General features: G+C 66.8%; 55 protein-coding genes, 1 tRNA gene and 2 pseudogenes (2 of these 58 cut by a window edge). 23 read left to right on the top strand and 35 right to left on the bottom strand.

Annotated elements, in window-relative coordinates; all coding sequences use genetic code 11:
• The 4 genes in view from AC1U2B_RS00850 to AC1U2B_RS00835 are tightly spaced (at most 31 nt apart) and all read right to left on the bottom strand, a layout consistent with a single transcriptional unit that may run on beyond the window.
• Nucleotides 1-1143 carry the 5' portion of a DUF1254 domain-containing protein gene (locus AC1U2B_RS00850; protein ID WP_480215322.1) on the bottom strand. Its footprint begins 285 nt before the window's first position, so 1143 of the gene's 1428 nt are visible here — the first part of the coding sequence; it begins with the start codon at nt 1141-1143; the stop codon falls past the left edge of the window.
• Nucleotides 1140-2015 (bottom strand): SDR family oxidoreductase, encoded by an 876-nt coding sequence (locus AC1U2B_RS00845; protein ID WP_480215321.1) that lies wholly within the window; start codon nt 2013-2015, stop codon nt 1140-1142. The genes AC1U2B_RS00850 and AC1U2B_RS00845 overlap by 4 nt, the downstream gene beginning before the upstream one ends.
• Nucleotides 2016-2046: 31 nt before the next feature.
• On the bottom strand, nt 2047-3285 hold the full coding sequence (mshC, locus tag AC1U2B_RS00840) for a cysteine--1-D-myo-inosityl 2-amino-2-deoxy-alpha-D-glucopyranoside ligase (RefSeq protein ID WP_480215320.1): 1239 nt from the start codon (nt 3283-3285) through the stop codon (nt 2047-2049).
• Between the two features lie 21 nt (nt 3286-3306).
• Nucleotides 3307-3885, bottom strand: a complete 579-nt coding sequence (locus AC1U2B_RS00835) for a tRNA-specific adenosine deaminase (protein WP_480215319.1) — start codon at nt 3883-3885, stop codon at nt 3307-3309.
• 65 nt (nt 3886-3950) lie between these two features.
• Here AC1U2B_RS00835 and AC1U2B_RS00830 point away from each other — a divergent pair, with 65 nt between their 5' ends.
• Nucleotides 3951-4502, top strand: a complete 552-nt coding sequence (locus tag AC1U2B_RS00830; protein WP_480215318.1) for a nucleotidyltransferase family protein — start codon at nt 3951-3953, stop codon at nt 4500-4502.
• Here the strand turns inward: AC1U2B_RS00830 and AC1U2B_RS00825 are convergent.
• Genes AC1U2B_RS00825 through pucL form a run of 6 tightly spaced genes read right to left on the bottom strand, consistent with a single transcriptional unit; the run spans nt 4445 to nt 12502 of the window.
• A complete protein-coding gene (locus AC1U2B_RS00825) occupies nt 4445-5590 on the bottom strand; it encodes an XdhC family protein (protein ID WP_480215729.1) in 1146 nt (381 codons plus the stop codon). The genes AC1U2B_RS00830 and AC1U2B_RS00825 overlap by 58 nt on opposite strands.
• A gap of 2 nt (nt 5591-5592) precedes the next feature.
• Nucleotides 5593-6075, bottom strand: a complete 483-nt coding sequence (locus AC1U2B_RS00820) for a nucleoside deaminase (protein WP_053853880.1) — start codon at nt 6073-6075, stop codon at nt 5593-5595.
• Complete coding sequence (locus AC1U2B_RS00815) at nt 6072-8810, bottom strand: molybdopterin-dependent oxidoreductase (RefSeq protein WP_480215317.1); 2739 nt, start codon at nt 8808-8810, stop codon at nt 6072-6074. The genes AC1U2B_RS00820 and AC1U2B_RS00815 overlap by 4 nt, the downstream gene beginning before the upstream one ends.
• Before the next feature lie 34 nt (nt 8811-8844).
• Complete coding sequence (uraD, locus tag AC1U2B_RS00810) at nt 8845-10770, bottom strand: 2-oxo-4-hydroxy-4-carboxy-5-ureidoimidazoline decarboxylase (RefSeq protein ID WP_480215316.1); 1926 nt, start codon at nt 10768-10770, stop codon at nt 8845-8847.
• The gene (locus tag AC1U2B_RS00805) at nt 10760-11587 is read right to left on the bottom strand and encodes an FAD binding domain-containing protein (RefSeq protein ID WP_480215315.1); all 828 of its coding nucleotides are present in this window, start codon (nt 11585-11587) and stop codon (nt 10760-10762) included. Before AC1U2B_RS00805 ends, uraD (AC1U2B_RS00810) begins: the two co-directional genes overlap by 11 nt.
• Before the next feature lie 3 nt (nt 11588-11590).
• Nucleotides 11591-12502: a factor-independent urate hydroxylase gene (gene pucL, locus AC1U2B_RS00800; RefSeq protein WP_480215728.1), complete on the bottom strand. Its 912-nt coding sequence runs from the start codon at nt 12500-12502 to the stop codon at nt 11591-11593.
• 200 nt (nt 12503-12702) lie between these two features.
• Between pucL and uraD (AC1U2B_RS00795) the strand changes: the two genes are divergently transcribed.
• The 3 genes from uraD (AC1U2B_RS00795) to AC1U2B_RS00785 are packed head-to-tail and all read left to right on the top strand — an operon-like array spanning nt 12703 to nt 14380.
• Entirely contained in the window at nt 12703-13191 is a 489-nt protein-coding gene (gene uraD, locus AC1U2B_RS00795) for a 2-oxo-4-hydroxy-4-carboxy-5-ureidoimidazoline decarboxylase (RefSeq protein ID WP_480215314.1), read from the top strand.
• On the top strand, nt 13188-13517 hold the full coding sequence (gene uraH, locus AC1U2B_RS00790) for a hydroxyisourate hydrolase (protein WP_480215313.1): 330 nt from the start codon (nt 13188-13190) through the stop codon (nt 13515-13517). Before uraD (AC1U2B_RS00795) ends, uraH begins: the two co-directional genes overlap by 4 nt.
• Entirely contained in the window at nt 13517-14380 is an 864-nt protein-coding gene (locus AC1U2B_RS00785; RefSeq protein ID WP_480215312.1) for a MurR/RpiR family transcriptional regulator, read from the top strand. Before uraH ends, AC1U2B_RS00785 begins: the two co-directional genes overlap by 1 nt.
• Here the strand turns inward: AC1U2B_RS00785 and AC1U2B_RS00780 are convergent.
• The gene (locus tag AC1U2B_RS00780) at nt 14310-15101 is read right to left on the bottom strand and encodes a 3'(2'),5'-bisphosphate nucleotidase CysQ (RefSeq protein ID WP_480215311.1); all 792 of its coding nucleotides are present in this window, start codon (nt 15099-15101) and stop codon (nt 14310-14312) included. The genes AC1U2B_RS00785 and AC1U2B_RS00780 overlap by 71 nt on opposite strands.
• A gap of 135 nt (nt 15102-15236) precedes the next feature.
• Between AC1U2B_RS00780 and AC1U2B_RS00775 the strand changes: the two genes are divergently transcribed.
• Nucleotides 15237-15494: a hypothetical protein gene (locus AC1U2B_RS00775; protein WP_480215310.1), complete on the top strand. Its 258-nt coding sequence runs from the start codon at nt 15237-15239 to the stop codon at nt 15492-15494.
• An 85-nt stretch (nt 15495-15579) separates the two neighbouring features.
• On the opposite strand, the gene AC1U2B_RS00770 is transcribed toward AC1U2B_RS00775, so the two are convergent.
• From AC1U2B_RS00770 to AC1U2B_RS00745, 6 genes are all read right to left on the bottom strand, one after another.
• Nucleotides 15580-16245, bottom strand: coding sequence for a GNAT family N-acetyltransferase (locus AC1U2B_RS00770; RefSeq protein ID WP_480215309.1), 666 nt, complete (start codon nt 16243-16245; stop codon nt 15580-15582).
• A gap of 79 nt (nt 16246-16324) precedes the next feature.
• Nucleotides 16325-17143 carry an Rv2133c family protein gene (locus AC1U2B_RS00765; protein ID WP_480215308.1) on the bottom strand — a complete coding sequence of 273 codons (819 nt, stop codon included), beginning with the start codon at nt 17141-17143 and terminating at the stop codon, nt 16325-16327.
• The gene (locus AC1U2B_RS00760; protein WP_043396133.1) at nt 17127-17711 is read right to left on the bottom strand and encodes an Rv2134c family protein; all 585 of its coding nucleotides are present in this window, start codon (nt 17709-17711) and stop codon (nt 17127-17129) included. Before AC1U2B_RS00760 ends, AC1U2B_RS00765 begins: the two co-directional genes overlap by 17 nt.
• Nucleotides 17712-17740: 29 nt before the next feature.
• Entirely contained in the window at nt 17741-18445 is a 705-nt protein-coding gene (locus tag AC1U2B_RS00755; protein ID WP_043396136.1) for a histidine phosphatase family protein, read from the bottom strand.
• Between the two features lie 64 nt (nt 18446-18509).
• Nucleotides 18510-19358 carry an undecaprenyl-diphosphate phosphatase gene (locus AC1U2B_RS00750; protein WP_260972201.1) on the bottom strand — a complete coding sequence of 283 codons (849 nt, stop codon included), beginning with the start codon at nt 19356-19358 and terminating at the stop codon, nt 18510-18512.
• Nucleotides 19359-19393: 35 nt separating this feature from the next.
• A complete protein-coding gene (locus AC1U2B_RS00745) occupies nt 19394-19705 on the bottom strand; it encodes a hypothetical protein (protein ID WP_480215307.1) in 312 nt (103 codons plus the stop codon).
• 128 nt (nt 19706-19833) lie between these two features.
• Here AC1U2B_RS00745 and AC1U2B_RS00740 point away from each other — a divergent pair, with 128 nt between their 5' ends.
• The 3 genes from AC1U2B_RS00740 to AC1U2B_RS00730 are packed head-to-tail and all read left to right on the top strand — an operon-like array spanning nt 19834 to nt 22228.
• Complete coding sequence (locus tag AC1U2B_RS00740) at nt 19834-20886, top strand: YncE family protein (RefSeq protein WP_480215306.1); 1053 nt, start codon at nt 19834-19836, stop codon at nt 20884-20886.
• Nucleotides 20887-21159, top strand: coding sequence for a DUF5703 family protein (locus AC1U2B_RS00735; protein WP_043396145.1), 273 nt, complete (start codon nt 20887-20889; stop codon nt 21157-21159). It begins immediately after the preceding gene.
• A 10-nt stretch (nt 21160-21169) separates the two neighbouring features.
• Nucleotides 21170-22228: a quinone-dependent dihydroorotate dehydrogenase gene (locus AC1U2B_RS00730; protein ID WP_480215305.1), complete on the top strand. Its 1059-nt coding sequence runs from the start codon at nt 21170-21172 to the stop codon at nt 22226-22228.
• Here the strand turns inward: AC1U2B_RS00730 and AC1U2B_RS00725 are convergent.
• Nucleotides 22153-23229 (bottom strand): AraC family transcriptional regulator, encoded by a 1077-nt coding sequence (locus AC1U2B_RS00725; RefSeq protein ID WP_480215304.1) that lies wholly within the window; start codon nt 23227-23229, stop codon nt 22153-22155. The two genes, AC1U2B_RS00730 and AC1U2B_RS00725, sit on opposite strands and share 76 nt — an antisense overlap.
• 108 nt (nt 23230-23337) lie before the next feature.
• Between AC1U2B_RS00725 and AC1U2B_RS00720 the strand changes: the two genes are divergently transcribed.
• Together AC1U2B_RS00720 and AC1U2B_RS00715 are read left to right on the top strand one after the other, a co-directional pair.
• Nucleotides 23338-23889: a 2,4'-dihydroxyacetophenone dioxygenase family protein gene (locus AC1U2B_RS00720; protein ID WP_480215303.1), complete on the top strand. Its 552-nt coding sequence runs from the start codon at nt 23338-23340 to the stop codon at nt 23887-23889.
• A gap of 31 nt (nt 23890-23920) precedes the next feature.
• Nucleotides 23921-25390 carry a WS/DGAT/MGAT family O-acyltransferase gene (locus AC1U2B_RS00715; RefSeq protein WP_480215302.1) on the top strand — a complete coding sequence of 490 codons (1470 nt, stop codon included), beginning with the start codon at nt 23921-23923 and terminating at the stop codon, nt 25388-25390.
• Here the strand turns inward: AC1U2B_RS00715 and AC1U2B_RS00710 are convergent.
• The 3 genes from AC1U2B_RS00710 to AC1U2B_RS00700 all read right to left on the bottom strand — a co-directional run bounded on the left by AC1U2B_RS00710 (nt 25368) and on the right by AC1U2B_RS00700 (nt 28724).
• On the bottom strand, nt 25368-26723 hold the full coding sequence (locus tag AC1U2B_RS00710) for a hypothetical protein (protein ID WP_480215301.1): 1356 nt from the start codon (nt 26721-26723) through the stop codon (nt 25368-25370). The genes AC1U2B_RS00715 and AC1U2B_RS00710 overlap by 23 nt on opposite strands.
• A 121-nt stretch (nt 26724-26844) precedes the next feature.
• Nucleotides 26845-27369: a YbhB/YbcL family Raf kinase inhibitor-like protein gene (locus tag AC1U2B_RS00705; protein ID WP_133763104.1), complete on the bottom strand. Its 525-nt coding sequence runs from the start codon at nt 27367-27369 to the stop codon at nt 26845-26847.
• A gap of 29 nt (nt 27370-27398) precedes the next feature.
• Nucleotides 27399-28724, bottom strand: a complete 1326-nt coding sequence (locus AC1U2B_RS00700) for a M20/M25/M40 family metallo-hydrolase (RefSeq protein WP_480215300.1) — start codon at nt 28722-28724, stop codon at nt 27399-27401.
• A gap of 118 nt (nt 28725-28842) precedes the next feature.
• On the opposite strand from AC1U2B_RS00700, the gene AC1U2B_RS00695 reads away from it, so the two are divergent.
• Nucleotides 28843-28928 (top strand) — tRNA-Leu (locus AC1U2B_RS00695).
• On the opposite strand, the gene AC1U2B_RS00690 is transcribed toward AC1U2B_RS00695, so the two are convergent.
• The 4 genes from AC1U2B_RS00690 to AC1U2B_RS00675 all read right to left on the bottom strand — a co-directional run bounded on the left by AC1U2B_RS00690 (nt 28910) and on the right by AC1U2B_RS00675 (nt 34238).
• Entirely contained in the window at nt 28910-30556 is a 1647-nt protein-coding gene (locus AC1U2B_RS00690; protein WP_480215299.1) for a recombinase family protein, read from the bottom strand. The genes AC1U2B_RS00695 and AC1U2B_RS00690 overlap by 19 nt on opposite strands.
• Nucleotides 30557-30742: 186 nt before the next feature.
• Entirely contained in the window at nt 30743-32380 is a 1638-nt protein-coding gene (locus AC1U2B_RS00685; RefSeq protein WP_480215298.1) for a replication initiator, read from the bottom strand.
• A gap of 2 nt (nt 32381-32382) precedes the next feature.
• Nucleotides 32383-33813: an FtsK/SpoIIIE domain-containing protein gene (locus tag AC1U2B_RS00680; protein WP_480215297.1), complete on the bottom strand. Its 1431-nt coding sequence runs from the start codon at nt 33811-33813 to the stop codon at nt 32383-32385.
• Between the two features lie 98 nt (nt 33814-33911).
• On the bottom strand, nt 33912-34238 hold the full coding sequence (locus AC1U2B_RS00675) for an SCO3933 family regulatory protein (RefSeq protein WP_480215296.1): 327 nt from the start codon (nt 34236-34238) through the stop codon (nt 33912-33914).
• A gap of 108 nt (nt 34239-34346) precedes the next feature.
• On the opposite strand from AC1U2B_RS00675, the gene AC1U2B_RS00670 reads away from it, so the two are divergent.
• Both AC1U2B_RS00670 and AC1U2B_RS00665 read left to right on the top strand, forming a co-directional pair.
• Complete coding sequence (locus tag AC1U2B_RS00670; protein WP_480215295.1) at nt 34347-35624, top strand: NsdA family TPR-like regulatory protein; 1278 nt, start codon at nt 34347-34349, stop codon at nt 35622-35624.
• Nucleotides 35621-36346: a creatininase family protein gene (locus AC1U2B_RS00665; protein ID WP_480215294.1), complete on the top strand. Its 726-nt coding sequence runs from the start codon at nt 35621-35623 to the stop codon at nt 36344-36346. The genes AC1U2B_RS00670 and AC1U2B_RS00665 overlap by 4 nt, the downstream gene beginning before the upstream one ends.
• 355 nt (nt 36347-36701) lie before the next feature.
• Here AC1U2B_RS00665 and AC1U2B_RS00660 read toward each other — a convergent pair whose 3' ends face one another.
• The 7 genes and pseudogenes from AC1U2B_RS00660 to AC1U2B_RS00630 form a co-directional block, all read right to left on the bottom strand.
• Nucleotides 36702-37622 carry an NADP-dependent oxidoreductase gene (locus tag AC1U2B_RS00660; RefSeq protein ID WP_480215293.1) on the bottom strand — a complete coding sequence of 307 codons (921 nt, stop codon included), beginning with the start codon at nt 37620-37622 and terminating at the stop codon, nt 36702-36704.
• Nucleotides 37622-38458 (bottom strand): alpha/beta fold hydrolase, encoded by an 837-nt coding sequence (locus AC1U2B_RS00655; protein WP_480215292.1) that lies wholly within the window; start codon nt 38456-38458, stop codon nt 37622-37624. The genes AC1U2B_RS00660 and AC1U2B_RS00655 overlap by 1 nt, the downstream gene beginning before the upstream one ends.
• A 128-nt stretch (nt 38459-38586) precedes the next feature.
• On the bottom strand, nt 38587-39516 hold the full coding sequence (locus AC1U2B_RS00650; protein ID WP_480215291.1) for a 3-hydroxyacyl-CoA dehydrogenase NAD-binding domain-containing protein: 930 nt from the start codon (nt 39514-39516) through the stop codon (nt 38587-38589).
• Between the two features lie 66 nt (nt 39517-39582).
• The gene (locus AC1U2B_RS00645) at nt 39583-40788 is read right to left on the bottom strand and encodes a CaiB/BaiF CoA transferase family protein (RefSeq protein WP_480215290.1); all 1206 of its coding nucleotides are present in this window, start codon (nt 40786-40788) and stop codon (nt 39583-39585) included.
• Nucleotides 40789-40864: 76 nt separating this feature from the next.
• Nucleotides 40865-41784, bottom strand: a pseudogene (locus tag AC1U2B_RS00640) (hypothetical protein).
• A 7-nt stretch (nt 41785-41791) separates the two neighbouring features.
• Nucleotides 41792-42511, bottom strand: a complete 720-nt coding sequence (locus tag AC1U2B_RS00635) for a hypothetical protein (protein ID WP_480215289.1) — start codon at nt 42509-42511, stop codon at nt 41792-41794.
• A 9-nt stretch (nt 42512-42520) separates the two neighbouring features.
• Nucleotides 42521-43384, bottom strand: coding sequence for an alpha/beta fold hydrolase (locus tag AC1U2B_RS00630; RefSeq protein ID WP_480215288.1), 864 nt, complete (start codon nt 43382-43384; stop codon nt 42521-42523).
• Nucleotides 43385-43541: 157 nt separating this feature from the next.
• Between AC1U2B_RS00630 and AC1U2B_RS00625 the strand changes: the two genes are divergently transcribed.
• Nucleotides 43542-44363: an alpha/beta fold hydrolase gene (locus AC1U2B_RS00625; protein WP_480215287.1), complete on the top strand. Its 822-nt coding sequence runs from the start codon at nt 43542-43544 to the stop codon at nt 44361-44363.
• Here AC1U2B_RS00625 and AC1U2B_RS00620 read toward each other — a convergent pair.
• Nucleotides 44360-44812 carry a winged helix-turn-helix transcriptional regulator gene (locus AC1U2B_RS00620; RefSeq protein ID WP_480215286.1) on the bottom strand — a complete coding sequence of 151 codons (453 nt, stop codon included), beginning with the start codon at nt 44810-44812 and terminating at the stop codon, nt 44360-44362. The genes AC1U2B_RS00625 and AC1U2B_RS00620 overlap by 4 nt on opposite strands.
• A gap of 54 nt (nt 44813-44866) precedes the next feature.
• On the opposite strand from AC1U2B_RS00620, the gene AC1U2B_RS00615 reads away from it, so the two are divergent.
• The 5 genes from AC1U2B_RS00615 to AC1U2B_RS00595 all read left to right on the top strand — a co-directional run bounded on the left by AC1U2B_RS00615 (nt 44867) and on the right by AC1U2B_RS00595 (nt 50593).
• Complete coding sequence (locus tag AC1U2B_RS00615) at nt 44867-47566, top strand: ATP-binding protein (protein ID WP_480215727.1); 2700 nt, start codon at nt 44867-44869, stop codon at nt 47564-47566.
• Between the two features lie 65 nt (nt 47567-47631).
• Entirely contained in the window at nt 47632-48408 is a 777-nt protein-coding gene (locus AC1U2B_RS00610) for an alcohol dehydrogenase catalytic domain-containing protein (RefSeq protein ID WP_480215285.1), read from the top strand.
• Complete coding sequence (locus tag AC1U2B_RS00605; RefSeq protein ID WP_480215284.1) at nt 48378-48692, top strand: MDR/zinc-dependent alcohol dehydrogenase-like family protein; 315 nt, start codon at nt 48378-48380, stop codon at nt 48690-48692. Before AC1U2B_RS00610 ends, AC1U2B_RS00605 begins: the two co-directional genes overlap by 31 nt.
• Nucleotides 48689-49183: a DUF302 domain-containing protein gene (locus AC1U2B_RS00600; RefSeq protein ID WP_480215283.1), complete on the top strand. Its 495-nt coding sequence runs from the start codon at nt 48689-48691 to the stop codon at nt 49181-49183. Before AC1U2B_RS00605 ends, AC1U2B_RS00600 begins: the two co-directional genes overlap by 4 nt.
• Nucleotides 49184-49726: 543 nt before the next feature.
• On the top strand, nt 49727-50593 hold the full coding sequence (locus tag AC1U2B_RS00595; RefSeq protein ID WP_480215282.1) for an MBL fold metallo-hydrolase: 867 nt from the start codon (nt 49727-49729) through the stop codon (nt 50591-50593).
• Nucleotides 50594-50640: 47 nt separating this feature from the next.
• Here the strand turns inward: AC1U2B_RS00595 and AC1U2B_RS00590 are convergent, their stop codons facing one another.
• Nucleotides 50641-51177: a TIGR03086 family metal-binding protein gene (locus AC1U2B_RS00590; RefSeq protein WP_480215281.1), complete on the bottom strand. Its 537-nt coding sequence runs from the start codon at nt 51175-51177 to the stop codon at nt 50641-50643.
• A gap of 201 nt (nt 51178-51378) precedes the next feature.
• Here AC1U2B_RS00590 and AC1U2B_RS00585 point away from each other — a divergent pair, with 201 nt between their 5' ends.
• Nucleotides 51379-52407 (top strand): alcohol dehydrogenase catalytic domain-containing protein, encoded by a 1029-nt coding sequence (locus AC1U2B_RS00585; RefSeq protein ID WP_480215280.1) that lies wholly within the window; start codon nt 51379-51381, stop codon nt 52405-52407.
• Nucleotides 52408-52417: 10 nt separating this feature from the next.
• The gene (locus AC1U2B_RS00580) at nt 52418-53599 is read left to right on the top strand and encodes an MFS transporter (protein WP_480215279.1); all 1182 of its coding nucleotides are present in this window, start codon (nt 52418-52420) and stop codon (nt 53597-53599) included.
• On the opposite strand, the gene AC1U2B_RS00575 is transcribed toward AC1U2B_RS00580, so the two are convergent.
• Nucleotides 53592-54995 (bottom strand): FAD-dependent oxidoreductase, encoded by a 1404-nt coding sequence (locus AC1U2B_RS00575; RefSeq protein WP_480215278.1) that lies wholly within the window; start codon nt 54993-54995, stop codon nt 53592-53594. The genes AC1U2B_RS00580 and AC1U2B_RS00575 overlap by 8 nt on opposite strands.
• Here AC1U2B_RS00575 and AC1U2B_RS00570 point away from each other — a divergent pair.
• Nucleotides 54994-55335 (top strand): hypothetical protein, encoded by a 342-nt coding sequence (locus AC1U2B_RS00570; protein ID WP_480215277.1) that lies wholly within the window; start codon nt 54994-54996, stop codon nt 55333-55335. The genes AC1U2B_RS00575 and AC1U2B_RS00570 overlap by 2 nt on opposite strands.
• A pseudogene (locus AC1U2B_RS00565) lies at nt 55322-55556 on the top strand (transposase) (its annotated part continues 383 nt past the right edge of the window); the annotation flags it as partial. The gene AC1U2B_RS00570 and the pseudogene AC1U2B_RS00565, both read left to right, overlap by 14 nt.

The following is a 55556-nucleotide window of genomic DNA, read 5'->3' as shown; positions in this document are numbered from 1 at the left end:
CGGCGGCAGCTGCCCGGGGGCGAACCGCAGCGTGTAGTTGTTCGCACCGATCAGCGGCGCGCCGGTGCTGTCGTTCGCCGCCCCCGGATAGATCGCCTCGGCCGCGGTGTTGCCGTAGATGCCGAGCACCGCGCCGGCCATCCGGTACAGGTAGTTGCCCTTGAGATCGGTTGCGGTGCCGAACAATTGGGCCGACGTCACCTCGTCGGTGTCGAACTTGTCCTTCTTGAACGTGTCGAACGCCGCCCAGGCGTCGGCCATGCCGTCCTCGACGGCCTTGCGGTTCTCGGGTGTCAGCTGGTCTGCCCGGAAGGTGCCGTCGGGACCGATGCCGATGGTGGCGAAGCGCTGCCGCATGACCTCCTCGGCAGGTTGCGCCGGCGCGAACTTCATTGCGAAGTTGAGGATTTCGAAGAACTTCGGCGACGTGCGCTCATCTTGCGCGGACAGCGGGGCGACGAAGTCGATGGGCGGTGCGGGCGGTGGCGGCTGCTGCTTGAGGAACCCCGACAACGGGGTCACCTGGTAACCGGCCTGAATCTTCTTGACGTTCTCGATGTCGGTCGGCCCGAACAGCTGGGTGCGGTACAGCACGAACGCCAGCTCGGTCGAGCTGCGGATCACCCGCTCGATGCCCGGCGGCGTCGCACCGTGCCAATTCGGGCCGGCCAGCAGGTATTTGCCTGCGCCGTTACCGGTGGCGCGGCTGCCGACGTACGCGATGTTGTAGGTGTAGCCGTCGACGAACTGCAGCGAGTAGTAGCGCCCGGCCTCGACCGGCGGGACGCTCAGCACCAACGGCTCGGCACGCAGATCGGCACCGAGGAACGAGTACGGCGTGTCCGAGTTGGGCGTCTGGATCGCCTTGTCCTCCGGCGTGTAGACACGTGCGGTGTTGTGGATCTCGTTCCAGGCGCCCTTGTATTCGGGCCCGGCCTTGTCGGCGAAGTACGAGTACTGGACCCGGTAGTTGTCGACCATCGGAAATCCGTATGTGTAAGCGGATTTCGCGATGGCCCGCACCTGCTCCGGCGTCGGCGGCTGCGGCGCCGAGGGGCCCGACGACTCGCGGCCGGAGCAGCCGGTGGCCGCCAGCAACAGGGCGGCCAGGCAGAGGTAGACGATGCCGACCCGCACCGTCATCCCTTACTGAATTGCTCGGCCTGAGCGCTGGATGAGCGGCCCAGCGCGGCCACCTCGGCGTCCATCCGGGGCAGCAGATCGGGCACGAACTTGGCCACCGGCACCTCACCGATGCGCGTCGCCAGCAGCGGCCGCAGCCAGCGCAGCGCGCCGACCCAGCCGGGGCAGTTCACCCGGGTCTTGCGTCCCTCGATACCGGCGACGAAGGCCTCGCCGCACTTGTCGACCGACGTCGTCTTGCTGATGGGCCACGGCAGCTTCGTCAGCATCTCGGCGAACGTCGACAGGTCGGACTTGGTGTCGCGGACCATGGCGGTGTCGATCCAGGACATGTGTGCCGAGCCGACGTCGACGCCGCGGTACCCGACCTCGAGACGCAGCGCGTTGGCGAAGTGCTCGACGGCGGCCTTGGAAGCGTTGTAGGGCGCCAGGCCCGGTGCCGCGGTGTAGGCGGCCAGCGACGACACGATCAGGACGTAGCCGCGGCGGTCGAGGACCGACGGCAGCGTGGCGCGCACGGTGTGGAACACCCCGAGGACGTTGATGTCGAGCAGCCGCTTGAAGGCCTCGGGATCGACCTGCAGCACCGAGCCGTAGGTCGCGATACCGGCGTTCGCCATCACCACGTCGATACCGCCGAAGCGGTCGACGGCCGCGTCGGCGGCGGCCTGCATCGACGACAGGTCGCGGACGTCGGCGACCACGGTCAGGACATCGTCACCGAGCGTCGCGGCGGTGGCGTCCAGCGCCGCCGCGTCGACGTCGGTCAGCACCAGCTTGGCGCCCTTGCGGTGCAACCGGCGGGCCACCTCGGCCCCGACCCCCGCAGCACCACCGGTGATGAAGACGACTTTTCCGTACACAGAACCCATGGTGGCAAAAAGTACTCTCACGCCGAAGTGACTAGAGGGTCACCCCGAGCAGCGCGTCGACGGCGTCGGCCACCAACCGCGGCGAGGCCGGGTCGTGCCCGCCGTACTCGAGCGCGTCCGTCGACCAGCCATCAAGGGCGGCAAGGACTTTCGGGGTGTCGAGATCGTCGGCCAGGTACCGGCGGACCCGGGCGAGCAGATCGGTGGCATCGGGCCCGGCGGGCAGTGCGGTGGCCGCCCGCCAGCGCTGCAGCCGCATCTGGGCGGTGCTGAGGACCTCGGGGCTCCAGAACCGGTCGGCGCGGTAGTGCCCGGCCATCAGACCCAGCCGGATGGCGCCCGGGTCGACACCGTCGGCCCGCAGCCGTGACACCAGCACCAGGTTGCCGCGGCTCTTGCTCATCTTGTGGCCGTCCCAGCCGATCATCCCGCCGTGCACGTAGTGCCGGGCGAAACGCCGCTCCCCCGTTACCGATTCGGCGTGTGCGGCAGAGAACTCGTGGTGCGGGAAGGTCAGGTCGCTGCCGCCACCCTGGATGTCCAGGCCGGGGCCGACGCGGTTCAGCGCGATCGCCGCGCACTCGATGTGCCAGCCCGGCCGGCCGGCGCCGAAGGGCGACGGCCAACTCGGCTCGCCGGGTCGCTGCACCCGCCACAGCAGGGCGTCCAGCTGACTGGCCTTGCCGGCGCGGTCCGGGTCGCCGCCGCGTTCGCCGAACAGCGCCAGCATGGTGTCGCGGTCATAGCCGGACTCGTAGCCGAACTGCGTGGTGGCGTCGGCCCGGAAGTAGACGTCGGGGTACTCGGGGTCGTCGACGACGTACGCCGCGCCGGACGCCAGCAGCTTCTCGACGAGCTCGACGACCTCGGAGATCGACTCGATGGCGCCGACGTAGTCGTGCGGCGGCAGCACCCGCAGCGCCGTCATGTCCTGCCGGAACAGCTCGGTCTCGCGGTCCCCGAGGGCGCGCCAGTCGATGCCGTCGCGGGCGGCCCGCTCGAACAGCGGGTCGTCGACGTCGGTGACGTTCTGCACGTACTGCACGTCGTGACCGGCGTCGAGCCAGTACCGGTGCACCAGGTCGAAGGTCAGATAGGTGGCGGCGTGCCCGAGGTGCGTGGCGTCGTACGGGGTGATCCCACAGACGTACATGGTGGCCTTCGGACCAGCCGAGACCGGACGGACCTGCCGGTCGGCGGTGTCATAGAGCCGGAGTTCGGGGCCGCGGCCCGGCAGGTTCGGGACGCTGGGCGCCAGCCACGATCGCATGACGTCGACTTTAGCCGTCGGTCAACTCAGCGGAATGTCGCTGCCCGGCTTCGACTCCTGATACTGCTGCGACAGTTCTTGATACCGCCGAGAAATCCGCGCGATGCGATCGTGCAGGTCGCCGCGGAGCGGTTCCGGCTCGGCATCGGCGAGGTCGCTGATCCCGTGAGCGGTCCAGAAGGCGTTGGTTCGTCGATAGCCGCCCGGGTCCAGACCGAACAGCTCCTTCAGGATTCGCAGATCATGCGGAATCGCGAAGCGCTCGCGCGAGTCCTCGTGGCTGAACAGGTAGTAGTAGTTGTCGAAACCGGCCCAGGTGATCGCCGACATGCACAGCGTGCAGGGCTCATGGGTGCTCAGGAACAGCAGGTCACGCGTCGCCGGGCGGTCTGCGATCTCGTAGAACTGGTTGAGTGTGTTGATCTCGCCATGAAAAAGCGGATTGCGCGTTTCCGCGTTGGTCCCAGCCAGCACCAACGACAGGTCCGTCTTACGCAGCAGCGCAGCCCCGAAGACCTTGTTCCCCTCGGCAACGCCGTGCGCGGTCAGCGGAAGGATGTCGGACTCGATCACGTCGAGCAGTCGTGGGACGAGCTCCATGTGAATACTCCTCATCGGTGGTTTTCGGAGCGGATGGTTACGCCGGGGCCGGTATCGTCCGCACGGTGAGGCCGCCTGATCAACCCCGGGTCGCCGGGCTGTTGCTGGCCGCGGGCGCGGGCCGTCGGTTCGGCATGCCGAAAGCCTTGGTGCCCGGGGCAATTGAGCGCGCCGTCGACGTGCTGTTCTCGGGTGGCTGCGCTTCTGTTGCCGTCGTTCTCGGCGCCGAATACGAACGCGCCGCGGCGCTCGTGCCCGACACGGCGTCGGTCATCGAGGTGGCGGGGTGGGAAGAAGGCATCGCGGCATCGCTGCGGGCGGGACTCGCGGCGATCGACGGTGAGGCCGCGCTGATCCATCTCGTGGATCTGCCCGATGTCGGTCCGGCCGTCGTCGCGCGCTTGTGTGCTCTCGCGAATCGGGACCGGCTCGCCAGGGCGACCTACTCCGGCACGCCCGGGCACCCCGTCCTGATCGGCCGCAGTCACTGGGACCGGGTCAGTGCGCGTGCTCGCGGCGACCGCGGCGCACAGGAATACCTGAACAGCGTTGGCGTGCTTCATGTTCCCTGCGAGGACCTGGCAACGGGTGAAGACACAGACACACCGGTCCGCTGATGAACATCGCCGTCGCGGTCACGCAGCGGCAGACCTGTGCCGCCTGCACGCAGGCTGATGATCTCCGCCATGACCGCGATCGCGATCTCTTCGGGAGTTCGGCCGCCCAGATCCAGTCCGATCGGAGAAGACAGCCGGGCCAATTGACTGTCGTCGATTCCCCGCTCGCGCAGCCGTGCCACCCGTTCGTCATGGGTTCTGCGCGAGCCCATCGCGCCGACGAAACCGATCTCGGGCAACGCCAGGGCCACCTCGAGTAGCGGCACGTCGAAGCGGTCGTCGTGCGTCAGAACGCAGATCGCGGTGCGCGCATCGATCAGCCCGGCTTCAGCCTGTTGCCTGAGGTAGCGATCGGGCCAGTCCACGACAACTTCGTCGGCCATCGGAAACCGGTCTTTCGTGGCGAATACCGCTCGCGCGTCGCATACCGTCACGCGGTAGCCGACGAATGCCGCCGCGTGCGCGACAGCGGCGACGAAGTCGGTCGCACCGAAGACGATCATCCGCGGTCTGGGCGCCAGTACGCGCGCGAAGACGACGTCGCCGCCAGGGCCGCTCAGTGTCCGGCTGGTGGTCAACGAGTCCGCGGCGCGCACCACAGCGTCGTCCAGCGAGCCGACGCCGAGGCTGCCCTTCACCGACCGGTCGGCGATCACCAGGTGTCCACCGGGCCCACTACCCGACGGCGCCGGCCCGCCGGCGCTGACGAGCGTGGCCAGGACAGCGGTCCGACCCCGGTCGGCGACTTTTACCGCGAACTCGAGTTCCGCGACGTTCGACGGGCCGACTCGTTCGACGAAGACATCGATGGTTCCGCCGCACATCAGACCGACAGAGAACACCGACTCGTCGCCGGCGCCGTAGCTGACGAGCCTCGGCTCGCCCGAGGACAGCACCTCCAGCGCCAGCTCGTACACCTCGCTCTCTACGCAACCGCCGCTGATGGAGCCGACGACGCAGCCGTCGCCGGTCACGAGCATCGACGTACCCGGCCCGTGAGGCGTCGATCCACTGGCAGCGACCACCGTGCACAGCGCCACCGACTCGCCGAGTCGGGTTCGGGCCAACAAATCCTCGATGACGTCCATGGTCAGTACTGAACCCGGTTGCTGTTGCCGATCCACGTCTCGAACGGCAGGAAAGACCGGTCCAGGCGGTGCTGCTGGACGGGGACGTCCCAGTGCGCCCGAGGCTTGTCGAACAGTTCGTAGAACGCCCGGTCGTCGAATCCGCCGACGGCCGCGTCGTGGCGGTCTGCCGCGAACACGATCCGATCGACCCTCGCCCACAAAGCCGCGGACAGGCACAGCGGGCAGGGTTCGCACGACGAGTAGAGCGTGTGCCCCGCAAGACTGAAGTTCCCGACCCGCTCGCAGGCGGCCCGGATCGCCATGACCTCGGCGTGTGCGGTCGGATCAAGGTTCTGCGTAACCCGGTTCTGCCCGGTGGAGACCAACTCACCGGCACCGACGACCACTGCACCGAACGGCCCGCCGCCGGCTTCGACGTTGGCCGTCGCCAGGTCGATTGCGACGCCAAGCCACTTCGGGTCGGTACCTGTGGATGCGTTCATTGCGGTGTTCCTTCCTGCGCCAGCCGCCAGACTCGGTCCCGCGACATGGGGAGTTCGTATGGACGCACACCGAGGGCGCGACGAATCGCGTTGGCCAGAGCGGGCGCCACGGGGTTGTACGGGGATTCGCTCATCGATTTCGCGCCGTAGGGACCGAGGTCGTCGGCGGTCTCGGCGAACAGCACTGCCGTCGCCGGAATGTCGGCCATCTGGGGCACCCGGTACAGGCGGAATGTGGGCGTCGACACCCGGCCCGAGTCGTCGATCATGATCTCTTCGTAGAGCGCCGATCCGATGCCCTGGGCGACGCCGCCTTCAACCTGCCCCCGGCACTGGGCCGGATTGACGACGACGCCCGCGTCGGCGGCGTGCACCGACTGCAGAATCTTGACCGTCCCGGTCTCGATATTGACCGCGACCCGGAATCCCTGCACGTTGAACGCGATCGAACGCAGTTCACCCGTCTCGGTTCCGGTCGTCTCGATGCCGTCGCCCACCCGATACTGCGCCGGCACGGCCGCGATGATGTCGCCGAATCGCACCAACCCGCTAGCGGTCTGGACCCCGTGTTCACCCAGCGCGCCGACTTCGCCGGTCAGCCGGACGACCGTGTCCAGGATCAGCTCGCGCATGCTGGACGCCGCGGCGTACAACGCCTTGCCTGCGACCGTGGTCCCCGCGGAGGCGAAGGCTCCCGTGTCGTAGTCGGCGGCATCGGTATCGCCGTTGCGCAGCGTGATCCGGTCCGGCGTGGTGGCCAGTGCGGTGGCGGCGATCTGAGTGTGTACCGTCGTGGTTCCGTTGCCGAATTCCACGGTCCCGATGCCCACCTCATAGCCCCCGCTCGGGGTGAGCCGAACCTTGACCGAGGAGTAATGGCCGCGCGGAGCCAGCGTCGCGATTGCCGACAACGCGATGCCCTCCCCTGTGCGCCACTGGGCTCCCGGCGGTACAGGCTCGCCGCCGGCACCGGCCAGGGCCCGCTCGACCAGGTCGAGGCACTGATCGAGTCCGTAACTGCCGTAGACCAGGTCCGGTTCGGGTTCGGGATGGGCGATCAACAAGTCGTCGCCGTCGCGCACCATGTTCGTGCGACGAATGGTGTACGGGTCGATACCCAGCTGCAGCGCCAGCTCATCGAGCGCACTCTCGATCGCGAAGATCACCTGGCCGAGCCCATACCCGCGGAACGCGCCCGACGGCGGATTGTTGGTGTAGACGGCCTCGGCGTCGACCCGCTTGACGGGGCATCGATAGACGGACACCGACTCCGCGCAACCGTGGAACATGACGCCCGGCGAATGGTTTCCGTAGGCGCCGCCGTCGCTCAGCACGGCCAGCTTCATCGCCGTCAATGTGCCGTCGGAGCGGGCGCCGAGTGTCACCTCGACACGCATGGGATGGCGGTATGCCGTTGCGGTGAGCTCATCGGTCCGCGACATCTCGTACGCGACCGGCCGCCCGGTGCGCAATACGGCGACCGCGACGAGGTCTTCGGTGAACATCTCCTGCTTGCCGCCGAAACCGCCACCGACCCGCGCGGTGTACACGCGCAGCCGGTCCTCGGGCAGGCCGAGCAGGAGGCACAGTTCCTTGCGAACCAGAAACGGAACCTGCGAGCTGGTGCGCAGGGTGAGCCGGCCGTCCTCGTCCAACCAGCCGATGGTGCCGTGGGCTTCCAGCTGCGCGTGCGTGACCCGCGCGGTCCGCCAGGTACCGCCGACCGTGACATCGGCGTCCGCGAGGGCTTCGTCGATGTCGCCGCCGAAACCGTCATGCATCGCCGCGATCACGTTGCGCGACGCGTCGGCGACACCGTCTTCGAGCGTCCGGTCCGGATGCAGCAGCGGCGCGCCCGCCGACCTCGCAGTCTCCGGATCGAACACTGCAGGCAGCAACTCGTACTCGATCACGATGCGGCTTGCCGCGTCCTGCGCGGCCGCGGGCGTGTCGGCGACCACTTCCGCGACCCGTTGTCCGATGAAGCGGACGACCGGGTCGAGCACGAGGGTGTCGTCCGGGTCGTCGGTCCGGATCTCGTGGCGCGCAGTGGAAAAGCGCGGCGTCGCGACGTTGAGGTGCGTGAGGATCAGTTCGACCCCGGGCACCTGCTCGGCGGCCGCGGTATCGATCGCCAGAATCCGGGCGTGCGCATGGGGTGACCGCAGCACCGCGAGATGCAGCAGCCCGGGCACGTCGAAGTCGAATGTGAAGGGCTCGCGGCCGGTGACGATTCGGCGGCCGGCGGGTGGCCGCAATGACTGTCCGATGGCCGGACCCGCAACGGCCACGCCGTCGCCACTGCCCGTGACGGCCGCATGGATCGCCTCGCGAATCGGGCGGTAGCCGGTGCAACGACACAGGTTGCCCTTCATCCGACGGTCGAGATCACCGAGGTCGTCCGGCTCGAGGGTGGCGGCGGTGACGATCATTCCGGCGGTGCAGAAGCCGCATTGAAAGGCGAAGTTGTCGCAGAACGCACGCTGCATCGGATGGAGGTCATCGCCGTCGGCGAGCCCGGCAACCGTGGTGACAGCGCGGCCACCCACCCGGGCGGCAGGGTAGATGCAGGAGTGCACCGGCACGCCGTCGAGGATGACCGCACACGCTCCGCAGTCGCCGGCGTCGCATCCCCTCTTGACGTCGAGGTGCCCGGTTTCCCGGAGCAGGGTACGCAAGCACTGCCCCGGGCGAGCGTCGGCTTCGACGGCCGTGCCGTTGACATCAAATCTCATACGCACGCCATTGCGCGTTGCAACTGGCCGCTGGTCATCGCGCGATCCGCAGGCGTCGGGCGGAGGCAATGGGATTCGCGTCGGCAACCAGGTCGTCGAATCGCCACGCCGCGATTCGCGAGATCTCACTGAGCGCCGCCATGTGCTCGACCTGCGGAGAATTGTCCAGGCGCCGCCAGCCGAGAGTCAGAATGTGTTCGCGACTTTCCAGGTCCCGCAGGCAGATGATGAGGGGAAAGCCGAATTTGGCTTCGTAGGCAGCCGACAGCTCGCTGAATTCCTCGGCCTCCTCCTCGGTGAGGCCGTCCAGTCCCAGGTAGGCCATATCGACTTTCGAGACATTGTGTTCCTGAGTCTGGGCGAGGTTCGGATACGCCTGCATCAACTCCATCTGTTCGGCGGGAGTGGCCGCGAGCAGCGCAGTCTGGACGGCGCCACGCAGTGCGCGGGTGTCGGCGAACGGACGTTGCGCGAACGCGCGCTCCACCGGCCAAGCGAGGCCCTGATAGAGGACCGAGAACGTCTTGACGAACTCCTCCTTCGTCATCTTGTTGACGGCATCGAGTCCGACCTCGCCGGTCCGTGGCGTGCCGGCAACCATCGGGCCGCGGTTCGGCCCGATGTGGAAGAACACGATGTTCAGGACGATCGCGGCAAGGGCGCCCAGCGTGATCCCCGAGCCACAGATGATCTGGGCCCACGTGGGAAAGCTGAATTTCAACAGCGGTTGGGCGGTGACGAGCATGCCCAGGCCGAGTGCGGTGCCGACGATCACCGCGTTGCGGTGGTCATTGAAGTCGACCTTCGAAAGGGTCTGGATGCCCACCACAGCCACCGTGGCGAACAGCGCCAGCGACGCCCCGCCGAGCACCGAGTGTGGGATTGCGGCCACGACGGCCGCGGCCTTGGGGAGATAGCCCAGCACGATCATGATGGCACCGGCGGCAGCGACCACCCAGCGGCTCTTGACCTGCGTCAAGCGAACGAGCCCGACGTTCTCCGCGAAACACGTGTAGGGGAACGAGTTGAGGACGCCGCCGATCGTGGTCGCCAAACCGTCGGCGCGCAATGCTCTGGCGATGTCGCCGGCGCCGACACGCTTACCCACGATCTCGGCCGTCGCGAACACGTCACCTGTGGTTTCCACCGCGGTGATGATCATGACGACGATCATCGAGATGATCGCGGTGGCGCTGAACGTGGGCCAGCCGAAGTAGAACGGCGTGGTCACGCCGAGCCAGTGGGACGTACCGACCGCACTGAAATCGACATCCCCGAGCGACGCGGCGACCGCGGTGCCGATGACCAGACCGGCCAGCACGGCGATCGTGGCGAGGAACCCGCGGAAGAGGCGCTGCATCACGATGATGATCAGCAGGGTGCCCGCGGCGTACGCGAGGTCCTTGAGCGCCACATCTGTTTTCATCGCCTCGGTGGTCGTGCCACCGACGATGTCATTGGCCGCGACAGGCAGGAGCGCGATCCCGATGATCGTGATGACCGATCCGGTGACGACCGGCGGGAAGAATCGCAGCAGCTTCGAGAAGTACGGCGCCATGAAAAGGGTGAAGAGCCCGGCGACGATCACCGACCCGTACACCGACAGCAGACCGGGAACCCCCGACAAGCCGCCGGCTGTGCCGATCGCGATCATCGGGCTGACCGCCGCGAAGGTCACCCCTTGGATCAACGGGAGTTTGACGCCCACTTTCCAGAAGCCGACGGACTGGATGATGGTCGCGATGCCACAGGTGAACAAGTCGGCATTGATGAGGTGGATCGTCTGCTCGGGCGATAGTTTCAGGGCTCCGGCGACGATGATCGGCACCAGCACCGCGCCGGCATAGAACGCCAGCACGTGCTGCATCCCGTACACCGCGAGCTTGGGAATCGGCAGTACCTCGTCGACCGGATGCACGGCCTTGCGTGCGACGTCGGCTCGGTCCGTCTCAATCGACATGGCCCACCTCCAGGCGAGAACAAATTTCTGAGCGAATATCCACGGCCAGCACCGCACTGACGGCCCGGCGCCAATCAGCGGACCCGAGTGGGTCGGTGTAATAACCGGATGCGGCCAGCACGTCGGATCGGAGAGCTTCGGCGCCGGGCATCGCCGAATAGCGAAAGACCGTGGGCGCGAGCGTCGCGGCCGTGACGGTGAAGACTGCCGATCCGTCGTCGTCGCGGCGGCCGCTGACGACGGCACCGGACCGTCCGTACTCGGCCAGCGCGATGGTGCGCAGTGCCGCCGTGGCACGCAGCGCCCGTTCGGGCAGGTGCAGGGCCCGCAGCACCTCGCCGTGGGCCAGCGAGTTGGTTCCGTTGCCGGTGACCAGATCCGCGACCGGATCCCATCGAGTCTGGCCGTCAGGAGTCCAGATCTCGGCCACGCCGTCGAGCGCGACGGCAAGCGACACCATCGATGCGGCCGCGAACGACCGGCAGATGTTGCCTCCGACGGTCGCGACGTTCCAGATTTTGAACGAGGCGAGTAACGCGTTGGCACAGTCACCGAAGAGCTGCTGGGCCGGCCAGTCGGCTCGGCGCGGGTAGCGCACGAGTTCGGCGATGGTGCACGTGGCCGCGATGCGCAGCCCGTCGCCGGTGCGCTCGATGGGGCTCCAGTCCATGGTCGTGAGGTCGACGACACCGGTGAGCTCGACCTGCGGTTCAGAGAACGTCCACGTCCCCCCGGCGACAAAGGACTCGCCGTCGGCAAGGCGCAGGTCGCCGCGTGTTCGCGCGAATCGGTATCGGCTGACGGTGTGCAGGTCCATGGCTCAGCAGAAACCTGGAATCGTGGCCCACGCCTCCGGCGCCTGATCCGCGCCTTCGCGGGTGATGGTGGCTTGGATCAAGCCGTACGGCCGATCGGCGGCGTAGAAGACCTCGTTCGGGTTCTCCAGACCGAACGGGCTGAGGTCGACGACGAAGTGGTGCTTGTTGGGACATGACAACTTCACTTCGGCGACCACATCGAACTTCTCGAGGATCGCCTTGCCGATCTCGAACAGCGTCTGTTGCAACGCGAGCGAGTGGACGCCGGCGAACGTGGCGAGCACGACCTCGGCGATGGCCTCGTGCAGCGCGTTGAAGTCGAGGCCGGTGCCGTCGGCGTCAGTGCTCAGGTAGCGCCACCATGCGGTGATGGACGTGGCCATGATGCGGTCGTCGGTCTCGACCAGCGTGGTGTATTTGTCCCGGGGGAAGCCGTGGAACTCCGATCCGGTCGACTTGAGCACGACGCAGTCCTTGATGCCGGAGACCACCCAGGTCGTGTCGCCGGCCATCTGAACGACCGTCGTCCGGACGAATTTGCCGGCCCGCACAAACGAGTGGTCGTGCGCCTTGCCGTCGACGACGATCCGTTCCCACGCGTATTCCTCTGCCTCCCAACGGCCTCCGGTGACCCACTCGAAATCGCCGACGAAGTGCCGGCCCAACGCGATCAGGAAATCCTCGGGCGACTTGACGCCCACTTCTTTCGCGTAGGCGTACACGGTGTTCTTCTGGGTGTCGGTCGCGACGACGTGCGAGTTGTCGCCCTCGTAGTGGCAAGCGCTGAAATCGCCCCGCAACTGCGAGGTGACGTTCAAATCGATGATGCGATGTACCGGGGTATCCCGGACGATGCGCACGACGCGGTTCTCCGCCTTGCCGTACTGATTCGACCCGAGGACGATGTCACCCACTGCCACGATTTCCCCTGACACACGTTGAACGGCTTACCGCTGCAACGTACGTTTCAGTTTTTGTTGTGGCGTCACCATTTCGTTTCAACCGTGTGACGGTGCATCAGACCCGGAGCCCCCAGAACGTCTCGGACCTGGACGTAAACGGATCGTAACAATCTCGTCAGGGCGAATCTTTGCTGCAACGCTAGATTCAGTCCATGGATCTTCAGACCTTCAACTCTGCGTTGCCTGAGGAAGCCGAAGAGGTGCTGCGTCCCTGCGCCGATATTGCGTCCTGGCTCAGCGCGGTTGTCGCCGCGCGGCCTTTTGCCACTGTCGGCGAACTCGAGTCGACGGCCGCGCGTGCCGCCGACGACTGGAGCGTCGACGATCTGGACCAAGCACTGGCACAGCACCCCCGCATCGGCGAACGAGCCGATGGACCATCTATCGAGTCCGGGCTCTCCCGGGGCGAACAACCGGCCATGCCCGACGAGCTCGCGGCAACGATGGCCAGGGCCAACGCGGACTATGAAGCGAAGTTCGGGCGCATCTTCCTCATCCGCGCGAAGGGCCGCAGCGCAGCCGACATCTATGACGCCCTGCGATATCGGCTGTCGCTGGACCGCGAGGAGGAAGCCGCCATCGCCATCGGCCAGCTTCAGGAGATCGCACTGCTCCGCTTGGCAGAAAGGGTGACGCCATGACATCGCCGGCCACGCAGACGTCCCTGTCCACTCACGTGCTCGACGCCGCCCGTGGGAAACCCGCCGCGGATCTCGAGGTCGTGCTGAGCCGAATGAATGAACAGATTGCGGCCGCACACACCGACAGCGATGGACGGATACGTTGGGCCGTCCCACTGGATCCCGGTGACTACCTACTGCATTTCGCGACGGGCGCCTGGTTCGCGAGTGCCGGTCGGGAGACGTTCTACCCCGCCGTCGACTTGCACGTCACGATCGGAGCGGGCCACACGCACGTCGCGCTGTTGCTCAGCCCGTTCGCATACACCACCTACAGGGGCAGCTGATGCGCGCGGACGAGCCGGACTCGCTGGAGGCGAGAATCGCGAACTGCTATGCGTCGCTGAGCCCACAGGAACGCCGCGCTGCCGATGTGCTGCTCGCGCATGCGGGCGATGCCGGTACCTATCGCGCCAGCGAACTCGCCACCATGGCCGACGTCTCGAAGGCGACGTTCTCCCGGCTGGTGCGCGCCCTGGAATTCAGCAACTTCGACGCCATGCGCGAACACCTGCGCGCCCTGCGCCGATCGGGTGTGCCCCTCGCCATCGAGCGGACGCCCGACGTCAGCGCGATCATCTCGCAGGACATCGCGAACCTGCACGCCATGCACGCGCTGCTGAATGAGGCCGTGGTCGAGGCCGTCGCAGAGAAGATCGCCGCTTCCCGTCGCATCGCCGTCTGCGGCTATCGGAGCAGCCTGGCCGCGGCAACGGTGCTGAGGCTGAACCTCGCACAGATCCGGCCCGACACCTGGCTGGCGCCCAGTTCGGGTCAGTCCGTCGCCGAAGACATCGCGGACTTCGATGAGCGGGACCTCATCATCGTGATGTCGTTCCGGCGCCACGGCCGGTGGGCCAAAGAACTCGTCGACTGGGCTTGCGAGTCGCGAATTCCATTGGCGCTCTTCGCCGATGACCAACTCCGTGCGCTCGCGGCACGTGCCACCTGGTGGCTCGAATGCCCGAACGTCTCCCCCGGCGCGTTCGACAGCCACGCTGCGGTGATGAGCCTCGTTGCCGTTCTCTCCGATCGCGTCCTTGCCCTCACGCCCGACGGCGCAAAGCGCATCGACCGCGTCAACTCGGTCCACGAGACACTTGGCGCACCGCCTCGAGCAACGAGTCGGCGAACTCCGGGCGGCACATGACGAAGTCCGGCAGGTACGGATCGGGGCGGTTGTATCGCAGCGGCGAGCCGTCCAGGCGCGACGCGAACAGCCCCGCCGCCTGCACCACGCCCGCCGGGGCGGCCGAATCCCATTCCCACTGCCCGCCGGCGTGCACGTAGGCGTCGACGTCGCCGCGCACCACCGCCATCGCTTTGGCACCGGCCGAGCCGATGCCGACGAGCTCCATGTCGAGTACATCGCGCAGCCACCACACCACGGCCGGGGGCCGGTAGGTACTGGTGGCGACGCGGATGGGGCCGGGACGACGCGGTGGCGGGCCGATCACGGTGTCGGTGCGGTGCACCTCACCGTGATCGGGCAGCGCGACGGCCGCGTCGGTGATGGACCCGTGCGGGCTGCCATCGCGCTGCCACAGCGCGATGTGGACCGCCCAGTCCGGCCGGCCCCGGCCGAATTCGCGGGTGCCGTCGACCGGATCGACGATCCACACCCGGTCCGAGCGCAGCCGGACCAGGTCGTCGGCGGCCTCCTCCGACAGGATGGCGTCGTCGGGGCGGGCCGTGCGCAGCCGATCGAGGATCAGCGTGTTGGCGTGCCGGTCACCGGCTGCGCCGAGGGTGTACGGATCGTGGGAGCCGAGCCGGTCGCGCACCGACAGCAGGAACTCACCTGCCTCCTGCGCGACCTCGGCGGCCAGCGCGACATCGGAGCGCGCCCTGCCACTGTCCTCCATGCCCATGAGTATCACCGAGGCCGACGTCACAGCTGAAATCGCCTATTCACAGGCACGTTGCAGGCTGCTGGCAGGCCCTGCCGAAATACGGCTCATAACATCTGGACAACTATTTACGCGAGAGCCATTAAGGAGGACGCCATGAACGTGGCAAAGACGTTCGGATTCGTCGGGGTCGCTGCGGGCATCGCGCTCGGCGCCTACGGCACGACCCATGCCCCCGCTCCGGCCGTGGCACCCATCGCCTCGTCAGGGCATGGCGCCTCGACGGGCGAGTACACCCAGCCGTCCGTCGCCGACATGAACTTCGGCGCCACCGCGACGCCGACGACACCCAGTTCCGTCGAGGCCGTCACCGTCGCCGCCCCGCCGGTGAAGGCCAAGCCGTACTCCGGCTGAGCTGACGACAGGCGCGAAAAGGGCTCCGGGAGATTCCCGGAGCCCTTTTCTCGTAATACGTTTCGCGTAATGCGTTGTTGCGCGCCTACTTCGGGGTCGCGCCCGGCGCACGCACCAGCATGGGCACGGCCGGGAAGTACGACGCCATCTCCGACCGGGACCGGCGCAGCGCCGCGGTGCCGTAGCCACGGTGGCGGAACTCGGGGTGCACCCAGATACGGACGTTCACCTCGCCGCCCAGCAGCTCACCGAACACCATGGCGACCTTGTCACCGTTGTCCTCGGCCACGAGCCACACGGCCTCCTCGGCCGAGACGCGGGAGACGGCGGCCTTGATCTCCTCGTCCAGATCGCCGGCCGCGCGGCCCGAACCGTCGCCGGCCGCACCGACGTCGGTGGTGCGCGTCGCGAAGATGTCGCGGTCCTGGGCCGCCGAGAACTGGCGCAGGATCAGGTCGTCCCCGAAGCTGGCGGGGCGGTCCTTCACTGCGAACGACAGCTGCGAGTTCAGGTCTTCGAGTTCATCGGCAATCCGCTTGCGGGCGTCTTTGGTCAACAGATCAAAAGACATCGCCATGACCTGCTCGCCGCCGACGTGCGAGGTTTCCAGCAGTTTGGCGATGGCATCGACGGCAGCGGCCTTGTTATCGGCTTCGACGATGACGTCGAGCACCTCGTGCCGACGGTCGAGGGCCTTCTGCAGGGCATCGGTGATTTCGCGGCGGGCTGCGGCCCGGTCGTGGTCGGTCATGGCGACGAGCCTAGAGCACTACCGAGCGGTAGGGCTGCCGAAATCGCTACGCAAATCGTTACCTGTGTGCAAACTGCGATCAAAAGGCCGGCCACGGGATCGGGCGATGCCGATCGGGTGTGGGCATGATCGGATTACCAAGCAGCTCAACAACTCTCGCTTGCAACGCGGCGATCTCATGCCGGGTCAGGTGCGGGCCCAGCTCAGCGGCGAGACCGTCGCGCAAGGCGTCTCGCAACGCGGCGACGGCAGCGAGCACCTCGTCGTCGATCGGCTTTCCGGCCCAGCCCCACAGCACTGTCCGCAGCTTGTCCTCGGTGTGCAAGCTGACTCCGTGGTCGACGCCGTACACCTGACCGTCGGCGCCGGCCAGCACGTGGCCGCCCTTGCGGTCGGCGTTGTTGATCAGCACGTCGAACACCGCCAGCCGGTGCAACCGGGCGTCGTCGGCGTGCACCAGCACCACCTCGTCGCCCTTGTGGTCGTAGGCACGCAGGATCGGCAGGTACCCGGCCGGCACGTGGCCGGCCGGAACCAGGTCGACGAGGTCCGGGCCGGGCGCGGGCTCGGTCTCGCTGAGCGCGTCACCGGGTTGGTCGATCCAGCGCTGCACCATGCCCGGCCCTGCCGGCCCGTCACGAATAATGGTGTGCGGCACCAGGTTCCACCCCAGGGCGTCGGACACCAGATAGGCGGCCAGCTCCCGGCCGGCCAGTGTGCCGTCGGGGAAATCCCACAGTGGAGCCTCCCCGGAGATCGGCTTGTACACGCAGTGCAGCTCTGCGCCGTCCAGCTCCGCCTCGCACAGGAACGTCGCATTGCTGGCCGACCTGATGCGCCCGAGTGCGGTCAGCCGGCCCTGCTGCAGGACCTGACGTAGATCATTCTTCGGGTTCATCGCCGGCACCCAGCACGCCGCGTCGATACCCGTTGGTGCGCACGCAGATATGTCCTTCGGGATCGAGCGGCTCTTCGCACAGCGGGCACGGCGGCCGGCCGGCGGAGATCACCCGATTCGAGCGGTTCGCGAAATCCCGGGCCGACTGCGGACTCAGGAACACCCGCACGGCGTCCGGACCGTCCTCGGCGTCGTCGAGCACCACCGAGGCATCGAATTCCGAGTCGGTGACCGCCAGCAGCTCCACCACCACGGTCTGCGCTTCGGAGTCCCAGCCGAGGCCCATGGTGCCCACCCGGAACTCGGCGTCCACCGGCATGACGAGTGGGTTCAGGTCGGTCACCTCGCCGGTGTCGGGCGGGATCGGGGTGCCGAACCGGCGGTTGATCTCGACCAGCAGCGCGGAGATACGTTCGGCCAGGACAGCGACTTGCTGCTTCTCGAGCATGACCGAGACGACCCGCTGATCGTGCACTGCTTGCAGGTAGAACGTCCGGTTACCAGGCTGCCCAACGGTCCCGGCCACGAAGCGGTCGGGAGAGCGGAAGACGTGGATTGCGCGGGCCATGGCACCTTTCAAAATACCGGTTCACCGGTTTAATCGGTCGAGCCGCCGACGGTCGCGTCGTGTGTCGGCGCGGCATCGTCGGGCTTGCCCGGCTGGTCGGGTTTGGGCCGCAGTGACGAGCTGAGATCCGTACCAGTGTGGTTGACGTGCAGGACGAACGGCCGGTGCGGCGTGTAGCGGATGACGCTCATCGAGGCGGGATCGGCGACGATCCGCTGGAAGCCGTCGAGGTGCACGCCGAGGGCGTCGGCCAGTACCGCCTTGATGACGTCGCCGTGGGTACAGGCGATCCACAGGGTGTCACCGTCGTGCTCCTCGGCCAGGGCCCGGTCGATCTCACGGACCGCCGCGACGGCGCGCGACTGCACCTGCGCCAGCCCTTCGCCGTCCGGGAACACCGCGGCGCTGGGCTGCTGCTGGATGACGGGCCACAGCGGCTCCTTGACCAGATCGGCGATCTTGCTGCCGGTCCAGCTGCCGTAGTCGACCTCGGTCAGCCGGTCGTCGACGCGCGGTTCCACACCGAGCGCGGCGGCCAGCGGGGCGACGGTGTTCTGGCAGCGCAGCAGCGGCGACCGGACGATGGCCTTGACCGGCAGCTCGCCGATCCTGTCGACGACGCCCTGGGCCTGTGCGCGCCCCTTGTCGTCGAGGTCCACGCCCTCGGATCGGCCGGCCAGGGTATGTGCGGTGTTGGACGTGGACCGCCCGTGCCGCAGGAGGATGACGGTCATCTGGTTCCCTTCCGGGTCGCCGGGCGGTTGGGCGGGAATGTCGCCGGGCGGTTGGGCGGGAGTGTCACTGCGCGGCCACCACCCCGGTGCCGAGCAGCGCCAGCACCGTCACACCCAGGACGATGCGGTAACCGACGAACCAGTACATGCTGTGCCGCACCAGGAATTTCAAGAACCAGGACACCGCGGCGTAGCCGACCACGAACGCGATCGCGATGGCCACGGCCAGCTGGGCGCCGGTGGCGCTCATGCCCTCGGTGACGGGCTTGAAGGCGTCGGGCAGCGAGAACAGTCCGGAGGCCAGCACCGCCGGGATGGCGAGCAGGAAGCCGAAGCGCGCCGCGAGCTCCCGGTTCATGCCGAGGAACAGGCCGGCGCTGATCGTCGCGCCGGACCGGGACACGCCGGGCACCAGTGCCAGGCACTGCGCGAGGCCGACGATGACGCTGTCCTTCCAGGTCAGCTGCTCGACGTCGCGGGTCTGCTTACCGACGTACTCGGCGAGGGCGATCACCGCGGAGAACACGATCATCGCGGTGGCGATGACCCACAGATTGCGGGCGCCAGAACGGATCTGGTCTTTGAACAGCAGGCCCAGGACGCAGATCGGGATGGTACCGATGATCACCCACCAGCCCAGCCAGTAGTCGGCGGTGCGGCGGGCGGCGTCGGTCAGGCCGCTGAACCAGGCGGTGAGGATGCGCCAGATGTCCTTGGCGAAGTAGATCAGCACCGCGGCCTCGGTCCCCAGCTGGGTGACGGCGGTGAACGACGCCCCCGCATCACCGGAGAAGAACACCCGGGAGGCGATGGCCAGATGGCCCGATGACGACACCGGCAGAAACTCGGTCAGCCCCTGCAGAACGGCCAGCACGATCGTCTGCCACCAGCTCATAGCTGCCACGTCAGTCACGCCGACGACCGTACCGTGAGCGGCGGACGCAGGCTTTAGTGGTTGCGCTGCACCGGTTGTGCGTCGGCGACGGCGTCCCGGACGGCGGCGGCGAGGCTGCGCTCGTCGTGCACGTCGACGTGAGCCAGGCTTCGCGAGGACACCGCGACGACGTCCTCTTCCTGGGGCACCGGACCCGACAAACGCGGCCGGTAGATCTCGACAATCAGCGTGCGCTTGTCATCAAGGCGAAACGAAAAACTCCGGCCATCGCCGACTTGGCCAAACCCGCTGGCCCGCAGACCAGTCGAAAGGTCTTCGATAGCAAAATTACCGTTGGCAAGATCGCCGTCGGTGGCAATGCTCATGGCTCCGACCATACCCCTCCGGTACGCGACGTACCCGCCGGACGCAGATAATTGACGCCAATATATTTGCCTAGACTGGAAATTTGCCCCGCCCCCGCCGCCCGCCGACCGAAAGACAGGCCGTGCCAATGGATCACCGTCCCATTAATTATCGGCGACGTGAATATTGGGGCTCTGCAACGAGGTTCGCCGCGGCCGCTCTGACCATCGGCGCGCTGGCGGCCTGCTCGTCGCATCCGGCCGATACGCCGCCGCCCACCATCACGCCCGCGCGCGCCGCGGTCTCGCCCGCGGTTGGCGGCGTGCCCGACGGCGTGGTCCACGCGCTCCCCGGTCCCGGCACCGGCGCGGCTTTCGACGCGGCGACGTCGTCGCTGGTGGTGCTGGGCACCGACGGCACGGGACGCCCGGTGGCGACTGTCCCCGGCACCCCGCCGGTGGTGCTGCCGACGGCCGCGACGGGCGTGACGGGCGACGGCGCCGGCACGGCGTTCCTGTCCACCCGCGGCGGCTACCTGCGCTTCGACATCGGCAAGCGCACCGTGCAGCCGATCGCGGTCGACGGCCAGTCGGGCACCGACTTCACCTCGATCGCCCGGCGGGCCGACGGGAAACTGGCGCTGGGCACCGCGGACGGGGCGGTGCTGATCGTCGACGGCACTGCGGTGAAGTCCCGGATGAAGGCCTTCGCCCGCGTGGACGGTCTTGCCGCGCAAGGCAATACCGTCGTCGTCCTGGACCGCGGGCAGACCTCGGTGACCGAGGTGAACGCGGACGGTACCGACGTCGCGCAGGCGCTGCGCGCCGGCGAGGGTGCCACCACGCTGGCCGCCGACCCCGCCGGGCGGGTGCTGGTGGCCGACACCCGCGGCGACGGCCTGCTGGTGTTCGGCACGACGCCGCTGATGCTGCGCCAGCAGGCGCCCGTCCGGGGTGCGCCGTTCGGCCTGGTCGGCACGTCGAAACTCGCCTGGGTTTCACAGACCGCGACAAACGGCGTGGTTGGTTACGATCTTTCGACTGGCATCCCCGTGGAGAAAGTCCGATATCGCACCGTGCAGCAGCCCGACGTCCTCGCCTTCGACGAACGCACCGGCACCTTGTTCGTGGTGTCGGGATCGGGCGCCGGGGTGCAGGTGATCGCGAACGCCGCCGCAGGGCCACAGGCGGGCGGGCGCTAGATGCACCGGGGGCGGATGCCGGCAGCGTGGGCGGAGGACTTGTCCGACGACTACGAATGGATTCCGCTCCGGCTGCCCCCGGAAGTAACCAGACTGTCGGCGTCCATCCGGCTGTCGATCGAGGCCGAATATCGTGGGTGGGAGTTGACCCGGGTACGCCTGTACACCGACGGTTCGCGCCGGGTGCTGCTGCGCCGCCGCAAGATCAGGGCGAGCGAAGCGACGGGAAATGCGCCCGATAGGTTGGCGCCGCCCGATCAGCCGGCAATGTGAGGAGCTGTTGATGTATCGCGCCCTGCGCTGGGTGTTCTTCCGGGTGCCCCCGGAACGGATTCATACCTGGGTGTTCGCGCTGCTGCGCGTGGCGACCGGGCTGGCCGTCAGCCGCCGGCTGCTGGGCCGCTGGCTCACGCCGTCGGATCCGGTGTTGGAGACCACGGTGTTCGGCGTGACCTTCCCCGGCCCGGTGGGCCTAGCGGCCGGCTTCGACAAGAACGGCAGCGGCATCAATGCCTGGGGCCCACTGGGTTTCGGCTACGCCGAGGTCGGCACCGTCACCGCGCAGGCGCAGCCCGGCAATCCGGCGCCGCGGCTGTTCCGGCTCGCCGAGGACCGCGCGCTGCTGAACCGGATGGGCTTCAACAACCACGGTGCCGGCGAGCTCGCCATCCGGCTGACGCGCAGCCAGTCCACCGTGCCCATCGGGGTGAACATCGGCAAGACCAAGGTCACCCCGCCCGAGCATGCCGTTGACGACTACGCCGAGAGCGCCCGCCTGTGCGGGCCGCTGGCCGACTTCGTCGTGGTGAACGTCAGCTCGCCGAACACGCCCGGGCTGCGTGACCTGCAGGCCGTGGCGTCGCTGCGGCCGATCCTGGCCGCCGTGCGCGCCGAGACCACCAAGCCCGTGCTGGTGAAGATCGCGCCCGACCTGTCCGACGACGACGTCGACGAGATCGCCGACCTGGCCGTCGAATTGGGGCTGGCGGGCATCGTCGCGACCAACACCACGATTTCCCGCGAAGGGCTGCTGACCCCCGGCGTCGCCGAGCTGGGCGCGGGTGGCGTGTCCGGCCCGCCGGTGGCCGCGCGGTCGCTGGAGGTGCTGCGGCGGCTGCACAAGCGGGTCGGCGGCCAGCTGGTGCTGATCAGCGTCGGCGGCATCGAGACCGCCGACGACGCCTGGGAGCGCATCATCGCCGGCGCCTCGTTGGTGCAGGGCTACACCGGCTTCATCTACGGCGGTGGCTTGTGGGCCAAGCACATTCACGACGGCGTCGCCGCGCGGCTGAAGGCCGGCGGCTTCGCGTCGCTGGCGGACGCGGTGGGCTCGGGAGCCTGATCTCGCACGGCTGAGCGCCGATGCGCTGACGCCGAGGTGCCGAACCAGCGTTGGCTCGATCGCGACAGCACGCTCTGCTCGCTGTAGCCGAGCAACCCGGCCAGCTGTCCCAACGGGATGTCGGTGCTGCGGAGATAGCGGTCGGCCTCCTCGCGGCGCACCTCGTCGACGAGTGCGGCAAACGACGTGGCCTGCGTCTCCAGTTGCCGCTGCAGGGTGCGCGGATGCACCGCAAGATGCTGCGCGACCAGGTCGAGGGTCAGGCCGCCGGTGGGCAGCATCCGGCGGATCAGCAGCCGCACCGGTTCGGCGGTCTGTGAATCGGCCGGTACCGCGATGGTGTTGAGGTAGTCCCGCACGACGTCGTGCACCGCGCCGTCGGCCGCCAGGGGCCGGGCAAGCACCGACCTCGGGAAGCGAAACCCGGTGTCGGGCTGGGCAAAACGCACCGGGCACCCGAAATACCTGGCGTAGTTCTGCGGGCTGGTCAGCGGCTCGTGGCGGAAGTGCACCGCCGCCGGCGTGAAGTCGGGACCTGTCAGCAGCCGGAACACCCGCAGCGCGACGCCGAGGGCGAGCTCGGCCGCCTGTCGGTGCGCGATGGAGCGAGGTACCGCGAGGCGCCAGTCGAACCGGGCATGGCGTGCCGCCGGTTGCGCGTCGATGGTTGCCGTCAGGGCCGGGCTGTAGACGGACATGTACTGGTCGATGGCCTCGAACGCGGCACCGACGGTCGCCGCGGTCCGGGCGGCGATCCCAACCGGGCCGAGGATATCCAGGCCCTGGCGCAGCGCCAGCTGCCTGCCGAAGTCGGGCGTCGCGGTCATCGTGGCCGCGGTCTCCAGGGCTGTGACGACGCTGCGGTAGTTGATGAAGCTGTCCTGGTCGCCGACCGCCTCGATCGGTATGTGGCTCAGGGCGAGCAGGGGCGCGGGGTCTTCACCGAGTTCCCGGACGAGTTCCAGGAAGCCCTGCAACGACGTGCCGCGCACAAATGGCATGTCGTCTACTGTCAAGAAGTTGTCATTTGATGTCAAGTATTGGACTCCGGTGCACCGCAGAATCGATGCATACCAACCGAATCCACCCGACATCGAAAGGCCCGAAAGATGACCGCCATCGCCTCCCCCGAAATGGTCACCACCCGCAGCGGCGCTCCTCTCCCGCTGGTCGCGCTGCCGCAGGGTGAACTGCTGAGCGTCAACCTCGCCGAGACCCCGCTGCTGAAGGACGCCCTCGGCCCGGGCCTGAGCTTCCACCCGCTGCGACTGGACACCGAGCGTGGCGAGTACGTCATCCTCGCCAGGATGGCCCCGGGCGTCGGCCTGCAAATCCACTACCACACCGGCCCCGCGCAGGTGTACACCATGCAGGGCTGCTGGCTGTACCGCGAATACCCCGACCAGCCCCAGACCGCCGGCTCCTACCTGTACGAACCCGGCGGCTCCGTCCACACCTTCTACACGCCCGAGGACAACACCGAGGACACCGTCGCGCTCATCTGGGTTGATGGCGCGAACGTCAACTTCAACGAGGACGGCACGTTCCACTCGATCCTCGACGCGGTGTCCCTGCACTACCTGACCGAGACAGTGTCCGCAGCTCAAGGCACCAAACCCGTCTTCGTCCACGGTGGCGCCGCCGGCGTCGCCAAATCCTGATCCACCAGCCACGACCCTGAAAGGACCGGCCATGACCTTCCGGAAATTGACCAGCCTCGATGCCCAGTTCCTGGCGATGGAGGACGGGCACGCACACGGCCACGTCAGCGTGCTGAGCACCTACGCTCCGTACACCGCAGACGGCCGCCGGCTGACCGCCGAGGTGATCCGGGACCTCGTGGCCGAGCGGTTGCCGCTCCTGCCCCCGTTCCGCTGGCGACTCGTCAGGGTGCCATTCGACCTCGACCACCCGTACTGGGTCGACGCAGACGACGTCGATGTCACCTATCACGTACAGGAATCCGCGCTGTGGGCACCGGGTGACGACCGCCGGCTCGCCGACCACGTCGCCGAGATCATCGCGAGGCCGCTGGATCGGTCACGGCCGCTGTGGGAGATCCACGTGATCAGCGGACTGGCCGACGACTCGGTGGCACTGCTGATCAAGATGCACCACGCCGCGGTCGACGGCGTCTCGGGCGCCGAGATGCTGCGGGTGCTGCTCGACGACACCGCAGAGGGACAGCCAGTGGTGGCTCCCAGCTGTGTAGAACCGCAGCGCCGGCCGTCCCAGGCCGAACTTCTCGGCCGCGGACTGACCAATATGTGCCGATACCCCGCACGGTCCATCCGCGCCGCGGTGCGTGCGCTGCCACACCTCGACGAGGTGCCCACGTTGCGAGGCGTGCCCGGCGTCAGCACGGTGGCGCGGCACAGCCGGTCCGCCAAGGCGATCCTGGAGCGCACGAACACAGCCGAAGGCACCGAACTCGTCGCACCGCGCACGCGGTTCCAGACCGCGATCTCGCCGCGTCGAAGCGTGGCGTTCGGTTCGGTGTCGCTGGCTGAGGTGAAAGCCGTCAAGGATCACTTCGGATGCAGCATCAACGACGTCGTGATGGCGATGTGCGCATCGGGACTGCGGTCGTGGTTGGCCGACGAAGGCGAACTGCCGGACGGACCGCTGCTGTCGTTCGTGCCCGTGTCCGTCCGCACGCCTGAGCAGACGGGCACGTTCGGGAACCGGGTCTCGGTCATGATGGCCGAACTGCCGACCGATGAGGCCGATCCCGCCGAGCGGCTACACCGGGCGCAGGCCACCATGACCGCCGCGAAACAGCGTCATCAGGCGCTGCCGGCGTCCCTGTTGGAAGACGCCAACGACCTCATCCCGCCGGCGTTGTTCGCCCGTGCCACCGGCACGGCATTGCGCCACGGGGCATCGTTCCTGCAGCCGGCCGTGAACGCCGCGATCTCCAATGTGCCCGGCTCCCCCACGACGCTGTACTGCGCAGGCGCCGAACAGCTTTCGCAGTTTCCGATCTCCGGCATACTGCACGGAGTCGGGCTGAACATCACCGTGTTCAGCTACCGTCAAGAACTGTCGATCGGCATCGTCGTCGACCGCGATCAACTCGACGACCCGTGGCCCCTGCTCGACGCGGTGCGCGACTCCCTGACAGACCTGACGGCGGCGATCAGTACACGACCAGCGGTGTGACGCCGAGTTCGTCCAAGGTCTGTTGGACGTGGTCGCGCAGGATGGCCTTGGTGTTCTCGGCACCGACCTGGTAACCCACGACGCCCAAGGTGACCTTGCCGTTGTGGCGCAGGGCCGTCACCACCAGTAGACCGCCGGGCTGCTCGATGTCCGCCTTCTTCACGTTCTGCTCGACGCCCCAGCAGATCACGTAATCGGCCTGATGGGCTCCGTCGACGCGGCCGACCAGTTCCGGTACGTCGCCGACGTTCGAGCAGGTGACCGGCAGCTCGCCGAGCACCATGGCCGCGGTATGGCGGACCGCCCGCCGCGGGATGAACGGTGTCAGCGGCAACAGCTGGAAGGACTCGTCCGGCTGTTCCCTGGCGCTACGCAATGCGGTCCGGATGGTGCCGCGAAGCTCGGTCAGGTCCGCGGTGGCTGTGGCCGGGTCGACGGTGAAGGTGGTGAAGGTCATCGCGTTGGCCCGGGTGTCATCGAGCGAGGTGCGGTCGTTGATGGAGACCATCAACGAGACGGCGCCATCACGCGCCCGCTGCCGTCCCATGCGGACCCCGAGGCGGGTGGCGAACGCCGAGACCAGCGAATAGTTGTTGCCGCCCAATTCTGCTGCGCGCGCGTCAAAGTGGTCGAGGTCGATGATGGCGGACGCGAACGGCACATGCACGTATTCGTCGCCATCGGCCGGCCCTCCCGTCGACGGCGTCGCGGTCATCTCACCGCGGCGCTCGCGAGCGAGCTTGGCCGCCACGGCAATCGTGCGCCGGACGTCGGGCAGGTCTCTGAAGGTCTGGCGGAGATCGGACCGGATCGCCTGCCAACGGGTGCGGGACCTGGGCTGCCCGTAGCCGAGATCACGCTCGTTTCCCAGAATTGCGTCCATGAACGCCACGACCGACCCAGTGCCATCGATCAGGCAGTGCGACAGCACTATGGCCACCGCCGTCGAGCCGTCGGTAAAGGGCTGCACGCCGAGGGTCCAACCCGGCCCGTGCTCCGGGTCGATCGGAATCTGTGCGCGCTCCTCCAGCCAGTCACTCAGTTCTGAACGCGGACAAGCCGTTTCGGCGATGTCGATCGGGCGTGGGGCGCCCGTGGCGGCCACCCAACGATGCCGGCCGAACGGCAGCGGCGACCGCTCGATGTACCGGGCCACCAGCCCCTTGCCGAAGTTCTCGTTGAAGCGGCGCAGCCCGTCGAGGTCCACCGGACCCTCGTAGAACCACAACGCCATGCCGACCTGCACCCGGCCATTGGCCCGGTACGACAGGAACGTGGCCTGGTCGATGTAGTCGAGCCGGTCCTGATCCGTCGGTGTCGAACGCTTGCTCACCGGCGTAGATGTGGACAAAGCGGATGGTCCCCCTCGCTCCGGGCGCGGCGAGCGTCGCTGCCGCCGGCCTCGGTCCGATAGTAGGTCGGGCGGTTGGCCACCGCGACCCCACAGGGACCGGCTACTTCTGCTCGTACGTCCCGTGGATGACGGCCCGGGCGATGGCCTGCATGAACAGGTTGAAGCCCAGGAACGCCGGGGTGGCGTCCTCGGGAATGTCCAGCTTCTCCACAGGCAGCGCGTGCACCGCGATGTAGTACCGGTGCGGGCCGTGGCCGGCCGGCGGGGCGGCACCCAGGTAGCGCTTGAGGCTGGCGTCGTTGGCCAGGGTGATGGCGCCGCCGGGCAGCGCGTCGCCGTTGCCCGCGTCGGCGGCCAGCTCGGTCACGTCGGCGGGCAGGTTGGCGACGGCCCAGTGCCAGAAGCCCGACGCGGTCGGGGCATCGGGGTCGTAGACGGTGACGGCGAAGCTGCGGGTCTCGGCCGGGAAGCCCGACCAGCTCAGCTGCGGCGAGACGTCCTCTCCCCCGGCACCGAAGATGCCGCTGACCTGATCATTGGCCAGCGCGCCACCGTCGGACAGCGACGTCGAGGTCAGGGTGAAAGTCGGCAGCTGCGGCAGGTTGTCATACGGCGAAGCGGTCATGATGCCCTTTCGATGGTCAGCAGTGTCGGTCAGCAGTGCGTCAGAAAGTGCTCGAGGACCTTCGCCCCGAACTGTAGTGCGTCCACGGGCACGCGCTCGTCGACGCCGTGGAACAGTGCGGCGAAGTCCAGCTCGGGCGGCAGCCGCAGCGGCGCGAACCCGAAGCACCGGATGCCCAGGCGGACAAACGCTTTCGCGTCGGTGCCGCCCGACATCATGTAGGGCACCGTGCGGGCGTCGGGGTCGACGGCCAGGATCGCGGCGTTCATCGCGTCGACCAGGTCGCCGTCGAAGGTGGTTTCCACGCTGGGCAGGTCACGTTCCCAGGTGCGGGTGATGTTGGGGCCGAGCAGCGCGTCGAGCTCGCGTTCGAAGGCCTCCTTGCGGCCCGGCAGGATGCGGCAGTCGACCATGGCCTCGGCCGTGGCCGGGATGACGTTGGCCTTGTAGCCGGCCTTGAGCATGGTGGGGTTCGCGGTGTCGCGCAGGGTGGCGCCGACGATGCGCGCGATGCCGCCCAACTTGGCGATGGAGCCTTCCAGGTCCGGCGAGTTCGGGTCGAGGTCATAGCCGGTCTCTTCGGAGACCGCGGTCAGGAACTGCTCGACCGACTCGCTGAGCACCAGCGGGAACTGGTGCCGGCCCAATTTGGCGACCGCTTCGGCGATCTCGGTGACGGCGTTGTCGTCGTGCACCATCGAGCCGTGTCCGGCCCGGCCGCGCGCCGTCAGCCGCATCCAGGACAGGCCCTTCTCGGCGGTCTCGATGAGGTACAGGCGACGTTCGCCGCCGTCCTTGGTGGGAACCGTCAGCGAGAAGCCGCCGACCTCGCCGATGGCCTCGGTGATGCCGTCGAACAGGTCGGGCCGGTTGTCGACGAGCCACTGGCAGCCGTAGGTGCCGCCGTGCTCCTCGTCAGAGACGAAGGCGAACACCAGGTCTCGTGGCGGGACGATGTTGCTGCGCTTCAGATGCCGCGCGACGGCGATCATCATGCCGCACATGTCCTTCATGTCGACCGCGCCGCGGCCCCACACGTAGCCGTCCTTCACCGCGCCGGAGAACGGGTGGACGCTCCAGTCGGCGGGCTCGGCCGGCACGACGTCGAGGTGGCCGTGGATCAGCAGGGCGCCCCGATCAGGGTCGGCGCCTTTGAGCCTGCAGAAGACGTTGCCGCGGCCAGGGGCGCCCGCTTCGACGTACTCGGTGGTGTAACCCACCTCGCGCAGTTTCTCGGCAACCCAGCGGGCGCAGTCCTCCTCGCCCTTGGTGGTCTCCAACTCCCCGGTGTTGGACGTGTCGAACCGGATGAGGGAGCTGACGAGGTCGACCACTTCGTCTTCGGGCGCAGTCACAGTCCCATTCGTAGCATCGACGGCACTCTGGTGCTTGCGCTACCCCTGATCACAAGCCGGTTTGGGACTCGGCGTCCTGATCCGTTAGCCTAAGCTGCCCAGTCAGACAGCTGGGCATGTCCGAGTGGCGGAATGGCAGACGCGCTAGCTTGAGGTGCTAGTGCCCTATTAACGGGCGTGGGGGTTCAAGTCCCCCCTCGGACACGTCCGGCGACACGACTCAGGTCGGCAGTCGCCGTGACTCGCTGAAGGAGCGGGTCGTAATCAAGGCGCAGGCCCAAGCTCGCGTACACTGCGGCGCGTTCGGCCGCGGTCGCCGCACCAAGCACGGCCGATAACCCACCTAGCTCTTCGACTATCTCGCTGATCTGTGTTGCCGACATGACGGTTGGCCGCTCAGTTCGCTCAAGGCTGGCCCTCAACTCGTCACGTTCAGCGGTGCGACGTCGCAACGCAGCGCTCAAATCCTCAACGGCCACACCAGATTCCACCGCACTGACCAAGGCAGCGATCTTGCGATTCACCTCGCCTAGTTGGCGCTGCAGAGCCGCGTAGCCGGTCCCTGCAGTCGGGTCGATGTCCTGCCCTCGCGCCAGGTCGTCGGGATTCGCAAGACTGGCGATCCAGTTGTCGAGCCGAGGCGTCAACGCGTCCTCACGGAGGTAGACGGTGCGCGGGTGATCGCTCAGATCGACAGGTATCGAACGCGACTTACCGAATTCGCAGCGATAGAGAATGCGCGTTGTTTGCTTTCCTGGACGGGCTGCGCCCTGCATACGCCGTCCGCACGCGGCGCAGTAGAGCAGCCCGCGTAGCGCGTACGGCACAGTCGATTCCCTGCTGCATATAAGACCTGGACCCCGCCGGCTCTGCATCCGAAGTCGAACAGCCTCCGCCAGTTCATCGGAAACCAAGGCCTCGTGCGTCCGCCGGTCCGGGGTGATCCAGTCACCCTCGTTCCGCCATCGCATTCGCGTGTCGTACCCCGCGGCGACGTCGTCGGGGTCGACCAGAACCTCGTACTTCTCCTGCTTGCCCCACACGCGGATACCACGATAGGCAGGGTTGTCGAGCATCGCGCGGATCGCCGAATGGGACCATCCACGCGGATCGCGGTGAGTATTCCGGGCCGGGTCATACTGGCTCGGCGACGGTACGCCATCATCGGTGAGCTGCTGCGCGATGTACCGCAGGCCAGCGCCGTCAGCGTACATGCGGTAGATCCGCTCGACGATCGGAGCGGTCACCGGGTCGGGTTCGAGGCGGTGAAGCCGCTGGCCAAGGTTCGATTTTGCAGGATTCGGGTGCGGACCGGCATCGACGAGCCGATAACCGTACGGTGGTCGACCGCCGAGATATCGGGATGTGTCCTGCGCGAGAGCGGACATCGCCGTTCGGACACGCATCTGGATTCGCGCACGCTCGCCTTTGCTCATGCCGCCGAAGAGCGTCATCACCAAGTCGTGCGCTTCGGAGCCGGGGTCAACCGCGCCGCCAACCTCCGGCACCCATAGGCCGACGCCGTAGTGCGTCAGCACCGGGAAAGTGAGGGCGAACTGCGGCCCATAGAAGGCACGTGCCGGTTCCCCGATCACCACAGCATCGAAGCCACGGTCTCTGGTCGTGACGTCAGCGAGGAGTCGCGAGGCCTCGGGCCTGCGCTTCCACGGGAGAGAACGGCTCTGGCCCACATCGAAGTAATCAGCGACGAGAACTCCCCCATGCGGAGCGATCAGATCGACTGCCCGTCGCTTCTGCCAACTCCGGCTCGCCTCCGGGTCTTGAGCGTCCTCGGTGCTTACTCGGCCATAAAAGGCGAACCTCATGGTCACACGACTCCCCTGTCTCCTCCGAGCGTCCGGTCCCGTACAGCCAGTATTACGCGGATCAGGGCGCGGTTAGCTTCGCACGGGAGGACACAGTCTTCGGGCACCACAATTTCAGCACCTCCGTCTGACAAAATCCCAGCACTGACTGGGTCGCCGCCTTCGGAATGCGGGTACGTGGTGTTGGAGTTGTCAATCATCACGGCGCCGTCGTCGATCCGATTGCTGGTCGCGGACCTCCACCAATCCGGTGCGTCTCGTCTCGATATGTCGCAGGCTGGCCGAAACAGCCAGGACTCGATCGCCTGTCGTAGCATGACCAGCGCGATCGAATTCCCATCCAATCAGGTCCGCGGTATCCGTCGGATCATGTTCCGCAGCTGCGGTTTTGGCGTTTTGGTTGCGGGTCCATTCGGCGCGGTTGATACGTAGTGCTGTCATGGTGGTCGAGTAGTGGCGGGATTTGGTGGTGATGTGGCCGCGATAGCCCAGGGTGTGGAGCCAGCGGCCTATCCCGGTCCATGGCGACTCGCGTGTGGCATCGGTGGCGGCGTGGTGATCGAGAGCGGCAATCGCGAACAGAATGGACCGGATGTGCTCGGTAACATCAAGGGCGGCAATGGCTTCGGTGGACAGGCGGCGGGCGGCGATCCCGAAGTCCTGCAGGCTTTTGGTGACGTATTTAGCTAGGTAGCGGGCCACGCGGCGCGCAGACAACCCGCTGGCCGGGCCGGCATCTGAATCATCATGGATGACGGATGATTCGGCGGTCAGCGATTGAGTGTCGATCTGAGTGCCGAACCGCACGGCGACCGCGGCAGCAGTGTCCTCATCGCAAGGAGTGTGAATGGTGTGACCAGCAACAGCGCGGTGCGGGTCCGGGACGGTGATCGCAATGCCGCCGGCGGCGCGATGGATGATGCCCGCCAACGCCGTGGCCGTGATCGGTGACTGCCATCGGGGTTCAGTCAGATGACGGGGCTCCGCACCACCGGAGGCGGCGCGGCCGTAACTCTTCGGCTCACCCGATGCCGTGGTCTCGTCGTTGGTGGGGTCGAGGCGAATGAGGGCGTGGATGTGCGGGACAGCGCGGGCTTGCATTTCGACGACTTTGACGAAACTGATTCGCACCGAATCCGGATCAAAACCTAGGGCCTTTAGTTCCTGCCGAACCGCGCGGCGCATGGTGATGGTGAAGCGTCGCCACAGTTCGGGCAGGTGCCAGCTGAACAGCACGTGGGACAGGTAGTCGTAGCAGGGTCCGCACAAGGGCTGCCCGACAAGTGGATCAGTGCGGTCGTGAATGTAGTTGCACGACAATGGTTTCCCATGGGCGCATCGTTCGGGCTGGCCGGTGTGGCGGTGCTCGCGGCAGACGGTGCCGGTGGCGCCATGCACCGGACCAAAGCTCGGCGCAGTCAACGTCAGGAACACCTGCGGGCGGACACTGACGCTGGCGGGGACGTTGTGGTGACCACCGGCGGCGCCGGCGTGCACCAGCTGCCAGGTGTCGCGGGCGTAGAGGTCCGAACACGACGGGCAGATGTGGGCGCGGCGGTTGTTGCACCGGGTCCACACCACCTGCGCACGCCCGAACCGGTCGGCGCCGACCAGTTGGATGGGGTGGGCACAGAACCCGACCGATTCGACGCGCCGCCACCACTGATCGAACCCCGCCGTGGAGGCGCGCCGCACCATCTGACTGATCACCGCATCAATGTCCGCAGCGATGCCAGCTGTGATGGGGAGGCCTGGCAGCGTGGTCGCCGGGTACCGATCCGTGCCGTTCGCGGGTTCCGTTCCGTTCAGTGGCGCGGCCGGGGTGGTCATGCTTATCCCTGACCCTCGGTGCGGGTGCTGTCCTGGCCCGTCGAGGTGGGCCGCTGCCGCCGGGGTGCACGAAAGCCGCGGGCCAACACGGCGATGTCAGGATCAGTGACGTGAAACGCGCGCACCCGCGTCGGGGTGGCGGTGCTGTCGATCATCACGTACCCCACCCCCGGTGTGCCGTCGTCAATGTCCTCGCACACCGCCCCGCCGTCACGTGCGCCTTGGCCCAAAACCATGGTGGTTTGGGTGGCTTCGGTCAGGCGTAACCCGACGCGGACGGTGAACAGTTGGCGTACTGGCAGGGTGTCTTTGGCGGGGTCTTGGATCGCCGCAATCACCGAGATGCCGACGGCCCGGCCCTGCGACAGCAACAGCCCGAGGAGGTGTTCGATCTCGGAGCGGATTTTGCGGTCAGTGACGTAGGCGGTCAAGGCGGCGAGTTCGTCGATCACCACCACAAACAACGGCTCCGCCACTGTCGGGGTGTGCAGGCGGGTGCGGCCCCGTAGGCGGTGCGCCCGCTCGATCATCACATCGACCAGAGTGCGCAGCAACTCCACGGTGGTGCCGGTGGCGTCGTGGGTGAACGCGGTGAACATGGGTGCCCCCGACGCTAGTTCCATGCCCCCTTTCGGGTCGATCACGCACAGACGCACTTTGCCGGTGCGCACGTCGGGGGCCATGCCAGCGATCAGCGACCACAGCACCGACCCTTTGCCTGCTCCGGACGCTCCCGCGACCAGCACGTGATGACCGAGTACAGGCACCTGCCACAAGTCGCCGCTCTCGGTGACACCCGCATCGATCGCCGTCAATTCCACAGGTGTGACCGGTGTGGGCTGCGGCAGTGCAATCGGTTCGGCCAGCACGTCGGCGCGCATCACCGTGACCCGAATCTGACCAGGTGTGGTCGCGGTGATCGTGACCCTCTGCGCGCGCCAGGCCGCAGCGAGGGCATCGGTGTGCTTGTGCCAGTCGCGGATAGATTGACCGGTTACGATCGCGACCTCCAGAACATCGACGTCGGCGCCAATACTGATGGTCCGTAGTGCCGGAACATGCTCGCGATCACCATGTTGCGCGGTGAGCCCATGCATCGCGCAGACCCGCGCCCAGGAACGTTCGTAGCGGGACCAGCGCAGAAAATAGTGATACGGCGGGTCGATCACGTACTGCTCGAATGTGCCTTCGTCGAGCACCGCCCAGGCCATATAAGCGGCGATGAATCCGGCAACGGTGAACATGGCGATGTTCAGGCCTTGCCAGATACCGACACCCATCGTGATCGCAACCGGCACCCCGAGCATCGGGAAACGCAATCCCCAGCCCAGCAGATGCCCGATACCGCAGACGATGTCGACCAACAGTTCGCCGACCCAGTCGTCCGGTCCGTTATTTTCGTTGCCGCTCTTGCTATTTGAGGTGTTCGACATAGCATCCTGACTTTCACAAAAAGTGTTGTGTGAGTGGGAAACCCGTCCGATCGCCCAATCCCGCTAGTCGGTGGGTGATCGGACGGGTTCGGCGAGATTTACTGGCGCGGTCCAGCGGACTTGTTGTCGCCGGCAGTGATCGCGTCGGCCTTATAGGCCACACCGGCGCGGCCATTCTGATTCCACGGTGTAGCCACCAGGTTCACGACCGTCACCTGCTGTCCCACAGTGACTTTCGGTTCACCCGGGACGGTCACCGTCAGCACCTCCGCGCCGTCGGAATCCAGCGCCATCAACTGGACCTGCCAGAGCGCCAACCCGGTGGTCTTGTCGATCTTGGGTTGGCCAGTCTCGAAATCTGTACGTGCTTCGGCAGTTTTCGTGCACATCCAGGACACAGCCGTGGTGTCGATCTTGAGCTTCATTACAGTGCTGTCCTCTCGGTAGGGGGTGACGTCGCGGCCATATCGGGACCGCGCCTTGAGCACACAGCAGCGGGATCGGCGCCCGGAAGTGACAGCCAGGGACACCTAGTGACAGCACTCTTTACGCATAACGCCCTGACCTGCGGCGACGGGTGGGGCATGATCGGAGATATGTCCGATGCCGCGTCGCGCAAAGCTGAGAATGCGGCGCGGCTGCAGGCATTCAAACGCGACTTCGACTACTCGTATAACGATGTGGCCGCCGAGGCCATCCATGTCCTGACGTTGCGCGGGGAGAAGGACATTCCGACGCAGGAAACCGCGCGTCGGACGATCAGCCGCGCCATCAACCAGGGAGTCCTCGGCCCGAAATGGGCGGGCATTCTCGGCGAGGTGTTCGGCGCCGATCCCGACGAGGTGTTCGATCTACGCGGAATGACAGTCTTGCCGCCGCCGCTGCTGTTCCGGCTGCCGGTCGATGAAGACATCGTGGCGGTCATCGCCGCGCAACTGCAGGCACATATCGAGGTCGAACACGCGCTGGGGCCCCAGTACGCCCGCCACCGCGTCGAAACCGATCTATGCACCGTGGAAACCCTTGCCGCAACCGCACCCCGGAACTTGCGCCGAGCACTGGCCGAAGCCGCAGGAACGATCGCCGAGGTCGCCGGATGGATCGCCCAAGACCTCGGCGACTACGACGCCGCCCAGCATCACACCACCAAAGCCATGACATACCTGCGTGCCGCCAGCCCCGATGTCCGCGCTCTGATTTATATGCGTCTGTCCAACATCGCCAACCACACCGACCCTGCGATGGCCGTGGACCTGGCCACCGACGCTGCCGAACTCATCGCCGGCCACCGCACCGGGCGCCTGGCCGCCAGCATCGCCCGTCAACAAGCCCTTGCCGCCCTCCACAGCGGCGACGACACAGCGTTCCGGGAACACGCTCGCGCTGCCTTGGACCTGGGCGAGATCACCGAGATTCCCGGCGATCGAGCCCGCTACGCACATAGCGCGTACGTCGCCAGCGATGTCGCATCAGGTTTTCTGCGCCTAACCGATTGGGACCGCGCACGCGCTCTGCTGACCAACCATCACAGCCAATGGACCTCCCAGCAGCACCGTGACCGCACCGTCGCCGACCTGCGGCTGCTGCACGCTTACATCGGCACCGGCGAATACCATCTGGCCCTGGCCATGGTGGACACCGCAATCGCCGGGTACCGGTCCGCACCCTCACAGCGTGCCCGCCGCGCCCTGGTCTACGCCCGCAAACTCGTCGCCGACCGTCGCCGCAGCCACAAAGACCCAGCCCGACAGAATGTGCTCAAAGAACTCGCCGGCCGCATGAAAACCCAACCCCAAGGAGACCCTTCATGACCCGCCGCATCATTGCTGACCTGACCACCACCGACCCGCAGACCACCGCACCGGTCGCGGTGCTGCCCGTCGGCTCCTTCGAACAACACGGCCCTTACCTACCGTTGGGCACCGACACTCTCATCGCCTGCGCAATCGCGACATCAATCACCGCGCACCACAATGTCTTTCAACTTCCACCGATCACGTTCGGGTGCTCGCACGAACACGACGATTTCCCCGGCACAGTCAGCATTAGCGCCACCACACTGCACACGGTCATTACCGACATCGCCACATCCCTAACGGTCCGCAACGTGCGCGGATTGATCGTCGTCAACGCCCACGGCGGCAACGCCGTACTCACCAACACCGTGCAGCAAGCCAACCGGCCCGGCGCCGCCATCACGTTAGGCCTCTACCCCAGCCGAGAAGACTGGGACCACGCCCGCACCGCCGCGGCCCTGGTCAGCACCATGCACGACGACATGCACGCTGGCGAGCTGGAAGCCTCGATCCTGCTGGCCGCCTATCCCGACTACCTACGCGACGGATGGGCCAGCGCCAACCACGACGCCACCGACCGGCGCTACCTGACCACCGTCGGCATGCGCGCCTACACCACCAGTGGTGTCATCGGCTACCCGTCACACGCCACCGCCGACAAAGGCCACCGCATCCTCGACGACCTCGGCCAGGCCGCGAAATCCCTCATCGACCTGGTGACAGCACGGAGCCTCTAGCCACAACGACACCGTGGCGGCTACCGTCCGCTGGCGCTCCCGTCCGCCGCCACGAACCACATCTAAGGACCTCGCACTACCCGAACGACACCGGCCTTCTTCTCCATACCCGAGTCACAGAAGCGGCGCCGCCGTCGCCGAGGCGCACGCCTATCCCCTCGCCACCGACTGACGGCATCGGCGTGCATGCCTCCACTGACACCATGCGCCGTCGGCCACCTCACGAATGCCCCGCGGCCTGACCCTGTGAGAACTTTCTTTACTGGTATCGAGGCCATCATCGCGTCGAACCACCACCAGTTCAGGTACCGCCATGCCCCGACTTTTTCAGGTCGAAGTAACTAGCCGCTCGGCCTCACAGCGTCAGCACCACCTTGCCGGCGGACGCCCGGTACGACTGCGCCTCGCCGGCCAGCTCCAGTGGGAAGGTCGCCGCGACCGTCGGGACCAGCGCACCACGGGCGGCCAGATCCGCCAGGACTGTCATGCCCAGCCGGTCGGCTTCCACCAACAGCCCGACCGCCCGGATACCTCTTGCGACGGATTCGGCAGCCACCTCGGGTATGGCCTGCGGCTGCGCCGTGACCAGCGTGCCGCCCGGCTTGAGGACCTGCAGCGCCTTGGCCGGATAGTCGTGTCCGATGAGGTCGAACACCACATCCACATCACTGAGCACCGATGCGAAATCAGTGGTGGTGTAATCGATTACCTCATCGGCACCGAGACCGGTGACGATGTCTGCTTTGTCGGGTGCTGCCAGTCCGATCACGTGCGCGCCGTACGCCTTGGCCAGCTGCACCGCCAGATGCCCGACCCCGCCTGCCGCGGCGGTGATCAGTACCCGACTGCCCTCGCCGATGCCCGCGGTGTCCACCAGCGCCTGGTAGGCGGTCAACCCGGCGAGCGGCAAAGCTGCGGCCTGAATATGGTCCAGTGCAGCGGGTTTCGGAACGAATACCCGTGTCGGTGCGACCACGTATTCGGCGTAGCCGCCGTGGCCCTGCGGGAACGGCAGCATACCGAACACCTCGTCACCCGCCTGGTACAGGGTGACGCCCAATCCGACGGCTTCGACTGTCCCGGACACATCCCAGCCGAGGACGAACGGCGGCGTCCCGATGAGCGCCCCGCTCTGGCGGTTGATCACGTCGACGGGATTCACACCGGCGGCGTGCACCTCGACCAGGATTTCGCCTACTCCCGGTGCAGGACGGTCGGTCTCGACCACCTTCAGGACCTCCGGACCACCCAGCTCGGTCTGATTGATTGCTTTCATCAGTTCACCCCGAGGAATCGGTTGACGTCGTGCGCGAAATCCGCGATGTGCTGAAACAGGAATCCGTGCCCGGCATCGCTGTAGAGCACCACCTTGGCGTCCGGTAGTTGCCGCGACATCGCATAGCTGGCATAGGAATTGATCATCACGTCGTGCGCTCCGTTGGCGACCAGCACCGGCAGCTTCAGCTCGGCGAGTCGCAGGTAGTAGCCGCCGAACGTGGCAATGGCACCCAGCTGGGCTCGATAAGTGTCCGCCTGTACGGCGGCCTGGGACCGAGTCAACCGAGTGTCCAAGCGCCGCAACGATGCCAAGCCGGCGGCGCGGCCCTGATCGGTCTCCGGGAAGAATAGGTACAGATAGTCCGCGTCGTCGTTGACGGCATGGCCGAGGATCTCCCCGACCCGCGGCCCGGGCGCCGGCTGATCCGGCACTCCGGCAGGCGTGCTGCCCGCAACCACCAGGCGGCGCACCAGGTCCGGTGCGCGCAATGCAATGCCCTGGGCGACAATGCCGCCCAGCGACCAGCCGAGCACGTCGACCTGGGTCAGACCCAGCGCCCGGATGAACGCGATACCGCCGTCGGCGAGCCCGTCGATGGTGGTCGGCGCGTCCCCGCCGGACAGGCTGGTGCCACGGTTGTCGAAGACGATGACCTCACGTTCGGCGGCCAGCGCATCGAGCAATTGCGGGTCCCAATGGTCGACGGTGCCGCGAAGGCGCATACACAGCACCAGCGGAACCCCGCCGGGTTTACCGAAGCGGCGGAAGTGCAGCCGCTCCCCATCGGGACCGCCGACGAAGCGGTCCTCGGCCTGATCGGACAGGTAGGTCATGGTGTTCCCTCCAGGTTGGATTTGATATCGAGATTCACTTCAGTGGCCAGTGGGCGGTATCAGTCAAATGACCATCGCAGCCGGTGGCCGACGCCAGTGATCCATGCCGCATCCAGCGGCGGCACAGTTCACAACTTGTTCTTGATGCGGGCTGCGATGAGCTCCAGCAGGGTGTCGTCCCGCTGGGTGGCCAGCTCGCCGATGGAACGTCCGTGGGCTTCGGCAAGCACACCGTCGACGATCTGCTTCTCCAACTCCGGAGTGAAGGTCGGATTCCCGAGCCCGGGCCATCCTTCGGTCATCCGAGGCATCAGGGTCTCCATGAAATGGGCGATGCCGCCTTCTCCACCGCCGAGGTGCCACAGCAGGTTGGGACCCATCACACCCCAGCGCAGACCGGGACCCCAGGCCACCGCATCGTCCGCGTCGGCCACCCCGAGCACCCCATCGGCGATCAGGTGGACGACTTCCCGGTACAGCGCTGACTGCAGGCGGTTTGCGACGTGCCCGGGCAATTCCTTGCGCAACCGCACCGGCTTCTTGCCGACCTCCGAATAGAAATCCATTGCGGCGCTGATGGTTTCCGGCGAGGTCCGGGTGCCGCCGACCACCTCCACGAGCGGGATGACATGCGGCGGGTTGAATGGATGCCCGATGACGGTCCGTTCGGCGTGCACACATTCGGCCTGCATGACGCTCATCGTGATGCCCGATGAACTCGAGGCGATGATCACCTCGCGGCGAGCCGCCTTGTCGATATCGGCCAGCAGCTTCACTTTCAGATCGGGCCGTTCCGGCGCATTCTCCTGCACGAAATCGCTTGAGCCGACAGCCTCATGCAGATCGGTGGTGAAGCTCAGTCGATCCGGCGATGCGCCGTCGGCCAGACCCAGCCGGGCCGCGGTGTCCCAGGCTCCGCTGACATAGCGGCGGAGCGCGTCCTCCGCGCCGGCACCGGGATCGGTGGCCGCCACATCGAACCCGCGGACCAGGAAGTGAGTGGCCCAGCTGGCACCGATGGTGCCGGTGCCGACAATCGCAATGCGTTCAATACTCATGTTTTCTCCTTGTGGTGGGTGTCGTCGGCACACTCGTCAAGGCGATACGGAGGTTTTGCTCGACGGTCACGACAACGCCGCCTCCGACTGCAGGGTGCTGATCTCGGCGTCGGTGAAGCCCAGTTCCTTGAGGATCTCGGCGTTGTGCTCACCGTGCTCCGGGGCGCGGCGTGCCGGCACCTTGCCCTGCCCGCGGATGGTGATCGGACTGTTCACGGTGTACTCCAACCCCGGAGCATCCATGATGGGCACGACGATCTCAGCGGCGCGCAGCTGCGGATCGGCGGCGGCCTCTTCGGGAGTCTGAATGGCGCCGTAGGTGATCCGGGCCTTGTCCAGTACCTGCTTCCAATGCCCGACCGGTTGCCCGGCGAAGACCCCGTCGAGGAGCTCCGCCAGTGCGGCCGTGTTACTGCGCAGCCCGGTCTCGTCAGCGAATCGACTGTCGGTCAACAGATCTGGCCGGTCGATCGCAGCAACCAATGCTGCCCAATTCTGCGGGCGGGCCACCAGCATCAACCAGTGTCCGTCGGCGCACCGGTACGGGTTGCTCAGCGCATTCAGCGGGGCGGTGCGGTCATGCAGCTGATACGGCGTGCCTCCGGCGAGCGCCGCGGATACCAAGGTGCCGGTGGCCCATACCCCCACGGCCAACAGCGAGGTGCCGACGTTCGCCCCGCGGCCAGTGCGTTCGCGCTGATACAACGCGGTGCTGATGGCCGCGTAGATGGCGACGGCAGAGGTGTAATCCCCACTGCCCCAGACCGGGGCGGTCGGCGGCGCGCCGGCGTCACGGGTGGAAGCCAGCAGTCCGCTGCGTGACCAGTAGGCCGTCAGATCGAAACCCGGTAGGTTGGCGTCCGCTCCGGCGTCGCCGAACCCGGTGATGTCGGCGTAGATGACGCTCGGGTTCCAGGACGCCACCTCGTCGTAACCGAGGTGCAGGGCTTCGCGGGTACCGTGCGGAAAGTTGGTGATGACGACGTCAGCCCACTGCACCAGACGCTTCAGAATCCTGGTTCCGCCTTCGGATTTCAGGTCCACCGCCATGCCACGCTTGTTCCGGTTGGCCAGATGCCAGCTGTAGTTGCCGACCGCGACCGGGCTCGGCGGCAGCGAACTCAGGTGCCGCTGGGGGTCACCAATACCCGGTGGCTCAACCTTGATGACGTCAGCGCCGAGGTCGGCGAGGATTGTGGCGGCGGCCGGGGCCGCGATGAAACTGGCGATCTCGACGACCTTGAGGCCGGCAAATACGGAAGGTTCGGTCATGTCTGGTGTCCTCACACGAATGTGCTCAGGCCGCCGCTACCAGCGCGGCCGCGAAATATGTTGTCCTCGGTCAGCTTCAGATCCCGGCGATCCCAGTTAGCCCGCCTGGGATCTGCGCGACCACCGCCTCATAGCGGCCGTCGAGGCTGACCGCGCGGATCTCTCCGGACAAGTCGCCCACGAAGGCCAGGCCCTCTCTGACGTCCACTGCCAGTCCGATGGCCTCATGGAATCCCGCGGACAAAATGGCGACGTCGCCGCCCGGCTGCCCTGGCGCCGGAATGTCGGCCCGGTTCAACGTGTTTCCGCCCGGTGGCAGCCCCCGGTCAGTCCAATACACGACACCGGCATCGAGGTCTAGTTCGAGGTCGATCGGCTCCGGCAGTCCCGACCACAGCACTTCCACGGCACGGTCGGTGGCGCTCTGCCCGGCGGGAATATCCAAGGGGGCCCGGAAGATTCGGCCGTCGCCACCGTCCGACGGGCCTTTCTGGGTCCAGTACAGATAGCCACCGGGTTCGTCGACCGCGACGCCGACGCACTGGTTGCGGACCAGGTGCCGGTCCTGATCCGTCTGCGCCACCACAACTTCGTCGCGCAGATCTGTACCGTCCAGTGCGACGCTGCGCACCGCAGCGCCTTCGCGGTCGGACCAGTACAGCCGCCGGCATGACCAGGCACCGGCAAGCTGCTTACCAGTCACCAGACCGCCCTCGGGCACTACCCAGGCCCGATCCGACCCGTCAAGGGCTGCGCACTCGATGGATCCGTTGCGTCGGTAGAAGTCCAGATCGTTCTCGCCGCGGGGTGGGCGGTCGGCGGGCAGTCCCGGCACCCCATGTTCGTCCAGTAGATGTGCTGCTGGTCACTGTCCACCACGATGCCGTCGGGAAAGGCGGTCAGCCCTGCGATGATGGGTGTCACGGCCCCGTCGGCAATGGCGACCTTGACGATCTGCTGCCCGCCGGGATTCAAGGCGATGAGGTGGGTGAACATTCAGTCCTCAGCCCAGGCTGACATCAGTCAGTTCGATGGACACCACGAGTTGTTCATGGATCGGGTGGTTGTCGGCGTCGCGGACGTAGATCATCCGGGTGCGCGGGATGATCAGCCCGTCGACCTCGTCGAAGTCCGAGATGTAGTGCGCCCCTGGTGATCCCCCGGCGATGTCCACTTGGTAGTCGCGTCTGCGGATCAAGCCGTCGGCGTCGATGTAGAGGATCTGGTGGGGGCTGTGAGTGGCGATGCTGTCGGGGTAGTCGACGTGCAGAGTGCGCCAGCGCTGGCCGTCCTCAGTCCAGGTGTCGCCCTCTTCGGTGCGCACTCCAGCGAAGGCGAGGTTGAACGGCTCGGCGGTGTAGGTCCACATGGCGTACCCGGTGAAGTATGCCAACTGCAGTGTGCTCCAAGGGGTTTCCAGGGTGTGTCCGGCAAACGATGCACGGGGATTGTCGAGCACCTCGACGACGTCACCGTCGGTGGTCTCGATGCCGACGCGCTGCGGGGTGTAGGCCGTCTTGAGATCTGGCGCGGTGAACGGCCACAGCGAGGTACGCTGATCTTTGATCCAGACGGTGATCTCACCGTCGTCGACGATGCCGGGTACGGCCTTGATATCCCAGATGGCGCCGCCGAACCGTTTGCGTGCGGTGACCGAGGTCAGTTCACGCCAACGGTCGACGCCGCCGTAGGCGCTCAGGACGGTGGTGAGCAGGTCGGACATGAGTTCTCCTTAGCGGCCGAGGAATTGGCGGATGTGCTGACCGAACTCGACCGGGTACTGGTCGAGGAATCCGTGGCCGGCGTCGGGGTAGATGCGCAGCTGGGCGCCCCGAATCTTCTCGGCCAGCAGGTAACTGTTCTTCGTGGACATCATGGTGTCGTTGTCCCCATTGGCGACCAGCGTCGGCTGGGTGATGGCCGAAAGACGCTCCAGTTTCGACGATTCCGGGATACCCCAAGTCATCAGCGCCTGGTACTGCGCATCTCGGCAGGCCAGGGTGGTCTCGGGGTCGCGATCGTCCGTGCGGGCATGGGTGCGGGCCAGGTACTCCCAACCGCGTTGGACGCTCTTATCAGAGCCGGAGAAGAAGAGCGCGATGAATCCCTCGGCCGTGATCTCGTCGGCGCAGGCGTAGGTATAGACGTCCTCAGACCACCGGTGCAGATCGGGGGCACCCTGTGGCGCGGTGCCGGCCAGCACCAGTCGACGGGGCAGTCGGGGGCGGATCAGCGCGATCTCCTGCACGATGTGGCCGCCGAGTGAAAACCCCAGCAGGTCAACGGATGTCAGACCAAGGGCGTCGATGAACCGGAGGGCGTCGCGCGCCATATCCGTGATGTTGTCGGGTGTGGCCCCGGTGGAGGCACCGACGCCGCGCAGGTCGACGGTGATCACCTCACGATCGGCGGCCAATACGTCGAGCAGCGCCGGGTCCCAATAGTCGAGGTTGCCGCGAAAATGCTGAAACAGCACCAACGGCGGCACGGTAGCTGTTGGGCTACCGAAGCGCCGGTAGGCGAACCGTTCACCGTCTACCTCGATGTCGAGGTTGGCGGCGTGCGCAGCGCCCACCGCGGTGGCGGCGTCCGTCATGTTTCTCTCCCTGCTGTCGTAGTGACACCATGCTGGCTCCTCGGCCTGTCCTCAGGTATCCGTCGATTGACTACGAGTCCGTGGTGACACGGGCCGTAAATGGCGATAGTCATTTGACAGATGGCTCCGTCGACGACGGCGAGACACACTGTTGCCCATGCCGTATTTCGAGGGCTCCGACGGAGCCGCGCTCTACTACAAGGACTGGGGCAGCGGGCCGGCGGTGATCTTCAGTCACGGCTGGCCGCTGAGCGCTGATGCGTGGGATGTGGAGTTGAAGCTGCTCGCCGACAACGGTTTCCGTGCCATCGCCCACGACCGCCGGGGACATGGCCGGTCCGAGCAGACGTGGTCGGGCAACGATATGGATACCTACGCCGCGGACCTGGCGGCCCTGATCAACGCGCTCGGGCTGTCCGACGTCGTGGTGGTGGGGCATTCCACGGGCGGCGGTGAGGTGGTGCGCTATGCGGCGCGCCACGGCGTCGGCCGGGTGCGCAAGGTGATCACCGTCGGCGCGGTACCGCCGGTGATGGTGGCCTCGGCGAGCAATCCCGATGGCACGCCACTGGCAGCGTTCGATGATATCCGGGCTCGGGTCCTGGCCGGCCGCTCCCAGTATTGGCGAGAACTCGCGATGGCGTTCTACGGTTTCAACCGGGGCGGTGCCACCGTGTCACAGGGTTTGATCGACCATTTCTGGCTGCAGGGCATGCAGGCAGGGCTGGCGTCGGCCTACGACTGCGTGCAGGCGTTCTCCGAGACCGACCTGACCACGGATCTGCGGGCCCTTGATGTGCCGATTCTGATCGCCCACGGTGACGATGATCAGATCGTCCCGATCCACGATGCAGCATCGAAGGCCATCGAACTGGTGCGCTACGGCACGTTGCGGGTGTATCCCGGTGCGCCCCACGGCATCCACGGTGACTACCAGCAGCAACTGGGTCTTGACCTGCTGAACTTCGTCCGGAATTAGCCTGCGGCGTTGTCGATGAGCGTGACGTCCCGATTGCCTACGGGGACACCCTCACGGGTACGGAAGGCGACCAGAGCATGCTCGCCGGTGGATGTCTCGACGAACCGGTAGCCACTGCGTTTGGTGGTGACCCGATGCTTGTGACCCCACTGTCCCATCGCAGCCAGCACGGTCACCAGATCATGGCCGGCATCGGTGAGCACATAACGGCTACGGGTCCGCTCGCCGGGCTCCCGGTAATCCTCGACCTCCAGGATGCCGGCGGCCACCAGTTCCGCCAGTCGCGCGCTGAGCACATCGGAGGCCACGCCGAGCCGTTCCCGGAATTCGGAGAACCGGGTCCGGCCCAGCAGTGCCTCCCGGATGATCAGAATGGCCCACCGCTGCCCCAGCACCACCATGGTGCGGGCGATGGGGCAGGCATCGTCGGACCACGGGTGCGTGCGCATGCTCACACCATATCTGAGTTGGCATCACCAATCCAGGGTGCTAGCTTGGCCAAGGTGATAGTCGGGCGGTCCGCGGAGTTGGCCAGCGTCGCCGATACGCTCGCCGCCATCTCGACCGGCGGCGCGGCGCTCGTCGTCGACGGTGAGCCCGGTATCGGAAAATCCACGCTGCTGTCGGCGGCCGCCGACTGGGCCGTCGCCAACGGCTACAGCCGACTGGGGTGCTCGGGCCTGCAGAGCCAAAGCGAGGTCGGCTTCGCCGGCATCCACGAACTCATCCACCCGATCCTCGCCCACACCGCCGCCCTGCCACCCCGCCAGCGGATGGCTTTGTTGACCGCTTTCGGCCTGGCCGAAGGCCCCACACCGGACCGACTACTGGTGAGCCTTGCGGTGCTCGGACTCCTGGAGGAAGCCGCCAGCCGGCGCCGGCTCATCCTGATCATCGATGACGTCCAGTGGTTGGACCAGTCCTCACTGGAAGTGCTGGCGTTCGTGGCGCGGCGGCTGAGCAACGCACCGCTCATGATGCTGTGCGCCGAACGCTCCGGCCTCGACGGTGCCGCGCCGTATCTGGACGGTCTGCCCCGCCTGTCGTTGGGTCCACTGGCACCCGAACACGCTCGGGCACTCTTGAACACCGCCGCAGAGCACACGGATGCACTGCTGCTGCAGCGGGTACTCGAGCAGTCGGGTGGCAACCCCCTGGCAGTGATCGAGCTGTCCAGCGCGCTCGACGAACGTGGAAACAGCACCGTCTTTTCCGGCGAGCCATTGCCCATCACCCGGCGGGTCGAGCGGGCATTCCTGTCACAGCTCGGCGGGCTGACCGACAACGGTCGCCTGCTGCTCCTCTTGATCTCAGCCAGCGACGGGCGGCTGACCGACGTCGATGTCGCTGCGGATTTTCTCGGCCTGACACTTACCGACGAATTGGCCCCGCTGGAACGGGCGGGCCTGATCACGGCCAGTAGCGACCGAATCCACGTGCGTCATCCGTTGATCCGGTCCACGGTCTATGGCGCCGCTCCCCTGTCCTCGAGGACCGTCGTACATGCGGCGTTGGCTGATGCGGCGGGCGATGCGGTCCGCGCAGCCTGGCACCGCGCCGAGGCCACCTTCGGCCCCGATGAGACGGTGGCCTCTGAGCTGGAAGGTGCCGCCCGGCAAGCCCAGTCCCGTGGGGCCGGCGCCGAATCCGCCGCCGCCCTGCGCCGCGCGGCCGTGTTGTCCCCCGACACCACGTCCCGGGTGCGACGGCTGACCGAGGCCGCCGAGATCGCCCGCAGTTCCGGGCTGACCGCCGAGTCCATCAGCATTCTGGGTGAGGCGGAGAATCTCGGGGACAGTCAATCCAGCGCAGAACAACTGGCCATCACCCGGTTCGTCCTCAATGTCACCGCCGCGATAGCGGGCCAGCCTGCCACCGAACTCGTCGCGCTGGCAGGCAAGTTCAGCGACGGCGATGTCGAGCGACGCCGGCTGCTGTGGGCCGCCGCGATCGAGTGCCGCATGCATGGCCTTGCCGAGGAACCACGCCGCGATACCGTCGCAGCACTTCGCCACCTCCATGACGGTGCGGAGGATCCGATGGTGTGCATGGCCCTGGCGCTGGTGGACGACACCGGCGCAGGCCAGGGACTGCGCGACCGCTTACCCCAGCTGATCGAGGAGGTTGCCGACGACCCGCTCCTGCTCATGGCGTTGGGATTCGCGGCCGAGGCCGCCGCCGACCGCACGCACGCCTTGCAGTGCTGGAACCGTGTACAGAACAGGTCCCGGGCCTCGGGATCGGCGGCCGATAAATGCGAAAGCCAACGCGGCGCCGCGCAATTGTTGTTGCAGCAGGGCAAGATCGAGGCTGCAGGCATCGCCGCCGAGAACGCGCTGCGATTGGGCCAGGACATCAATCTCCCGATGACGGCCGCCTCAGCCGCGGCGATCCTGGCCCGGGTGCAGGTCTGGCAGGGTCGCTTCGAACAGGCCCGCGACACGCTCAGCACGGCCCGTCGGCTGCTGGCCCCGGACCCGGCGATCCTGTGGCATGACGACGCACACTGGGCGGCGGGCCTTCTCGCGCTGTGCACCGCCGACCCCGCCGAGGCACTGGAACATATGCTGAAGATGACGCAGCACCGCACGTCGCGGCGCTGGGCCATCGCCGATCTGGCCGAGGCCGCCGCCGGCGTGGGCTGCGGCGCCCGGATCCGCCCGCTGCTGGCCGACATCACCGAACAAGCCGGACAACTCACCTCAGGTCTGGAGTCGATGCTGGTGCATCGGGCACACGCGCTGCTGGCGTCCACCGACGCCGAGGCGCAGGAACATTTTCTGGCCGCCCTGGCCGCCGGTGCGGATACCGATGCCGAACTAGAAAGGGCACGAACGCATCTGGCGTACGGGCAATGGCTGCGCAGACAGCGCCGGATCACCGACGCACGCACCCATCTGTCCACGGCGCTGGCCGCCTTCGACGCCGCAGGGGCGGCTCCGTTCCTGGACCGAGCCGCCACCGAATTGCGCGCGGCGGGCATCACCACTGCTGTCGGAACACCCCGCCAGGGCCCGGCTGCCGCCCTGACCTCCCAGGAACTTCAGATCGCCCAACTGGCGGCCGCCGGCCTCACCAATCGGGAGATCGCCGACCGCATCTACGTGTCACACCGCACCGTCGCGGCCCACCTGTACAAGATGTTCCCGAAACTCGGGATCACCAACCGCAATCAACTACACGCGGTGCTGAGCGGACGGTAGTCGATTGACGGATACCGATGGACACACCAATGAGCTGTGCTGTAGCCGACGCGAAAGGAACGACCATGACAGAAGTGTCCGGCGCGACCGCCATGGTGACCGGTGGCCTGACGTCCACCTACCGCGCGTATCAGGTTACCGGCCAACGGCACTTCGCCCTCGTTGAGCGTGAGGTGGTGCCACCGGCGCCGGGACATGTCCGGGTCCGGGTGCAGAGCTGCGGCGTGTGTCACAGCGATGTGCTGGCCGTCGAAGGCCAACGCGCCGATCCGCAGCAGCCGGTGGTGCCCGGCCACGAGATCGTCGGAGTGGTCGACGCCGTCGGCGAGGGCGTGAGCGCCTGGTCGACCGGTGACCGCGTCGGCCTGGGTTTCCTTGGCGGGCAATGTCATCAGTGCGCGTTCTGCCGGAGGGGGGATTTTGTCAACTGCACCGATCAACCGACGCCCGGCACCAGCGAGGACGGTGGGTACGCGGAGATGGTGTATGCCCGTGCCAGCGGCCTGGTGCGGATACCTGAGGGCCTGGGCTCCGCGTTGGCGGCTCCCCTGTTGTGCGCGGGCATCACCACCTTCAATGCGCTGCGCCATGCCCCGGCCGGTCCGGGTGCGCTGATTGGGGTGCAGGGCCTCGGCGGGCTCGGGCATCTGGGTGTGCAGTACGCCCGGGCGCTGGGTTATCGAGTCGTCGCGATCGCTCGCGGATCCGAAAAGGCCGAACTGGCGGCCAAACTCGGGGCCGATATCTACATCGACAGTGCCGCTGAGGATCCCGGGGCGGCGCTGACCGCGCGCGGCGGGCCGCTGCAATCGTGGCGACCGCTGCCAGTGGCTCCTCGATGACGCCGCTGGTGGCCGGTCTGGCTCCCCGCGGACAGCTCATCGTGGTCGGCGCGGCGCCCGATCCCATTGAGGTCAGCACCGCCGAGCTGATCTTCGGTGGGCGAAGCATCGTGGGCAGTCTCACCGGATCGGCCGCGGAGAACGAGGATAATCTGGCCTTCAGTGTGGCCAACAGTATCGCCCCGATCATCGAACAGATGCCGTTCGAGGACGCACCGCAAGCGTACGAGCGCATGAAGTCCGGTAAGGCACGCTTCCGGGTGGTGCTCGAGGTCGCCCGGTGAGCGCCGTCGAGCACCTGAGCCGGCGACTGCTGATCCCGCTGCCGGACAAGTATCCCGAAGCCGTGGCCCGGTACGAAACTCTGGTTCCTGTGGTCGATCTGGCGGCATGCGCCGCCAAAGCGACCTGGGATGCGGTTCTTGCCGAGGTCAAAGCCCAGGCGCCACACGGCTTTTTGCGCTACTTCAGCTCCGATGTACCGGCAGCGATGGCGGGCTCGGGATCGCACTGGCCGGCCACCATGTACCTCATGGGCAATCACACCATCGCCGAGCGCATGTACCGGCACGACCCCGCCGTCATGTTGCACGCACCGCTGCGCACCCTGATCTACGACGCGGGTCAGGGCGCCGTGCTGGTAGTCGACCAACCCAGCCTGCTGTTCGGAAGCTACGGCGACACCGAGATCGCCGCTGTCGGTGTGGAACTCGACGGCCTGCTGGTTGCGCTGATTGCGTTACTCGGCGGCGAGGCGCCCGCCGCGTTGCGCTGAGAGGCGCAGACCGGTGACCAACACCTCGCGAGCACACGCGACGGCGCTGATCGGCCGTACCGAAGAGTTTCCGTGTTGACGCCGGTGGCATCGAACGTCCGACATATGGGGCGCGCATCCGTCATCGAAGGCGACGCGGGAATCGGAAGACGGCACTGTCGAGCGCGGTCGCATAGTGGGCAGGCGACAGCGGTTTCGCCGTGTACTCGTGCGCCGGCGTGCAATGCCAAGCCAAGGTGGGTAAGGCTGAGGTGCACGAACTGATGCACCCTCGGGTGCCGCATATAGCTCCGGGATGCACTCGGCGACAACCTTTCTACGGATGCCGCCCCGTAGAGGCAACTCGGTGCCCATCACCAGATCGACGCCACCGACGCTGATGCAGACCTACTGCGTCACAGTGCATTAGGCGGGAACGCAGCGGTACTGATTCCCTGTGCATACCGCGGGACCGGCACCGTAGTCATGTGACGGATGCGCCGGCATGTCCTACGGTGCAACCATGGTGCTCTCGTCCCACAGGAGCAGCCCATGTCAACAATATTGACCATCGATGTGTTCAACGGAAATTACAAGCCAATTCCGCATGGCGGGCTGGCCGGTTGGGATCCGGACAAACAGGCGACGTGGCCCGCATCGACCGCCACACTGATCCGCGGTCAGCGCCTTGGCGTCCTGGTGGATGCGCTGTTGACCCGGTCAGAAGGCGAGCAACTGGCTCAGTGGGTCACACGTGCGCCGGAGATGGTCCTGTCGCATATCTATGTCACCCATGGGCACGCCGATCACTTCTTCGGGGCCGGACCACTGTTACGACTATTCCCGGATGCAGAGCTGGTCACACTGCCCGAAGCTCTGGATGAGGCGCGCAAGCAGACTGAGCCGGCCACCATGGCAGCCTGGTCATCCTGGTTCCACGGACAGCTGGACGACCACCCGGCCGTCCCGACTGCACTTGAATCAGACCACATCGACCTCGATGGGCACCAGTTGCAGCTACTGTCCGTGGGCGGTGCCGACGGCGTAACCGCAACCGTCGTGCACATTCCCGAACAGGATGTTGTTGTCTCCGGCGACATTGCTTACAACGGCATCCACATGTGGCTGGTTGGATCGACCCCGCAGAGCCGCGCCGACTGGATCGCGTCGATCGACCGCATCGAAACCCTACAGCCCAAGACCGTCATCACCGGCCATCGCGATCCTGGCGTTGCCGACGATGACGCCCATCGCATCCTTGACCAATCACGGTCCTACATCAGCGATTTCGATCAGGCCGTTAGGTCCGCTGACGCTGCGGCAGATCTGGTGGCAGCCATGCTGAGTAGCTACGGTAACTTCGGCAATCCGTATACGTTGTACGCCGCCGCGGCCAGCCAGTTCCCGTCAAGTCCTTCCGACGAGGGCTAGCCTCGATTTTTCGTCCAAGATTTGGACCAGGAGTCCAGACAAGCATCCTACGGACGCCGCCCGGTAAAAGCGACAAGCCTGTCCAGTGCCAACGCATCGGTAGTCACGGGCACAGGCTCGTCAAACCCTGCGGTGCGCCGACTCTCCGGGGTAATGATCTGGCGGGCCAGAGTGAGCACGAAGTCCGCATGTGCGGCCGCAATCGGCAGTGGGCGGTGCACTGCCTGCGCGAAATCCCATCCGTGCACCACGAGTTCGACCGACAGCACACCCAGGGCCAGGCCGGCAGGCATGGTGCGGCCGGCGAAGACCGCGTCACCGTCGATGCCCCGCCGCCGCCAGGCCTCGATCGCGGCCTCGGCGGTGCGCGCCACCCGAATCGCGATCGGTTGGGCCTGCACCGCCGGGAGGTCGGCGCTCGCCGAATCCCCCACCATCGTCACGGTACCCACCAGATGATCGCCGAGGCCGGCCACGTCGAAACCATCGCATGGCGTCGGCAGGTGCGCCATCTCATCGGTGATCGTGCTGAGCACCGGCACCAGTGCCGCCAACGCCACCTCAGCACTTGATAGTTCATCCATGGCATTCGATTCTGGTCCAGCCGGCACCGTCCCGGCATAGGTCATGTGACTGCAATGCCGCGCCGCAAGCATGTCGTTGTCCGCCGAACTCGCTGGCAGCCATCATCGGCGGAAGAACCGTCAAAGTGCTCATACCGCGCCCGCCAGATATCTGGTGACCTGGTGGCGTGGACGCTCCATCAATCGAGAGGCACTGAAACCATGTCTGCTACGTATCGCTCTGTTGAGGTCACCGAACCCAGCGGCGCACTGCGCCTCGTCGATCGGCCGGTCCGCGAGCCCGGCCGCGGCGAGGTCCGGGTGCGGGTGCAGGCGTGCGGGGTATGCCATTCCGATTCGCAGATCTCGGCCGGGCACCTGCCCGGTACGGTCTTCCCGGTAACACCCGGCCATGAGATCGCAGGTCAGATCGACGCCGTCGGGGCCGGGGTTGAGGACTGGCAGCCGGGTGACCGAGTCGCCATCGGCTGGTTCGGATTCTACTGCGGCTCCTGCTACCGCTGCCGGCGCGGCGATTTCGTGCACTGCGCGCGGGCCAAGGTCACCGGGGCAAACTTCCCCGGCGGCTACGCCGAGATGCTCATCGTGCATCAGTCGGGACTGGCGCGCATCCCCGACGAACTGACCGCCGCGGAGGCCGCGCCGCTGGCGTGCGCCGGAGTGACGATGTTCAACTCGCTGCGGCACACGGGGGCACGACCGGGTGACGTGGTGGCGATCCTCGGTATCGGGGGGCTGGGGCACCTCGGAGTACAGTTCGCGGCCCAGATGGGCTTCGAAACCGTTGCCATCGCCCGCGGCGCCGAAAAAGCTTCCATGGCAAAACAACTCGGTGCCCATCACTATATCGATGCCACCAAAGCCGATGTGGCGGCCGAACTGCAAAGCCTCGGCGGCGCCCGCGTCGTGGCCGCCACCGCCACCAACCGGGCGGCGATCAACGCCACCGTCGACGGCCTGGCACCACATGGGGAACTGCTGACGCTGGCCGTTCTGGACGAGGCCCTCGATGTCACTCCACTGCAACTGATCAACAGTTCGGGCACCGTCCACGGACACCCCGCCGGTGTCGCCGCCGATACCGAAGACACCCTCGAATTCGCTGCCCTGCACGGGATCCGGCCCTGGGTCGAACCGGTACCGCTACAGGATGCGGCCGCAGGATACGACCGGATGATGCGCAACGAGGCACGGTTCCGGGTGGTGCTGACCATGCCAGACCCTGTATAGGACCGCGATCGTGGACACCCGAACACGTTGGGTGGTGGGCGCTTTGAGCGCCGGGACCCTGTTGAGCCCATTGAACTCCTCGATGATTGCGGTGGCCCTGGTGCCGTTGCGCCACGATTTCGGTCTGAACGCCGCGGAAGTCAGCTGGGTGGTCACGGTGTTCTACCTCGCCTCCGCCGCGGGACAACCGGCGATGGGGCGCCTCGGCGACCGATTCGGTGCGCGCAGGTTATTCGTCACCGGTATGGTGGCCGCGGCGGCGGTGTCCGCGGCCACCATGGTCGCACCATCATTTGCCCTGGTGTGCACTGGACGGGCGGTACTGGCCATAGGCACTGCGACGGCGTTCCCGAGCGCGGTGACAATGATCCGGCCGCTATCGGAATCGTCGGGAGTACCCGCCTCGCATCTGTTGGGCCGCATACAGATTGCCAACACCTCAGGTGCGGCCATCGGGCCCGTACTCGGTGGCGTACTGGAGACGCTGTACGGGTGGCCGGCGATCATCGCCGTCACCATCCCGGTGGCGCTGCTCTCCGCTCTCGGGGTGGCAGGATGGGCCCCGCGCGACGGCGCCACCCACCGCGCCGCCGCTGGTCGCGATCCCCGCTCGATCATCACCAACAGGCCGCTGCTGGTGGTCTACCTCAGCTTCGCCGTCTTCAACATCGTCTTCTATATCGCCTTCTTCGGCATTCCGCAGGCCCTGCAGGAACGTGGGCAGTATTCCTCTGGTACCACCGGGCTGCTGATGCTGCCGCTGGCTGCCGTCACCGTGGTACTCACCGCCGCCGTCGCACGGGCCATCGACCGCCTGGGCCAGAGGCGCGTGCTGCGGACAGGTGCGGTGGCCCTGATCGGCGGGGTCACCTTGCTGCTGACGGGTGCAAGGTCCCTGCACCCGGTCGCCGTTCTGCTCATGACGGCTGGTTTGGGTGTGCCGTACTGCATTGTGAATCTCGCACTGACACAGGCCTTATATGCGTCGGCACGGCCCGGCGAAGCCGGGGTGGCGTCGGGGATCTTCCAGGCGTCGCGGTACCTGGGCGCAATAGTGGCAAGTGTCGTGCTGGGCGTGGTGCTGGCCCACGGCGATACCGCGGGCACCTGGTCGATTGCCGCGATGATCGCGATCGGTCTGGCCGTCGTGCACGCGGCGATCGCCTGGCGCTGGCAGCCCACCGTCAGGTGAGCATGCCCAGGAGTTGATTGAAGCACTCCGACATCGACGGGTGCGTGTAAATCTCGTCACGCAGTGCACTGGCACTGATACCGTGCCGCATTGCTAGCGCAACCAGGTTGATGATCTCCTGGGCGTCGTGGCACAGCAAGGCCGCCCCCAGGATTTGATCAGTGTTGGCATCGACCACCACCTTCATCATCCCGGCCGTCTGGTCGACGATCCGCGCCCGGGCCACGGTGGCCAGATTGACGACCGGGCTCGCCGCAACACGAATGTCGTAACCCGCTGTCCGAGCTTGGGTTTCGGTCAGCCCGATGCGAGCCAGCGGCGGCGTCAGGAACAGGCAGTTGGGTACTGCCACCCGCTGCGCGGCGCTGCGCGGCGCGGTGGCGCCAGTGAGCTGATCGAGGACGATGCGATAGTCATCGAGTGAGATGTAGGTGAACTGTGGCCCACCGTTGACGTCCCCGACGGCGAAGATGTGCGGCGCGCTGGTGCGCCGGTGATCATCCACCACAATCGCGCCGGTATCGGTGAGTTCGACGCCTGCGTTGTCCAGGCCCAGGCCGGCGGTGTTGGGCTTGCGGCCGAGCGCAACGAGAACGTTGTCGGCTTCCACGCTGACCGAACGACCTCCGCACAGATACTCCACCCGAGCGGCCGGCGGCGCCCCGGGACGCAGAATCGTCTGTACCCCAACGACACTCGCGCCCGCGATGATCTGCACACCGCGCTCACTCAACAGGGCACGCGCGGTGTCGGCGACGTCGGCATCCTCGTTGGCCAGCACGGCCGGACGCTGTTCCAGCACTGTGACGGTGCTGCCGAAGCCGGCGTACATCGAGGCGAACTCCAGGCCGATGTAGCCGCCGCCGAGCACGACGAGGCGCTCCGGCCGTGCCGCCTGGCGTAGTAATTGCGCGCTGGTGACCGCCACCGGACAGCCACGCAGCCCCGGCAGATCCGGGATCTCCGGCGTCGACCCGGTACCGACGACGACGTGCTCAGCGGTGACCACCACGGGTCCGGTCGCGGTGTCGACGACCACGCTGTGGGCGTCCAGAAACCGCGCCGTCCCGGTCAGCACTGTCGCTGGCGGCGCGAGCGAGGCGCGGTTGACCGCGCGCAGCCCCGCGGTCAGCCGCTCGGTCGAGGCGACGGCCTTGGCATAAGCCACCTCTCCGGATACCCCGGGAACCCGCTGATCGCCGTGGTGCACCATCGACTTGGTGGGGATACACCCGGTGTTGATGCAGGTACCGCCGTACATCGCGGCCGACTCCTCCACCAGTACCACCCGCTGCCCACGCTTGCCCATGTCGGCGGCCAGGGTTTTGCCGCCCTTGCCGAAGCCGATGACCAGAAGGGCGGCGTCGATATGTTCCTGCGCTGAGTTCGATTCCATGCCAAAGATATTGGCTCAGCAACGGCGCAGTCGGTATCCGCACGATGACTTATTCCGCCTCGTGCGCAGGCGCCGCAACTCCCGACACTACGCCCGCGCCGACGACGACGTCCGCACCGGCGGCGCGGTGGGTTCTCAGGCACCAGTGGCCGATTCTATGAGTCTGGTGAATTATTCGGTGTGGCGGCCGTGGTTGACTTGGGCGTTCGCTGATAATTGGTGGGTGCAGGGTCGCTCTGATGATCAGCGTGAATTGTTGGATGCCGAGTCGGTGGCGGGGCATCTTCTCAAGCTCGACAGCATGTTTACGTTCCTGGCAGTCCAACGTGGCGAGATCTGACGGTACCGACGGGCGGTGGCAGATCGCGCAGAAAGTTGCCCCGGACCGGGTGATCTCCACCGTCGATCCCCACGCGCGCCATGCCCACAAAACGGTGCACGGGAGCCAGGATGGTTTCAAAGCGCACATCGCGATCGAACCTGACACCCGGATCATCACCGACTGCACCTAGACCAAAGCCAGAGCTTCTGGCCATCACGAAGCGGTCGTCGGACTGGATT

It is taken from the genome of Mycolicibacterium sp. P4_G11, assembly GCF_056555145.1.
Note: the sequence above shows the minus strand (reverse complement) of the source record. Positions and strands in the feature narration are given on the sequence as shown.

Excerpts from the sequence above, each read along its gene's own strand:
- AC1U2B_RS00745 (WP_480215307.1), bottom strand. The coding sequence starts at position 19,705 with ATGAGCATTGCCACCGACGGCGATCTTGCCAACGGTAATTTTGCTATC.
- AC1U2B_RS00705 (WP_133763104.1), bottom strand. The coding sequence starts at position 27,369 with ATGACCGCTTCGCCGTATGACAACCTGCCGCAGCTGCCGACTTTCACC.
- AC1U2B_RS00735 (WP_043396145.1), top strand. The coding sequence starts at position 20,887 with ATGCACCGGGGGCGGATGCCGGCAGCGTGGGCGGAGGACTTGTCCGAC.
- AC1U2B_RS00620 (WP_480215286.1), bottom strand. The coding sequence starts at position 44,812 with ATGCGCACGCACCCGTGGTCCGACGATGCCTGCCCCATCGCCCGCACC.
- AC1U2B_RS00610 (WP_480215285.1), top strand. The coding sequence starts at position 47,632 with ATGACAGAAGTGTCCGGCGCGACCGCCATGGTGACCGGTGGCCTGACG.
- AC1U2B_RS00685 (WP_480215298.1), bottom strand. The coding sequence starts at position 32,380 with ATGACCACCCCGGCCGCGCCACTGAACGGAACGGAACCCGCGAACGGC.
- AC1U2B_RS00715 (WP_480215302.1), top strand. The coding sequence starts at position 23,921 with ATGACCTTCCGGAAATTGACCAGCCTCGATGCCCAGTTCCTGGCGATG.
- AC1U2B_RS00675 (WP_480215296.1), bottom strand. The coding sequence starts at position 34,238 with ATGAAGCTCAAGATCGACACCACGGCTGTGTCCTGGATGTGCACGAAA.
- AC1U2B_RS00585 (WP_480215280.1), top strand. The coding sequence starts at position 51,379 with ATGTCTGCTACGTATCGCTCTGTTGAGGTCACCGAACCCAGCGGCGCA.
- mshC (WP_480215320.1), bottom strand. The coding sequence starts at position 3,285 with ATGCGATCGTGGCTGGCGCCCAGCGTCCCGAACCTGCCGGGCCGCGGC.
- AC1U2B_RS00665 (WP_480215294.1), top strand. The coding sequence starts at position 35,621 with ATGACCCGCCGCATCATTGCTGACCTGACCACCACCGACCCGCAGACC.
- AC1U2B_RS00775 (WP_480215310.1), top strand. The coding sequence starts at position 15,237 with ATGAACGTGGCAAAGACGTTCGGATTCGTCGGGGTCGCTGCGGGCATC.
- AC1U2B_RS00785 (WP_480215312.1), top strand. The coding sequence starts at position 13,517 with ATGCGCGCGGACGAGCCGGACTCGCTGGAGGCGAGAATCGCGAACTGC.
- AC1U2B_RS00680 (WP_480215297.1), bottom strand. The coding sequence starts at position 33,813 with ATGTCGAACACCTCAAATAGCAAGAGCGGCAACGAAAATAACGGACCG.
- AC1U2B_RS00820 (WP_053853880.1), bottom strand. The coding sequence starts at position 6,075 with ATGAACGCATCCACAGGTACCGACCCGAAGTGGCTTGGCGTCGCAATC.
- AC1U2B_RS00825 (WP_480215729.1), bottom strand. The coding sequence starts at position 5,590 with ATGGACGTCATCGAGGATTTGTTGGCCCGAACCCGACTCGGCGAGTCG.
- AC1U2B_RS00805 (WP_480215315.1), bottom strand. The coding sequence starts at position 11,587 with ATGGACCTGCACACCGTCAGCCGATACCGATTCGCGCGAACACGCGGC.
- AC1U2B_RS00740 (WP_480215306.1), top strand. The coding sequence starts at position 19,834 with ATGGATCACCGTCCCATTAATTATCGGCGACGTGAATATTGGGGCTCT.
- AC1U2B_RS00780 (WP_480215311.1), bottom strand. The coding sequence starts at position 15,101 with ATGGGCATGGAGGACAGTGGCAGGGCGCGCTCCGATGTCGCGCTGGCC.
- AC1U2B_RS00720 (WP_480215303.1), top strand. The coding sequence starts at position 23,338 with ATGACCGCCATCGCCTCCCCCGAAATGGTCACCACCCGCAGCGGCGCT.
- uraD (WP_480215316.1), bottom strand. The coding sequence starts at position 10,770 with ATGTCGATTGAGACGGACCGAGCCGACGTCGCACGCAAGGCCGTGCAT.
- AC1U2B_RS00765 (WP_480215308.1), bottom strand. The coding sequence starts at position 17,143 with ATGAACCCGAAGAATGATCTACGTCAGGTCCTGCAGCAGGGCCGGCTG.
- AC1U2B_RS00835 (WP_480215319.1), bottom strand. The coding sequence starts at position 3,885 with ATGGAGCTCGTCCCACGACTGCTCGACGTGATCGAGTCCGACATCCTT.
- AC1U2B_RS00575 (WP_480215278.1), bottom strand. The coding sequence starts at position 54,995 with ATGGAATCGAACTCAGCGCAGGAACATATCGACGCCGCCCTTCTGGTC.
- AC1U2B_RS00645 (WP_480215290.1), bottom strand. The coding sequence starts at position 40,788 with ATGACCGAACCTTCCGTATTTGCCGGCCTCAAGGTCGTCGAGATCGCC.
- AC1U2B_RS00815 (WP_480215317.1), bottom strand. The coding sequence starts at position 8,810 with ATGAGATTTGATGTCAACGGCACGGCCGTCGAAGCCGACGCTCGCCCG.
- AC1U2B_RS00635 (WP_480215289.1), bottom strand. The coding sequence starts at position 42,511 with ATGTCCGACCTGCTCACCACCGTCCTGAGCGCCTACGGCGGCGTCGAC.
- AC1U2B_RS00590 (WP_480215281.1), bottom strand. The coding sequence starts at position 51,177 with ATGGATGAACTATCAAGTGCTGAGGTGGCGTTGGCGGCACTGGTGCCG.
- AC1U2B_RS00650 (WP_480215291.1), bottom strand. The coding sequence starts at position 39,516 with ATGAGTATTGAACGCATTGCGATTGTCGGCACCGGCACCATCGGTGCC.
- AC1U2B_RS00570 (WP_480215277.1), top strand. The coding sequence starts at position 54,994 with ATGCCAAAGATATTGGCTCAGCAACGGCGCAGTCGGTATCCGCACGAT.
- AC1U2B_RS00655 (WP_480215292.1), bottom strand. The coding sequence starts at position 38,458 with ATGACCTACCTGTCCGATCAGGCCGAGGACCGCTTCGTCGGCGGTCCC.
- AC1U2B_RS00760 (WP_043396133.1), bottom strand. The coding sequence starts at position 17,711 with ATGGCCCGCGCAATCCACGTCTTCCGCTCTCCCGACCGCTTCGTGGCC.
- AC1U2B_RS00725 (WP_480215304.1), bottom strand. The coding sequence starts at position 23,229 with ATGCCATTTGTGCGCGGCACGTCGTTGCAGGGCTTCCTGGAACTCGTC.
- AC1U2B_RS00660 (WP_480215293.1), bottom strand. The coding sequence starts at position 37,622 with ATGAAAGCAATCAATCAGACCGAGCTGGGTGGTCCGGAGGTCCTGAAG.
- AC1U2B_RS00755 (WP_043396136.1), bottom strand. The coding sequence starts at position 18,445 with ATGACCGTCATCCTCCTGCGGCACGGGCGGTCCACGTCCAACACCGCA.
- uraD (WP_480215314.1), top strand. The coding sequence starts at position 12,703 with ATGGATCTTCAGACCTTCAACTCTGCGTTGCCTGAGGAAGCCGAAGAG.
- uraH (WP_480215313.1), top strand. The coding sequence starts at position 13,188 with ATGACATCGCCGGCCACGCAGACGTCCCTGTCCACTCACGTGCTCGAC.
- AC1U2B_RS00630 (WP_480215288.1), bottom strand. The coding sequence starts at position 43,384 with ATGACGGACGCCGCCACCGCGGTGGGCGCTGCGCACGCCGCCAACCTC.
- AC1U2B_RS00845 (WP_480215321.1), bottom strand. The coding sequence starts at position 2,015 with ATGGGTTCTGTGTACGGAAAAGTCGTCTTCATCACCGGTGGTGCTGCG.
- AC1U2B_RS00625 (WP_480215287.1), top strand. The coding sequence starts at position 43,542 with ATGCCGTATTTCGAGGGCTCCGACGGAGCCGCGCTCTACTACAAGGAC.
- AC1U2B_RS00730 (WP_480215305.1), top strand. The coding sequence starts at position 21,170 with ATGTATCGCGCCCTGCGCTGGGTGTTCTTCCGGGTGCCCCCGGAACGG.
- AC1U2B_RS00770 (WP_480215309.1), bottom strand. The coding sequence starts at position 16,245 with ATGACCGACCACGACCGGGCCGCAGCCCGCCGCGAAATCACCGATGCC.